The following is a 57,671-nucleotide window of genomic DNA, read 5'->3' as shown; positions in this document are numbered from 1 at the left end:
CTTTTCGCCCGGTTTCAATACCGGTTTTTTGCCAATTACGCCTTCGCCGTCCACAATTTCTTTATCGTTAAGTGAATCTTGGATTTCCCAGTGGCGAGAGTTTAATTGCACTGAATCTTTACTGTGGTTTTCAATGGTGATTTCATAACTAAAGGCAAAGTGAATCTTGTAGTTTTTGAAGTAAGTACCTTCAAAACTAGTCAAGACCGAAATCTTTATCCCTCGTGTTATTTGTGAAACCATGTAGTATTCATTCTATTACGTTGTCAAATTTACGAAAAATACAATTTGATACGTGAATTAGATGTTAAATTTTCTAATTGGTTATATCGACCGAACTAGCGATTCCTTTTCCGATAATTCTGTCGTAACGCTGATTGTTTTCTCGGTAATAGACTAAGGCAAAATAGTTGTTTTCGGTTTGGTGAAAATTCCCGTCAATGGCATTCTCCTCATCAATTTTGCCGTTGGCATCTGCAATTACATATTGGTAATTGGTAAAACCTTGTTTGATCATAATGGGGCTTTTTCATAAATTCCTCTTTCGGCATTGTATTCCATTTTGTTTTCCTCACCGATGGCGTAATTGTTGAACATTCCATTAATATAAATCGATTTTTTACCATAATAACTCGGAGCCGAAAGACTAAAGAAAACCCAAGCATAATCGGCTTCAATTTCACTGTTTTGCGCTCCGATGTTTTTTACGATAAAATTTCCGTTAACATCAGGGTAATAGGTGTAAGGCACATTGGCTCTGGCCTGGCTTTGGTACAAATAAGCATTGTAAACACCGCCTTTAGAATCTACTCGAGCTATGCTGTTGTTGGCGGCGCGAATGTCTTTGTTTTCAAAAAATAAAAATTCATTCCCGGCCCAAAATTGGGTTTCGGTATCATATTTATAAATCAAATCATTAGCTATGGTGTATTGTGGTTTCACATTGGTAATGGCATTGTCAAATTTGCCGTTTTGCAACAACATGACTTTGACATTCTTTAACGGACTTTGGAAATTAATAGTAGCCGATTTGATGGCGAAATCCAAGTTGTGTTTTTGATTAGTAACTGCTAAATTTCGGGCTCTTCTGACTTGCATAGGAACGCTTACTATATTTTCATAAAGAATAAATTTTTTGGTAAAAACCACTTCTTTATCATCGTTTAAAATTTTAATCACATAATTGCCGCTGACTCTGAATTGGGTAAAACGGTTCGGAAAAGACAGTCGGTAGTGAGAATACAATTGTAAAGTAGTTAACGAATTGGTGTAATCCTGAATTCTCTGGTCGTCAAAACCATTGATGTATTCGGCTTTGGCCAGTTGAGACGGATTCCAGTCATAATCGCAATGGGTTATGGTATAAAAATAGTTGGCTTCATTGCCATACAAATCATCAAATTGTAATTGGAAACTGTCGCCCAATTGAAATATAGGGATTGCGTTTTGCCCATTTTGAACAAAACTTACGGTTTTAATATGGTAAGGTGGCGCGATTTCTTTTTCGGGTTGGGCGACCGCATTTGGAATGGTTAAAAAAAATCCGAGTAAAAAGACGAAATATTTTGGCATATTATTTTGAATCAGATTGGTAAAGATACTAATTTTATCTAGCGAGAATTATGCCAAATAAAGAATTATTTAAAACAAACCGGTATGATTTCGCCTTTGGCCAAACAATATTTTTCGACCAATTCAGGAGCGATTTTATTGGTATAATCTTCTTCGATTACTTTAAAACCGATGCTTCTCAGTTTATCAAAATAATCTCTTCCGTAAACACGAACGTGGTCATATTGCCCGAAGATTTTGGCGCGTTCTTTTTGGTCAACAATCGTATCATCCGAAAAAGTCGTTGCCCTCGACAAGTCTTGTGGAATTTGAAAAATCCCCATACCGCCGGGTTTTAATACGCGGTATAATTCCTGCATCGCTTTAGTATCGTCTGGAATGTGTTCCAAAACGTGGTTGCACAAGATTAAATCATAAGCGTTGTCTTCAAAAGGCAAATTGCAAATATCCGCTTTGACATCCGCCAATGGCGAAAGCAAATCGGTTGTAGTATAATCGATATTGGTTTGTTTTTTGAAACGTTTATAGAATTCTTGTTCCGGCGCAAAGTGTAATACTTTTTTCTTAACGGTTGCCGTAAAAAAATCGGTTTCATTTTGTAAATACAGCCACAGTAAACGGTGTCTTTCTAACGAAAGTGTACTCGGCGATAACACATTGTTTCTTTGATTTCCATACCCATAAGGTAAAAACATACGGAAACTTTTCCCGTCAATAGGGTCAGTGAAACGACTGCCTTTTAACAAAAAAGCCAAGATAGGGCGAACCACTATACTCAAACGAATCAGTATGGGTCTTGGAATGGTATTTAAAATGAACTTGAATAATTTCTTCATTACGTTATCTTGTTGTCTTTTGAGGAGATTTTAGGCGTGAAATTCCGAATGTCTGCCGAATATTCGCCTCTTAATATCAAATATTACAGTACTAAAGGTGTTTTACGAAATTCATCTTCCTCATTACTCTCAATGCCCAAAGCTTTATAGATGTAAGCAAAAGTCGATAACAATTCAGGTTTACCATCAACCAAAGCTACATCGTGTTCAAAATGGGCACTTGGTTTTCCATCAGCCGTTAAGATGGTCCATCCGTCTTTGAGTTGCTTGATGTTTTTGGTTCCCATATTAATCATCGGTTCGATAGCTACAACCATTCCTTCTACGAATAGTTTTCCGCGACCGCGTTTGCCGTAGTTAGGCATTTCCGGTTCTTCGTGCATTTTTTGACCTAAACCGTGTCCAACCAATTCACGAACAACACCATAACCGTGCGCTTCGGTATATTTTTGTATCGCATTTCCAACATCTTCTACACGATTTCCGATTTTGAATTCACGGATACCAACGTACAGACTTTCTTTGGTTACTTGCAATAATTTTTTGACTTCCGGAGCGACTTCACCAATCTCAAAAGAGTAGGCGTGGTCACCGTAAAAACCATTTTTCAAAGCACCGCAATCTACTGATATCACATCGCCTTCCTGCAACGGGACATTGTTTGGAATACCGTGAACGACTTGGGCATTCGGACTCATACAAAGCGAATTTGGGAAACCATACATGCCCAAAAATCCCGGTTCAGCTCCATGATCTCGTATGAAAGCTTCTGCTAATTTGTCTAAATATAAAGTGGTCACTCCGGGTTTGATTTCGGAGGCTATCATGCCTAAAGTTTTCGAAACAATCAAAGCGCTTTCGCGCATCAATTCGATTTCTTCTCTTGTTTTTTGGATAATCATCTGCTGTAATTAAGGTTGCAAAAGTAGTTAATTTTTTTTACTACTTATTTTGAAATTACAGAATGATTGCCAGATAAATCGGAAAACCTAAAGTGATATTGAAAGGAAAAGTAACGGCAAGCGCCATGGGTAAAAAAAGACCGGGATTGGCTTTTGGAGCTACTATTTTCATTGCTGCAGGAACAGCAATATAAGAAGCACTCGCTGCTAAAACCGCAAATATAAAGCGATTTCCAATTTCATCAGTTACCATTTGACTCAAAAAGGCAACTGCGCAACCGTTGAACAAAGGGATAAATATGGCAAAGGCCACTGCAAACCAACCACTTTTAAGGAAGTCGTCCAATTTTTTTCCACTTATAATTCCCATATCTAAAAGAAAGATGGCTAAGAATCCTTTAAAAATATCGGTGGTGAAAGGTTTTATTCCCATAGCTTGTTGTTCGCTAGCCAAAAACCCAATTACCAAACTTCCTAAAATTAAAAGCACACTGCCGTTGGTAAGCGAATGCTTTATTACTGATAACAAACTCGTAGGGTTGGTTTTTTCTTTGTTGTACATTCTCATTAAAATTACGCCAACCACTATAGCGGGAGCTTCCATTAATGCCATCACAGCAACCATGTGGCCGCTAAAAGTATATTTTTGAATTTCAATAAACGCTACCGCAGTAACAAAGGTCACAGCGCTTACGGAACCATAAGCCGCAGCAATAGCTCCTGAGTTTGCGATGCTGAATTTTCTTTTCAGAATAAAGAAACAATACAATGGGATGGCTACCGCTACCGTCATTCCAAAAAGAACAGACCACAAAATGTTTACAGTAAAATGGCTGTGCGCCAATTCTTGCCCGCCTTTAAATCCTATGGAAAATAAAAGATAAAGTGAAATAAATTTTGAGGTATTGTTTGGGATTTCCAAATCACTTTTTAGTCGGGTAGCAATGATACCCAATAAAAAAAACAGTAAAGCCGGATTAGTTAAATTGTCTAAAAGCAAACTAATATTCATTCGGGTTAAATTTAATGGGATTATTCTAAAAATTATAATTCTCCGTTGCGAAGGATATAAAAGTCAACTATTATTTTGATCTCTGCTTTTTCTTACATGGTGCGGAGGATTTCGCTTTTGGATCGTATCTCAGCGATGGTATTTCTAACATTGTGTTGGGCAACCAATTTGGCAAAAGCTTCATTTTGTGTTAATTATAAGTTATTTAGTTAAAAACATAGGAAGTGTTTGTTGATGCTGTTGCTCTTTTGAGACGGTCGTTAATAGATCTGCCCAGCTGATTTTCAGGAAATTTTTCAGCAATAATGATATCTAAGTTTAAACGGTCCAATCGGTGCATAGCCGCATATAAATTGGAAGCCGCTTCAGCCAAATCGCTATTGAAGGAAAGCACTTCCTGATGGGTAATATTTTCGGAGTTAATGATTTGGTTAAAAAGAAGTAAGCCTACTTTTTTATTTTTATAAAAATCGATAGATTCCAATATATTATCAGTGGTTATAGTCTGTGTTTTCGGGGCATAATGTTTGGCCATCATGCCCGGTGCCATAGGTTTGTGCTCTTCAAAGTTTTTGATATTAACCGGGCCGATTTCATGTTCAATATCTTCCAGAGCAATCGACCCTAATCGGTATAAAACAGGAGTATCGTTTTCAAATCCGATTATAGTGGATTCTATTCCTTTTTGGCAATTTCCACCTTCAAGGATAAGCGGAATTGAAGCTCCGAAATATGCTTCCACATGACTCGCTTTGGTTGGACTGATAGAACTGAAAGGATTAGCACTTGGAGCCGCTAACGGGAAAGATAAGAGGTTTAATAGTTTGAGCGTTTGCTCGTGATTGGGCATGCGAACGGCCACAGTGTCTTTTCCTCCGGTTACGAAATTAGGGACAATATCTTTCTTTGGTAGCACTAAGGTTAGAGATCCCGGCCAAAATTTCTCCATTAATTTTTTGGCTAAGATCGGGACTTGAGTAACCAAATCTTCTAATTGATTGGCATTACCAATGTGAACAATCAGCGGATTGGAAAGGGGACGTTTTTTTAAATTGAAAATGCTTTTGATGGCTTTTTCACTAAAAATATTCCCGGCTAAACCATACACGGTTTCTGTTGGAATGGAGATGACGGCATCATTTTTAAGTAAATGAGCTGCCTGATGAATGTCTGTTGAAATCATTTTTTTGTTTTACGGATTACACAAATGGCAATAGGTTGGGTCTTCTGTGTTTTTTTGGTGTGGAAATAACGCTTCTTTGGTGAATTCACATTTGTTGCATGTATACAAGTAGCTTAGTGTTGAATCTGTTGGTTTTTTGCACCAACTACAAGGCAAACCGGGAATGGCTTTGGTGATTGCAAATCCGGGCGATTTACAATTCGGGCAAGTGGATTGAACGTTTTGAAGCAGTTTTTGAGCCGCTTTTTCAATGACTTTCATTCGGGTTGGGTTGAACTGGGCTCTCATATCGGTCTCCACATAGGCCATTCCGAATTCATTTATAAATTCGTTGACATATTTCTTTAAATTTTCAGAGTCGTTAATTCCTTTTACGATTTTGCTGAAATTGTTCTCAGCCGGTTTTAAAATGAGAGCATGTGATGGGAACTGAACTCGTTGGGCAAAGGCTAGTAAATCACTTTCATTAGTAATGACGGATGCATTGAAATTGGTGTCTAAACTTATTTCCCGAGCTACAATTTCCAAGTCGTTTTTAGCGTCTTTTAGCATTATTAATTCATCATCTGCCGAGGCAAAAAAAACTGAAGGATGAACTCCAAACGACCCTTCACTAGCGATAACCAAATCACAATGATTCTTTTCCATAGCAAGGATACATTTTTTTCTAAGGGTCGTTAGAGCATCATCTTTTCTGGATACTTCACCTGAGAAAGTTCCCAGAGTATCGGTGTCAAATTCATCAGAAGTAAAACAGCGAACACCTAGTTTTTTTTCGAATAAAGGAGCAATAACCTTTTCTTTATGGTGTTTTGTGGCTACTAATAGTTTTCGATTATTGAATATCTTCATCTAATTCAATCGTAATAGTGCCTTTTATTTTCAAAGAAGGATGTTCAACTAAATCAAGCCAAGAGCGAAGTTGAATTTTAGTTTCCAGTAACTCTTCAACTCTTTTTTTAGAATGATGCGGATGGCGATCTGTTCTGATGTGATTGCTAAAATCGTCTAGTTTGTGATAATTTATTTTATTATCTATCATGGTAACGAGTATCGACTTTGCTTCGCTTGGGGTAAAAACACCATCAATTAATTTAATCTCTTTTTTAGTTTGAACTTTCATAATTTTAAATTTATTTTTTTTAGTTGGTATAATGTTATAATCACGCCTAAGCCCAGCAAAGCAAACGAAATAATATTTTTTGGCAACAAGAAGTTCAAAGCCAATCCTCCTAACAATAAAGCCAATAATATAACTAGTGCCAGTTTATCGGTTATTTTCTCCATAGCTTGTTTCATATTTATGATGTTGTTGAATTACTGGACAAAATTCTATATTACTTTTCATATATTTTTATTTATATTTGTTATAATATACATAAACATAATTTATGAATTATACTTTACATCAACTGCAAGTATTCTTAAAAATCACACAAACTAAAAGCATAACAAAAGCCGCGGAAGAGTTACATCTCACGCAACCCGCCGTATCTATTCAGTTAAAAAATCTTCAGGATCAGTTTGAAATTCCGCTTACAGAAGTAATAGGAAGGAAATTATTTGTGACCGATTTTGGAAAAGAAATTGCCTTAGCCGCCGAAAACATAGTCAATGAAGTGCATAGCATCAATTACAAAACTCTGGCATTTAAAGGGATTTTAAGTGGCAAACTCAGGATATCCGTAGTGTCAACAGGAAAATATGTTATGCCTTATTTTTTGTCTGATTTTACCAACAATAATAAAGGTGTAGAGCTAGATGTGGATGTTGCTAATAAGCTAAAAGTAATCAAAGCCCTCAAAAATAATGAAGTTGATTTTGCCTTGGTTTCTACCTTGCCCTCAGGAATTGAAGTAGAATCCGAGGTTTTAATGGATAATAAGTTGTTTTTAGTTGCCAATCAAAAAACGGAATTGAATAATCCTAAAAGAGCAAATGAATTCCTCTCCAACACCTCTCTTATTTACCGTGAAGAAGGATCTGCCACACGAATCGCTATGGAAAGCTATCTAAATAAGCAAGGAATTAAGGCCAGAACAAAACTGCAATTGACCTCCAATGAAGCTGTCAAACAGGCGGTGATTGCAGGCTTAGGGGTTTCGATTATGCCCTTAATCGGTTTAAAAAATGAGCTTGAAAACAACAGTATTACAATCTTGCCTTCCAAGGGTTTGCCTATTATCACCAATTGGACTTTAATTTGGTTAAAGGGTAAAAAAATGAGTCCGGCAGCTACAGCTTATTTGGATTTTATTAAAAAAGAAAAGGAAAGCATCAAAAACAAAAACTTTTCATGGATAGATTCCTTTTAATGACTGTCTGAAATTACTCGGGATTCGCCATGATTTTAAACAGCGTTGCGTTAGAGTCGAAAAACCGGTTTTCTATTTGCAGTTTTGAAAGTTGGGCGGAAACCAAATTGTTTTCGCGCGAATTGATTAAAAAGACAGAGCTTTCGCCAAAGGAGAAAAGGCGTTCTTCGGAAGCCAACATCGTACTGTAATCCGCTACTAAATTATTGATGAGCTGTTGCTGTTTTTCGAGTGAAGCGATTTCGGTTTGTTGCGCTTTGATTTTATTCTTCAATTGTACCCGTTCCAAATCTAAATCGAATTTTACATCTTGCAATTTGTATTTAGCCAACTGTAAACTCCCGCGTTCTTTGCGCAAAAACACCGGAAAGGAAAAATTCACGCCTACTTTATAATCCTGAAATCGGTAATTGTCAAAGTAACTCGGCTCCGATAAATACGAGTAACCCAAATCGATTTTAGGTAAAAGCATATTGGCTTTCAATTTTCGTTCGACTTCGAGTATTTCGATTTTGTTTTCCAATGCGTTGATTTTCGGATGGTTTTCTAAAGAAGGATTTTCTAACATCAAGTCGTTAGTGCGTAACGTTTCTTTGATGGTCGCAGCCAAATTTTCCTCAGGTACGATATCGTCTTGCAATTCGAGCGGCACATTATTTTCTAACCAAAGAAAGTTAGCCAATTCCAATTGGGCTTTTGTCAATTTTAATCTCGATTCTTCCAAGCTTAACTTTCGGTTTCTCACTATGATTCCGGCTTCTACGCTGTCAATGGCCGGTTTGTCGCCTTCTTCAATGGATTTTGTGATACCTTTATAACGCACTTCGGCATTGGTTAAATAATTTTGGTACAAAGTGACCTCGTTAAAATTTCTCTTCCAATTGAAATAAGCCACTGAAGCGTCATACAACACTGAAACCGCCATTAAATTTCGTTCGGCCTGACTCAATTTGACTTGAATTTTGGCTTTGCGCAAATCGGCCATGCGTTGGTTAATGAATAAGCCTTGTCCCAACGGAATCGAAATGCCAAGCGAAGTCAAACCTTGATTCGGAACCGTATTTTCTGGATTCAGATAAATACCGTCGTTGTTGTCAAATCCGGCTTTGACTTCAATGCCGTACCAAGTCGGAATTTTAAAACTGCTGTTTAGTATCGAATAATATTCGTTGTCTTTGAATTTTTTCTGTTCAAAATCGACTTCAATCTTAGGGTCAAAACCACCGCGCGCCATCATTAAATTGGCTTGTGCCTGATTGAGTTCTAAGTTGGCACTTTTAACCAACGGATGGTATTTTTTGACATACCCTAAAAACTCATTATAGCTGAGTTCTTTGGTAGTATTTTGACTCCAAACCGTGAATCCCAAAAATAAAAAACCTAAAAGGATTGATTTCATTACTTTTTGTCTTTTTGAAGGTTGTTTTTAGGTTGGTAATAATTTGGTGGAAAACCATTGAGCGTTCGCCAAATTTCAAACCAAACGGGCACATTGTCTAACAAAGCCAAGGTTTGCGCTCCCGAACCGATGCTGATTTGTTTTGGCCAAGGCACATCATTTTCATCAGGAGCAATTAAAACCCTGAATTTTCCGTTATCACTGATAAAGTTTTCAATGGCCACAATCTTTCCGCCAAAAGTACCATAAGACATATTGGGCCAACCCGAGAAAACAATAGTAGGCCAACCGTCAAACCAAATTCTCACTTTTTCACCTTTGTGCAATAATGGTAAATCGGTTGGTGTAACAAAAGTCTCTACCGCAATATCATATTTCGCCGGCATGATGCTTACAATTTGAGTGCCTTCTTTAATTGTTTCACCAATACCCGATTGTAACGCTCGGTTGACATAACCGCTTTGCGGCGCTTTGATGTAATACATGCCGTTTCGAATTTGGTAATTGGTATATTGGTTTTTGAGCTTGTTGACTTGAGCTTCCGTGTCATACTGACTGCTGAGTGCCGTGTATTGGTCGCTTCGGGCTTTTTGCTCTTTTTCATTGTATTCGGCGATGATGCGGTTGATTTCTACTTTGGCATTAATCAATTCGTTTTCGCTGGCCAAAAGCTTGTTTTCTTGTGTGATAATCTTGGCTTCGGTTTCTTGTAATTTCAAGCGTTTTTCTTCAACATCGGTCATAGGTTTTAAACCTTCTTTGTTTAAAGCCACCGAACGGTTGAATTGTGTGGTCGCGATTTTTATTTGAGTTCGAACGGCTACCAAATCCATGCTGTCGCTTTTGACTTTTAATCGGGATTGTTTGATTTTATTTTGGGCTTGTTGCAGTTTTAATTGGCGTTCATTTTGGATTGCGGCAATTTGGGCTGCCAACGAAGTAACTTTACCACCATAAGATTTTCCGGCCAGCTCTTTAGCTTTGAGTTGGCTTTCGGTGTTTTTGACCAAATTCGGGTCGAGATAATCTTCTTTGGTTTCCGAAATAAAGAGAATCGTATCGCCTTTTTGCACAAAATCACCTTCTTTGACATACCATTTTTCAATTCGTCCCGCAATAGCAGAATGGATGGTTTGCGGTCTTTGATCCGGTTTTAAAGTTGTCACGGCGCCTGTTCCTGAGATATTTTGTGTCCAGGGCAAAAACAAGATCAGTAAACCCAATAGCGAAACTCCGATTATGATTTTGTTTAAAATTTTGTAATGCGGTCGGTTGCTCAGCGTTTTAAAAGTGCTGTATTTCTCTATGCTTTCGCCAATTCGATTGTTGTTGGAAATGTTGAGCATCGTAATTATTTTTTAGTATCGTTAATGATTTTTCCTTCGTTCATAATGATGTTTCGGGTGCATTTTTGTTTCCAATAGTCGTTTTTAGAGGAAACAATTAAGGTCCATTTATTGTCATTTGAAGTAATAAAATCGATGACTTCTTTGGCCGCATCATTATCCATTTTGTCTAATGCATCTTCATAGAACAGAATTTTAGGTCGGTTGATAATGCTTCTGGCCAAAAGGATTTTCTGTGCATTGGAAGAAGACAACTGCTTGCCTTCGGGATATATTTTGGTATCCAAACCTTTGGGCAACGACTTGATAAAATCACCCAAATTCACACTTTCAATCGCCCATTTTAAATCTTCTTGAGAAATCAATGGATTGTTGAAAGTGATGTTTTCCAGAATCGTTCCTTCAAAAGGAGTTTCACCCGTTATAATGGTGCTGATTTGCGAGCGGTATTGTTCTAAATCAATTTTTCGATAAGTATCATCATTGATATAAAACGAACCCGAAGTTGGTTTTAACAACCCGGAAAGAATACGAATTAAAGTGGTTTTGCCCGAGCCGTTTAATCCTTCCAAATATATTTTTTCCGATTGCTCGATGGTCAGATTAATCTTTTCTAAAACATAATTCGTTGAGTCAGGAAATTTATAGCTTAAATTTTCAGCCGCCAATTGAATGTTGGTATAGCAATAATCCGCTGATTTAGCCGATGATTCTTCTATTTCTAAGTCGGTTATTTGACCAATTTTTTCTACAGCAGTCAATACATCGTACAAGGTTTCTAATCCGATTACAATTTTTTCAACAGAATTGATGACCAATAAAATGATGATTTCTGCCGCAACGAATTGACCAATATTCATTTTTTGGTTTAAAACCAAATAGCCGCCAATGAGTAATAATCCTGCAGTGATGATGATTTTGAAAACAATCAATTGGGTGAATTGTCTTTTGATAACCCCAAAATGTCTTTCACGATGGATTAGGTATTCCGAAACTAAACGGTCGTTTTTGGTTAAAGCAAAGTCGAAATTGGATGACTTTTTAAAGCTGAAATTATTTCGCGCCATTTCTTGTAACCAACTTACCACTTTATATTTGAATTTCGATTCTTTCAAACTGCTTGACAAACCGGAATTAAAAGAGAATCTAAAAATAATGTACAGTAAAAGAATCAGAAAAATTCCAAAGAAGATAAAAAACGGATGGTATAACGACAGCAATATAATTCCAAATACAATTTGCAGTAATGCCGAGGAAAAGTCAATCAACAATTTTGAAGCGCCTTTTTGAATGGTTAATGTGTCAAAAAAACGATTGGCCAACTCAGGCGGATATTGGTTGTGCAGCGCTTCGGTTCTAATTTTCGGCAGTCTAAATCCAAACTCAAACGAAGAGCGAATGAATATTTTTTGTTGTAAATTTTCAGTGATGCGCAATTGCATTAGTGACAGAATTCCGACTAAGGCAACTCCGGCAATCACTATGAAAACGAGCACAATCCAAGATACGCTGACTCTTCCGGATTGAATCAAGTTAATGATGGCTTGAATTCCGAGTGGTAAAGACAAACTGACCAATCCGGCAAAAATGGCGTAAAAAAAGACTTGTAAAATATCTTTTCGGTCGAGTTTCAGTAGGTTGATTAATCTTTGTGAAGCAGTAAGTGTCATAACTAATTAGTTAAAGTTTTTTGAACCAAATCAATGTAAAATTGGGTTGGAGAATTGTTCTCGTTACAGTTGGTAATCGTTTTTAAATGATCTTTCAGAAAATGTTGGTGCAAAGAACCTTCAACTATAGAAGAAGCTAAGGTTTTGGCATAAGTATACTCCGGATTGACTTCCTGGATGATATCAATGATGCGGTTAATTACTCTTTTGTAAACCAAAAAGAAACCTTCCTTGTTTTCGGTATCCACTTCTTTGGTCAAGAGTGTTTTGGTAAATTCAGCAATAATAATTTTATTCAAAACCGATTCATTGATGTGTAGCGTGGTTGAGTCATCTTCAATTTTTTCGGTAACTATGGTAATAGCTCTTTTGAGTTTTTCCATAGGGTCAACAATGTTTGAGGTAGAAAAAACCATTCGGTATTCCATCCAACCCCAATACCAAGACGACAAATAGAGTAATAATTTGTGTTTGTTTTCAAAATAGCGGTACAACGAGCTTTCATTTGAGCCAATTCGCTCACCCAACTTTTTGAAGGTGAAATCTTCAAAACCAACTTCATCAATTAACAAGATGCTTTCTTGAATGATTTTTTTTCCAAGCGTTGAGGTTTCCGGGTCTTTCACGTAAATTTTTTCATTTACCTGAATTTTCAAATTAGAGAGTATTGAATTCATATCAATAATATTTGATGCAAATATAATAGTAATACTATCAATATTGAAATTTTAACTTTTATTTATAAATTATTTAAATCTTCTCTCATGAGAAATGTCATATTTTTATAGGGTATTCCGACATAATTTTGAACAAAATTTTCAGGTATGAGTAAATATGTTACGGCTGCAGAAGCAGTCAAAGTAGTAAAATCAAATGATAGGGTTTATGTTCAAGCAGCGGCGGCTACACCAACCGTTTTAACCAAAGCCTTAGCCGACAGAGCCGCAGAACTTCGGAATGTTGAGGTTTGTCACTTGCACACCGAAGGTCCGGCACCTTATGCCAATATTGAATTAGCCGATAGTTTTCATGTTAATTCTTTCTTTATCGGTGCCAATGTTCGCCACACGTTAACCGCCGGAAACGGTTCGTATACTCCGGTTTTCTTGAGCGAGTTGCCACATCTGTTTCGTAAAAAAGTATTGATGATTGACGTAGCTTTTATCCACGTTTCACCACCGGACAAACACGGTTATTGTTCGCTGGGTGTTTCAGTAGAAGCCACAGTGGCGGCGATTGAAAATGCCAAAATTGTCATCGCCCAAGTCAATCCGCAAATGCCGAGAACGTTTGGCGACGGGATTTTGCATGTCTCCGAAATAGATTATTTGGTAGAAGTCAACGAACCCATTTTTGGTCACGCACCAACGCCTTTTTCCAAAGAAGAAGAGAAAATAGGCGAGTATGTAGCTTCCTTAATTGAAGACCGAAGCACTTTACAAATGGGTATTGGTTCTATTCCGAATGCGGCTTTAAGTAAATTAAAAAACCACAAAGATTTAGGCTTACACACCGAAATGTTCTCCGACGGTGTGATTGATTTGATAGAAAGTGACGTTATCAATTGTAATTACAAAGGCACTTTGCGAGGTAGAGTTTTAGCTACTTTCTTGATTGGTTCCAAACGCTTGTATGACTTTGTCAATGACAATCCGTTTATAGAAATGAAGGAATCTTCGATGGTCAATGACACGGCTCGTATTCGTAAAAACCCCAAAATGGTAGCTATCAATTCTGCGATTGAAGTTGATGTGACCGGACAAGTATGTGCCGATTCTATTGGAGCCAAAATGTATTCCGGTGTTGGTGGTCAAATGGATTTTATCCGTGGCGCTTCCTTAAGCGAAGGCGGAAAAGCGATTATTGCATTACCGTCCATCACCAAAAGAGGCGAAAGCAGAATTGTTCCTTATTTAAAACAAGGCGCCGGCGTAGTTTCTACCCGTTCCCACGTGCAATATATCATTACTGAAAACGGCATTGCCAACTTATATGGCAAAACCTTAAAACAACGTATAGCCGAAATGGTCAAAATTGCACACCCAACCCATCAGGAAAGTATTGAAAGAAGTTATTATGAAATGTTGAAATAAAAAAAATCCCCTCAATTGAGGGGATTTTTTTATAATCGTACCAAAAGTGATTTTCCGGTCATGACTTCAGGTTTTGGAATGCCCATGAGTTCTAAAATGGTCGGAGCAATATCGCCTAAAACACCATCGTGAACACGAATATGGTCTTTATCGACCATGATAATCGGCACCGGATTGGTGGTGTGCGCAGTGTTTGGCGAACCGTCAGGGTTTATCATGGTTTCACAATTACCGTGATCGGCTATGATGATGGTGGTATAATCATGAGCTAAAGCCGTTTCAACGACCTCTTTTACGCAAATGTCAACGGCTTCACAGGCTTTAATTGCGGCTTCCATTATGCCGGTATGACCTACCATGTCGCCATTGGCAAAGTTCAAACAAACGAAATCTACTTCGCCTTTTTGTAATTCGGGAACCAAAGCGTCTTTGAGTTCGTAAGCGCTCATCTCGGGTTGCAAATCGTAAGTGGCTACTTTAGGAGAGTTTCTCAAAATGCGGGTTTCACCTCTAAACGGAATTTCCCTTCCGCCCGAAAAGAAGAAAGTTACATGCGGATATTTCTCGGTTTCGGCTATGCGAATTTGGGTTTTATTATGTTTTTCCAATACCTCGCCCAACGTTTCAGTGATGTTGTCTTTGTCATAAATCACGTGTACATTTTCATAAGTGTCATCGTAATTGGTCATCGTCACATAGTATAAATTGAGTTTGTGCATGTTGAATTCGTGGAAATCTTTTTGCGAAAGCGCCTCGGTCAATTCTCTTCCTCTATCAGTTCTGAAGTTGAAGAAAACCACCACATCATCGTTTTGAATAGTGGCCAATGGTTGGTCATTCGAATCCACCGCCGTTAAAGGTTGGATAAATTCATCGGTTATATTTTCGGCATAACTCTCGGCTATGTCTTGGACCAAATTGGTGCTGTGTTTTCCCGTGCCGTTTACTAGTAAATCATAAGCGAGTTTTACGCGTTCCCAACGTTTGTCTCGGTCCATGGCATAATAACGACCAATAACGGTAGCAATTTTAGCCGAAGTATTTTGAATATAATTTTCTAAATCTTGGATGTATTTTTTACCTGATTTTGGGTCTACATCGCGACCATCAGTAAAGGCGTGAACAAAAACTTTTTGAAGACCGAAATCCTGTGAAACATCAATCAAACTGCGCAAATGAGAGGTATGCGAATGCACGCCACCATCGGAAACCAATCCCAAAAAGTGAACGGCTTTGTTATTGTCCTTAGCGTATTGAAAAGCAGCAACCAAAGGTTTTTCTTGTGCCATAGTTTTGTGAGCCACAGCCAAGTTAATTTTGGCTAAATCCTGATATACAATTCTTCCGGCACCAAGATTCATGTGACCGACTTCGGAATTCCCCATTTGACCTTCGGGTAAGCCTACGTTTAGGCCGTCGGTTCGGAGTTGGGCATTGGGATATTGTTTATATAAACCGTTTATAAACGGAACATTGGCGTTGTCAATGGCGGAAACTTTCGGGTCGGGTGATTTTCCCCAACCGTCTAAAATCATCAGAATTACTTTCTTATTCATCGAAAAAAAATGTATTAATTGTAACTTGGCTTTTTGCCTAAGGTGAAGAACAAAGGTAAGGCTAAAATTTGATTTTTAGAAGTGAATCCTTTCCTTGGGTTTGGTGAAAGATTTGTAGAATTTAGAATTTTTCACGGTGTTATAATCAATAAAATAGCGGATGCTAATGGAGAAAACGTGGTTTAAATTCTCATTGTTTACCGCATCGCGTATATTAGATTCAAACTGGCGGTCAAATTCTCGGCTGAACAAAGCCGAATTATTTCGGTATAAAACAGAAACTTGACTTCCCGGAGCGAACCACCAAGAATAAGTCAAATCTAAGTTCCAAAGGTTGAGGTTTGAATTTCGGTTTTCGGTGTATGTAGTATTTTGAATAAATCCACCATCATCTTGTAAGGTCAGGATGTCATGATTGGTTACAAATGACCAATAGTGGCGGACATTTAGGTTAAAGTTCATTTTGTTGTTGATAGAATACTTGCCTTGTATTGTATTGGTGTATGTAATTCGGTTTCTTCGGGCGAAAATGGTATTGTTATTTTCATCAAAAGCAATCCAACCGATATTATTATTTTGTCGGTTGAAAGTAAAGTTGTAAACCAAAGACAATCGGTCACTGAAACGATATCTCGGACTTAAAACAAATCCGTAATTCATGCGTCCTTTCTCATTGAACTTTGTGACAAACGGATTGATGTCTAATGCCCATTTTCGGTTATAATTGCTTGAAAAATAGAAGTAAGCATTGTAATTATCCGGTATGGTTACAAATCGTTCTTCGTTGAAAGAGCGCGGTTCGTAAAAATCGTAAACTTTTAAAGGATTAACAGTAGCTCCGAAGCCGAAGTAATCATTTTTCTTATCGGTAGTGTTAAAGTTCAAACGCATGTAACCTGATTGGATTCTGCCGGTTCTGTTGTCAAATTCGGTGTAAGAATTTAAATTGGCAAAGAAAGTATTGAAGACGCTGTTTGGGTTTACAATTCGGTAACTCGAGTTGGCATAAAATCCGTGATAATGTGTTTGAAAATTGATGCCTAAATCATTATTGTCAAAATCATCAGATGCATAAACGCCACCTATACTGTATCGGTATTTACCACTAGTTTCTCCAATATTGAAATAAGAACTGATGCCTTTTTTATCTTCAAGATCAAAATAATTATTGATATAACTGTACTTGAAATTCCCTGAAATATTATAGGTGTTTTTCTTCGTATTCAAATCCCAAACCAAAGCCGAAACATTGGCATCTCTAAATTCTCCGTTACGAGTTACATTGGTGTTAACAAGCGAAACAGAAGAGTTTTTGCGAAACCGTTGGTCGAGCACCAATACATTATAATTGGTTAAAGGCGATAGGGTTTCGAGTCGGGTTGTGTTAGTGTCATTGTTTCTGATGTGAACACTTGTTTTTTCCGAAACAGCATTCAGTACGCCAATACCCAATCCGCTTTTTGTTCTGCCCGAAACTTTGAAAGCATTAATAAGTCTGATAGTACTGGGTTGGTCTAAAACGGTTTCATTATCGGCTACGGTTAAATAATCAGGCGTTTCTCCAATTCTTCTGGTGTACAACAAATCGCCTTTGCTGAACATATCTGTTCCTTCTGTAAAAAAAGGACGGTTTTCGGCGAATTGTTGTTCAAAAGCCGTCAGGTTCAATTCTACATTGTCAAATTTAGTCTGACCAAAATCGGGTATCAAAATTGCGTCCAAGGTAAAAGCGTCGTTGATGCCGTATTTGATGTCCATTCCGCCACGAAATTCTCCGTAAGTTTTTTGGGAAGTATTCGAATAAAGATATTGAGAAGCGTAAGGAATCAGAAACAAACGAGTAGGGGTTTCAATGTTTTCTATGCCTTCCAAGACGCCGGCTTGAATACTTTCGTTTTCAATTTTTCGATCTAAAAGCGACCAAGAATATTGTTGGCGATCACGGCGGATTTCACGGTAAAAATTCAAGCCCCAAGTTTGTTTTTTTTCCGGCGGAAAACGAAGTGCTGCATAGGGAATTCTCATTTCAACGGTCCAGCCAAAGTTGGTAATTTCAACATGACTGTCCCAAATAGCATCCCAAGAAAAATCTTCGCCATAGGATTCTGTATACACGCCATCTTGTTGGACACCGGCTGCGCTGACGAAAAATCGAAATTCTTGCTGACCGTCATTATAACCATTAAGCAAAACACCAAAATGATCGGCTACGGCAAAATCATCTCTCAAAGTAAACTCTTTTAAAATTTTATTGGGTTCATCATCATACATCGTAGCAGCAATGTATACGGCACTGTTGTCGTAAATGATTTTAACCTCAGTCTTTTTTGCGTCAGCTATTAGTTTGCCGTTATCCGGTTCAATCATCAGAAAGTCGGTAGCAACTTCAGCGTCTTTCCAAGCAGACTCATCAAATTTACCGTCAATAATGATTTTAGTATCTGTTGAACGGGTTTGAAGCGTTTTTTTTTGGCTAAAAACTAAACAGGGAAAAAGCAAAAAAAGGGTGATAAAAAAGTAGGACTTTTTAGGCATTGATGATTTTGTTTGACAAACAAAAGTAATTATTTAATTGAGACTTACAACCTTTGCTCGAATAAAACCCATTGATTTCTACAGATTTAAAAAAGATTAAAATTTGCTTAATAAAACCGAAATAATTTGGTTTTGCTAAAATATACTATATATTTGTCCAACCCATGTCTAATAGTAAACCTATAGCAGTCAATGAATTATAAATTTTTCTCTTTGTTGTTTTTCTTGTTGTTGATGTCTTTCAACAGCTTTCCCGACAAAACAAATCCGAAAACCAATCCCTTCGAACCTACGGAAAAAAAGGCGTCAGAAAATGTATCTGTTTACAGTCAAATAGATGCCAATTCGTTTGCGTTGCCCAGTTTTGAGAGCTTTAATTTAGCTTTGGACGGCTTTAATTACTTGAAAGAAAAAGGACTCATTCAAAAAAACATTTTAACCATTGTTGATTTTAGTTTGTCTTCAACAGCTAAAAGACTTTGGGTAATTGATTTAGACCAACAGAAAGTTTTGTTTCAAACTTTAGTTGCGCACGGCAGAAATACAGGGGAAGAATTTGCCAAAGCTTTCTCAAACCAAGCCGAATCTTTTAAAAGCAGTGTAGGGTTTTATGCCACAGCGGAAATATACAACGGTAAACACGGTATGTCTTTAAAATTAGACGGTTTGCAAAAAGGATTAAACGATAAAGCCAGAGAAAGAGCGGTAGTTATGCACGGCGCCGATTATGTTTCCGAATCTTTTATCAAACAAAACAAAAGGTTAGGCAGAAGTCAAGGTTGTCCGGCAGTTCCGGTGGAAATGAACCAAAAAATCATTAATGTGATTAAGGACAAATCTTGTTTGTTTATTTATCATCCTGCAGCCAAACAAGATATTGTCTCAAAGTTAGCGTCCTAGTTTTTTCCACATTACATAATGTATCCCAACGTTTGGAATATCAAATGAGTTTCCAATAATTTCATATCCCATTTTTTGGTAGAAACCAACGGCATTTTCACGAGCATTGAACCAAATCAAATCGGTTTTTTTAGTTTTTAATATTTGCTCACTGTGCGTAACCAGTAGTTTTCCGAAACCTTTGCCCTGATTGTTTTCCAAAACGGCCATACCTCTGATTTGCATTTGATATTTTTCTTCAAAAAGAGGATGAATGTTTTCAAAAAGTGAAATAACACCTTGAAGAATTTCACTTTCATACAGACCAAAATGTTGTGTGGTCGTCAAATCATCACCATCAAAGTGACAACTCTCTATCGGTTTTCCGTCTCTGAGAACAGGATGACGTACTATAATTGCCTCTTGGGCCGAAATTTTTCTAATGGTAGGCATCATCTGTTTTTATAACTAAATGGTTTTCTATGGTTTATAAACAATGAAACTTTCTTCAATATTTTTTCTGAAAAAAAATTTGCATCAAAGCAAACTTATTCTATATATTTGCACTCACAAATGCGGAAGTAGCTCAGTTGGTAGAGCTCCAGCCTTCCAAGCTGGTTGTCGCGAGTTCGAGCCTCGTCTTCCGCTCTGAAAGTCTCAAACGAAAGTTTGGGACTTTTTTCTTTTATGTTGTGGCGAGAAGTTTATCCCGATATTTCGGGAAGCCTCGTCTTCCGCTCTGAAAGCCTCAAACGAAAGTTTGGGGTTTTTTATTTTTAGGGCGTTTCCCTTCGGGTCGCGCTTTCCGCAGTACAAGGTACTTGCTACAATCGCTAACGCAGCTTTTATTTAATCCAAGACAAATCACTTTCGGGTTCCAATTCTGTCGGAGTTTCATTTTGTCTGAATAATCGAGCTGTCAGACTTCCTTTCAAGGTTATTTTGTCTCCTGTAACCTCTAGCCAACTTCCCTCACGCAATCCTAAAACCGGAGTGGTGTTAAACGCATGAAATTCTTTGATTCTGGTTTCTCTTGTTTCGCCCATGTGTTTGCTGTTTGTGTCCGGATCTAAATAATGCGGATTCAAATTAAACGGAATCAATCCCAAGGTTGAAAAACTCGGAGGATAAATAATGGGCATGTCATTGGTGGTTTGCATCGTCAATCCGGTAATGTTACTTCCGGCGCTTGACCCTAAATAGGGCGTTCCGTTTTCAACCGTTTGGGCTAAAATTTCCATGATATTGTTTTGATACAATTGGGTAACCAATAAAAAAGTATTGCCGCCGCCGGTAAAGATGCCTTGTGATTTTTGAATAGTTTCAATTGGGTTTTCAAATTCATGTAATCCTCTGACGGTTTTGTTTATTTTGGCGAAAGCCAAACGAACATTGGCAGTGTAATCTTCATGAGAAATCCCTCCGGGACGTGCATAAGGAATAAAAAGTATCTCTCGGCAATCTTTGAAGTGATTTTCTAAAGTGGGTAATAAATAATCCAAATAAGTGCCACCGTGAACGGTGGATGTGCTGGCAATAATTAGTTTTTTCATTTTACAGTTGATTCTCCTCCAAAAGTAGTGTTTTTACCGCTTTTATTTAACAAAAAATTACCAAGCCGTTGGCATTTATTTAGGAAAGCTCTAAGATATTTTTACCAAATCTAATCGCCGTTATGAATTACTTTTTTAAAATAATAGGTTTGCTTTTGACCGTTACTGTGGCCACTGCTCAAAACAATATTGTAAAAACCTCAAAAGGGAAAGTCGTTTCGGAATCAGTCGATTTAGACGGAATTTATATCATTAATCTTAAAAGTAATGCCGCAACCGCCACCGAAAAAGAAGGCTATTTTACGTTGAAAGTCAGTGTTGGTGATACTTTGATGTTCTCCGCAATACAAATCAAAAGCAAGAAAATAGTGGTTTCTCAAGAGGATTTTGACAAGGATTTATTTTTGGTAAAATTAGAACCTATGGTCAATAAATTAGACGAGTTAGTCATTAAGCAATACAAAAACATCAATGCGGTTTCCTTGGGTATTATTTCGCAAAATACCAAACACTACACACCGGCAGAAAGAAAATTACGCACAGCTTCTGGGGATGGGATTTCGGGCAATACCAACGGAAGTTCAGGAGCATCAGCCGGTTTGGATCCATTGTTTAATTGGATGTCGGGACGAACAGCCATGCTGCAAAAAGAACTGGAGGTAGAAAGAAAAGAAACGATGCTTCAGAAAATTGAGAACCAATTCAGCATGGATTATTTTGTAAAAAAATTAAAAATCCCCGAAGAGTACGTTAAAGGCTTTTGGTATTATGTAGTGGAAGATTCCGGATTTGTGAATGCTATGAATTTGAAAAACAAAACCATGGCCACATTTGTATTGGCCGAATTGGCTATAAAATATGCAGATTTATTAAAGGCTGAAGATAAATAGTTAGTATTTTTGAAGTTCAAAAACCCAATAGAATGAAGTTTAAATTTTTCTTCCTATTTGTATTAATTCAAAGTGTCGGATTTTGTCAATCGACTGAACTGACTTTTTTGAGAGGAAAAATTATATGTCCTATCAAAGAATTGGGAGAAGTCAATATCTTTAATCTTCGTTCGGAAACAGTTACCAATTCAAATGAAATAGGCAATTATTCTCTATTTGTTAAAGTGGGCGATACACTAGAATTTAAAAGTTTGCAAATTGAAACGCAAAAAATTGTCATCAGCGAAGCGGATTTGTCCAAACCACTTTTGGTAACCACTTTGACCCCAAAAACGATTGATTTGTCTGAAGTAGAAATCAAAGATTACAGTCACATCAATGCAGTTTCTCTTCGGATTTTGGAAAAACCGGCCAAAAAATATACTCCGGCAGAACGAAGACTCAGAACAGCCGAGTCTTTTCATTGGTACAGCCCATTATTAATTCCTTTAGGCGGCATGAGTGTTGATGGTATATTAAATGCTATCAGCGGAAGAAAAGCCATGCTGCAAAAAGAACTTGAAATAGAGAAAAAAGAACGAATGATGGTTAAAATTGAGAACCAGTTTACGAATGACTATTTCATTGAAAAACTCAAAATTCCCGAAGAACATGTCAAAGGATTTCTATATTATATAGTTGATGATACTAAATTGATTACACTCATCAACGAGAAAAACAAAGGCATGGCAGAGTTCAGGATGAGTGAGTTGGTCACGACTTATTTAGACATAATAAAATCTACCGACAAATAATAGTTTACAAGATGAAAAGAATATTTAAATCGGTTGTTTTGTTATTGTTTTTTTTCGGATTGAGTTCGATGGCAGCGCATCGTTTTTATGTGGCGATTTATCAAATTGATTTTGTGCCGCAGAAAAAAAGAGTAGAAATTACAACGCGAATTTTCATGGATGATTTAAACGAAGCTGTAACCAAAGCCTATAAAAAAAACACCAATATCGGGACCGAAAAAGAAACCCCCGAAGATACCGCATTGCTGAAAAAATATTTGAACGAAAATTTCAAACTAACCATTAACGGAAAGCCAAAAGCCTATAATTATATTAGCAGTGAAGTTGAGAGTAACGTGGTTATTTGTTATTTAAGTATCAAAGAAATAATAAAAATTTCCTCCATTCAAGTTGAAAATTCTATACTGACAGAGGTTCATTCCGAACAGCAAAATATCATCCAATTTAACAATAACGGTAAGAAACAGAATCTTTTACTGTCTTCGTCAATCACTAAAGGAATGTTAAAATAATTTACGGTTTATTCCATCAATTTAAATTTCTTTACATTTATGACCTAAAAAAAGTTAGGCTATGAATCGTAAAACTAAGGTTTTATCAATTTTAGGGTTGTTTGTTATGGGTTTAACCCAAGCTCAAGAAGCACCAAAAGCAACCAAATCAGAAGAAAGAAATCCGGATAAATTTAAACAAATGTACGATTTGTTGGCCACGCCCAATATGTATCGTACAGCTTCAGGCGCGCCCGGACCGGAATATTATCAGCAACAAGCCGATTATAAAATCGATGTAGAACTGGATGACAAAAACCAAAAGTTATACGGTACCGAAACCATCACTTACACTAACAATGCTAAGGAATCATTGGATTATCTTTGGGTACAATTAGACCAAAATGAAAAAGCCAGAAATTCCAATTCGCCTTTGGTGGAAAGCAATAAAACCGATCCGGCAATTTCGGCCCAAGCCTTTTCCAGAAAATATTTAGAAGAAGATTTTGATGGCGGATTCCGAATCGAATACGTCAAAGATGCTCAAGGCAATCCAATGACCTATACCATCAACCAAACCATGATGCGTATAGAGTTGCCTAAGCTTTTGAAAAACAAAGAAAAAATTACTTTTTCTATCAAATGGTGGTACAACATCAACAATTACATTTTAGATGGCGGTCGTTCAGGCTATGAGCATTTTGAAAAAGATGGTAATAACTTGTACGTTTTGGCCCAATTTTACCCAAGAATGGCAGTTTATAGTGATGTCGAAGGTTGGCAGAATATGCAATTTTGGGGTTCGGGTGAGTTTGCACTGACTTTTGGTAATTATGAAGTCAACATTACTGTTCCTGCCGATCATATTATGGAAGCTACCGGAACTTTGCAAAACAGAAGCGAAGTTTTTACTCCGGAACAATTAAAAAGATATGCCGAAGCCGAAAAGTCTTTTGATAAACCGGTTGTGGTGGTAACGCAGGCTGAAGCCGAAGCAGCAGAAAAAGGCTTTTCAGCCAAGAAAAAAACTTGGAAATTCAAAGCGGAAAATGTTCGTGATTTTGGAATTTCAACTTCCAGAAAGTTTATTTATGATGCGATGGCTGTTAAAACCGGAAGCACTACTTCGATGGCGATTTCTTTGTACCCGAAAGAAGGCAATCCGCTTTGGGGTGAATATTCTACGCTTATGGTAGCTCATACGTTAAAAAGCTATTCAAGCTACACTTTTGATTATCCGTATCCAAAAGCAGTTTCAATAAATGCCCGCGACCAAGGCATGGAATATCCAATGATTTGTTGGAATTTCGGACGCCCGGATGAATCAGGAAGATATTCAGACCAAACCAAATACGGCATGTTGGGTGTTATTTGTCACGAAGTTGGACACAATTTCTTCCCGATGATTGTCAATTCCGATGAGCGTCAATGGACTTGGATGGACGAAGGATTGAACTCTTTTATGGAATATTTAGCCGAAAAAACATTCGACCCTAATTTCCCAACCCGTCGTGGTCCGGCCAAAAATATTATTCCGTACATGAGCGGTGACCAAACCGGTTTAGAACCCATTATGACCAATTCGGAAAGTTTGCGTCAGTTTGGAAACAATGCCTATGGAAAACCGGCTACAGCCTTAAATATCTTGCGTGAGACCATTATGGGTCATGATTTGTTTGATTATGCTTTTAAAACCTACGCCAATCGTTGGAAGTTCAAACACCCAACTCCTGAAGACTTTTTCAGAACGATGGAAGATGCTTCGGCTGTTGATTTAGATTGGTTTTGGAGAGGTTGGTTTTATACTACAGATTATAATGATATCGGAATCAAAGAAGTAAAAAAATATTTTGTTAGCAATGAAGCTTCGAAAGAGGTTAGCGATTTTATGAAAACCAGACGTCGCAGAGATTCTCGCAACGGTCCGATGGTTTACATGATAGCCGAAGGCAGCTCTTCATATAAACCGGAATTGAATAAACCTTTCAAAATTGAAGATTTTCAAGCCTTGGAGGATTATGTGAATAAGAATTTCAGTGCCGAAGAAAAAGCCAAATTAAACGAGCCAAAATATTTCTACCAAGTGACTTTTAACAAGCCCGGCGGATTAGTGATGCCGATTATTGTTGAAATTACTTTTGAAGACGGCACCACGGAGAATCATTATTTCCCGGCCCAAATTTGGCGAATGAATGATAAAGAAGTCAACCGAACTTTTGCCACCAAAAAGGCGGTTTCTAAAATTGTAGTCGATCCTAAGGAAGAAACTGCCGATATTGATACGTCTAATAATTCTTGGCCAAAAACAGCTGAAAAATCAAAATTTGATTAACAGAACTTTGTAACTTTGCAACTTCATAATTAAGCAATTCAGTATATGTTTGGAATAGGCGGCGGCGAATTAATCTTCATCATTTTTATAGCGTTGATGCTTTTTGGGTCAGATAAGATACCGGAAATTGCCAGAACGCTTGGTAAAATAATGGCGCAGTTGAAAAATGCCACCAATGACATCAAATCAGAAATTCAAAAAAGCGCCGATGTTCAAGAAATTAACAGCTCTGTAAAAGAGTTGACTTCAACATTTACCGATGAAGTAGACAAGGTGAAAAGCAATGTTTCCGAAAACATACTGCCCGAAATCAACAAAGCAGCCGAAGATTTAGAATCGATGTCAGGTCCAATCAAACGACAATTCTAATGCTGGATAAAATAATTGACCTCGATAAAGAATTATTGGTTTATCTGAACAGTTTAGGTTCTGAACGTTGGGATTGGTTGTGGTTAATTATTACTAAACAGCTTTATTGGACGCCAATATTTTTATTGGTTTTTTATGGGTTGCAAAAGAAAATCGGCTTGAAGAAATTTGGGTACTATGTACTTTTCATCGCTGTAATGATTCTCATTTGTGACCAAACCGTAAATCTTTTCAAATACAGTTTTGAGCGTTTACGCCCTTGTAATGATTTAGAAATAGGGGAAATTATCAGACGAGTTAAAACCAGTAGTTCCTTTAGTTTCTTCTCCGGTCATGCTACCAATTCTATGGCTAGTACAGTGTTGACTTTTATGATTTTAAAGCGATATTACAAACATGCCTATTTGTTGTTTTTGTTCCCATTGATTTTCGCTTATAGCAGAATTTATCTGGGTTTACATTTTCCAACTGATATCTTAACTGGGTATACTTTCGGGGCGATTGCAGGATTTATTTGTTTCAAACTCTACGCAAAATACATACTTCGTACTTCGTAATTTTAACTGTGTACTTTTATTTAATTCTCGAAACGGTCAAACCGTCACGAATAGGCAATAAAACTGTTTCTACTCTCGAATCGTTTTTCAATAATTCATTGTATTCCATGATAAGTTTAGTGGTTTTATCATTGGGTTTCACTTCTTCTAAAACTTTTCCGCTCCACAACACATTGTCTGATAAGATAATGCCGCCTTTATTCATGATGGGTACTACCAAATGAAAATAGTTGATATAATTGTCCTTATCGGCATCAATGAAAACCAAATCGTATTTTTTATTTAAAGTCGGGATAATATCAATTGCACTGCCCAGATGTTGTATGATTTGATTTCCCCAATCACTTCGGTCAAAATATTTACGTTGGAAATCAACTAATTCTTCGTTTACATCAATGGTGTCAATGGCACCGTTTTCAGCTAAACCTTCTGCCATGCACAAAGTGGCATAACCGGTATAAGTGCCAATTTCCAATACATTCTTCGGATGAATAATCTTTGACAACATACTCAAAACTCTGCCTTGAAAATGACCGCTCAACATGCGAGGTTGCAGAATTTTTTGATAGGTTTCTTTGTTCAGTTGTGCCAATAATTCAGGTTCGTTTTCTGAGTGTAAGGCAACATAATCTTCTAATTCGTCTGAAAGGAAATGCATGGTTTTGTTTTTTACAAAGTTATCTAATTATATGTCGTTGTCAAAACTATAAAGGCATATCAAAACTGCAGTTTATTATAGATTATAGCTACTAATTACTAATCACTAATTACTAATTACTAAATTTGCGCCATGGAAATCGAGAAAAAAGACATCCGAAGTTTGACTAAAGCCCAATTGCGCGATTTTTTTGTAGCCAATGGCGATAAAGCGTTTCGCGGCAATCAAGTCTATGAATGGCTATGGAACAAAGCATCCCATAGTTTTGAAGACATGACCAATGTGTCTAAAGAAACCCGTGCGATGCTCGAAAATAACTTCGTTATCAACCATATCAAAGTCGATACCATGCAACGCAGTGAAGACGGAACGGTCAAAAACGCCGTTCGTTTACACGATGGTTTAATTGTGGAAAGTGTTTTGATTCCCACAGAAACCAGAACAACCGCTTGTGTTTCGAGCCAAGTGGGTTGTAGTTTGGATTGTAATTTTTGCGCCACGGCACGTTTGAAACGAATGCGAAATCTGGAGCCGGGAGAAATTTATGACCAAGTAGTGGCGATTGACCGAGAAAGCCGGTTGTATTACAATCGTCCGTTATCGAATATCGTTTTTATGGGTATGGGCGAACCGTTGATGAATTATAACAACGTGATGAAAGCCATTGACATGATTACCTCTGAAGAAGGTTTAGGGATGTCGCCAAAGCGCATTACGGTTTCCACATCGGGCGTTTCTAAAATGATTAAAAAAATGGCGGATGATGAGGTCAAGTTTAAATTGGCGGTTTCATTGCATTCAGCTATAGAAGAAACCCGAAATCGCATTATGCCTTTCACTAAAAATTTCCAATTGCCCGAATTGAAAGAAGCTTTGCAGTATTGGTACCAAAAAACAAAAAGCAAAGTTACCTATGAATATGTCGTTTGGAAAGGTATCAACGATGATAAAGCTTCTATAGATGCTCTTGTGAAATTTTGTAAATATGTTCCGTGTAAAGTCAATTTAATTGAATACAACCCTATTGATGATGGGGAATTCCAACAAGCCTCAGACGAAGCGATTGATAATTATATCAAAGCTTTGAGCAAATATGATATTGTAGCCAAAGTACGTCGCAGTCGCGGAAAAGACATTGATGCCGCTTGTGGTCAATTGGCTAATAAATCATAAAAAAAAGCTCCCAAATTTGGGAGCTTCTTCTTTCTATAACTAAGTTTAAATAAAATTAATTTCCTAGAGTGATGGTTGTGGTATTGCCATTAACTGTTAAGGTGGCTTGGTTGTCACAGTCACCGTTTCCGTAATCTAAAGTTGCTGTATTGTTGGTTCCAACAGTATTTACCACTCCGCTAACAATATGTGGGCAATCGGCCTCTACTCTTAATGGCGTTGTGATGGTTGAAGTTCTGGTTCCGGCTGGGAAAGTAGTAGTCCAACTTCCTGAAATTGAAAACACATTATCAGCCCAAACCATTGGAGTACCAAATCCTTCAATCATTTCTCTTACTCTGTTACCTTCTCTGTGGTAAACGTTTCCGTTAGGGAAAGTTACCGTCATATCAATCGACATATTGGCTACCGGATGAACCGCCGCTAAGGTAGTAGTACTTTGTAAGCTTCTCACTATGGTTCTGTTGCCTTCTATCAAGATGTTGTTGTGATGAAAATCAACAAAACTGTAACTAATAGTGTGCGATGGGGTGTCAAAATTCAAACTTCCGCTTACGATAATCGTTCCGTCTATAACATTTCCGTTGGGTAAAGTACAGTTGTCAAAAGTTACGGTTCTGGTCCAAGTAGTAGCGGTTAATTGGATATCAACAGTGGCACAAGGGGGAAGTGCTTGGACGTCATATTCACTACTTCTTCCGGCTCCGGGATTGGCTTGAAGTGCGTATTGGTCTTCGGCAATTTTGGCTACATCTTCAGTGGCCATATCAATTTTGGCACTAACTTGAGCTTCGTTTAAATCGGTTGAAGTACTATTGTTGTCATCTTTACTGCAACTTAGGATGAACATAGATAATGTTGCTCCTAACATAAGGTTTTTAATTTTCATATCTTTTATTTTTTTGGTTCTCATGTTTGAATATTAAATGCAAAAAAGGTTTAATCAAAAGTAAATATTTTTTTCAAACGCTTTCATTATTGTATCTTTGAAAGCCCGATGCTATTCGGTTGTTATTTTAATGAATATTACTTCGCAAATAAAAAAGCCTATTCAGAATGAAATGGAACTTTTCGAGAAAAAGTTCTACGAATCGATGACTTCTAAAGTGGCGCTTTTAAACCGAATTACTTATTATATTGTCAACCGAAAAGGAAAGCAAATGCGACCGATGTTTGTTTTTTTGGTGGCCAAAATGCTTTCTGAAAAAGGTGAGGTTAATGAAAGAACTTATCGCGGAGCTTCAGTAATCGAATTGATTCACACAGCAACTTTGGTTCATGATGATGTGGTAGATGACAGCAATCGCCGCCGCGGATTTTTCTCCATTAATGCTTTGTGGAAAAACAAAATCGCAGTTTTGGTGGGTGATTATTTATTGTCTAAAGGATTATTACTTTCCATAGATCATGGCGATTTTGATTTGCTCAGAATAATCTCTGTCGCTGTGCGCGAAATGAGTGAAGGCGAATTACTCCAAATAGAAAAAGCCAGAAGATTAGATATAGTAGAAGACGTTTATTACGAAATAATCCGAAAAAAAACAGCAACCTTAATTGCTTCATGTTGTGCTCTTGGTGCTAAATCGGTTTCTGAAGATGAGGATCAAGTAGAAGCCATGCGGAAATTTGGCGAACTCATCGGAATGGCTTTTCAAATCAAAGATGACTTATTCGATTATACTGATGATGCGATTGGTAAGCCAACAGGTATCGACATCAAAGAACAAAAAATGACTTTACCATTGATTCATGCTTTGAACAATTGTTCCGATAAAGAAAAAAGTTGGTGTATCAATTCAATTAAAAACCACAACAAAGACAAAAAACGCGTTAAGGAAGTCATCCAATTTGTCAAAGACAAAAACGGTTTACAATATGCCGAACAAAAAATGATGCAATTTCAACAAGAAGCCCTTGAAATACTCTCCAATTTTCCCCAATCTGAATTCAGAGATGCTCTTTCGCTAATGGTAAATTATGTTATTGAAAGAAAAAAATAATTTTTTTTCAAAAATATTTTCTGCTGTAAAGCATTGATTTTATTGATGTTTTCTACTTTTTTTATATTCAAATTGATTTTTTTTCAAATCATCATGCAACCATTTTTCGACGACGCTCGTCTATGCCAATAGAAACACTAACCAATAGTTTTGAAAGTAATCAACTTACATAAAGAGGAAAAAGAATTAATCGAGTTGGCCATCGAAAACAATCGCCATGCTCAGCATCAGATTTATTCCAAATATGCTCCGAAAATGTTGAGTGTTTGCCGTCAGTATATAAAAGATGTACACCAAGCGGAAGACATTATGATTACCGCTTTTATGAAAGTGTTTACCAATCTGAAAAATTTTGAACACAAAGGCAGTTTTGAAGGTTGGATCAGAAGAGTAATGATTAACGAATGCATTTCGTTTATCAGAGTTCAGAAAAAAGTAAAGTTCATTGAAGACGAAACGTATTTTGAAGAAAGACATAATAATATTGAAAGTCAATTTTCAGTGGAAGACATACAGTTTTTGATTGACAGTTTGCCCGATGGCTACAAAATGATTTTCAATTTATATGCGATAGAAGGATTTAAACATCACGAAATCGCCACGATGCTAGGCATCAGTGAAGGCACTTCAAAATCACAATTATCACACGCTCGAAAAATGTTGCAGGAGAATGTTACCAAATTAAAAAATTATGAAAATGGAACCGAATAAAATAGAAAAACAGTTCAGAGAAAAGTTGAATGCCAGAGAGATTCAGCCATCATCCCAAGCTTGGGACCGATTGGATGCTATGCTTTCGGTAGCTGAAGAAAAAAAAACAAAAAAACCTTTTGGCTTTTTGTTTATTGCTGCCAGCATTTTGGTTTTCGTAACACTTGGTTTGTTTTTGTTCAATCAAAATGGAACAGAAATTAACAACATAAATACTGTAGTTGGAACAGAGACTAAAATTGACACAGTTCAAAACGCAACAGAGAAAAATCAAAATCCAATCGTAGAAGCACCAATACAATACGAAGCGGTTGCGACATCAGAAAATCAACAATCAATCAACAATAATCAAGGAGGTTCAATCATCAACAAAAAGCAAAACAATCAAAATGCAACAGTTAATCAAAAAGTAAATGCCAATCAAAATCAAATCATCAAAGACAAGCCTATTGAGTTCCAAAATCCGTCTGATATCGCGATAAAAGACCTGCCGAAAATTCAAGACAAAAAGGATATTTACATCAAAGTTGATAATACCAAAAAGGTTTTTATTAAACCGGAAGGCAACTTCAAAACAGATGAACTGTTACTGGCTGATTTAGACAAATCTAGCAAACAATCAACGGATTCTAAATCAAATATTAAAGTAGATGCCAAAAGCTTACTTTCTCAAGTAGACGGTGAAGTGGAATATTCCTTCAGAGAAAAAATGCTTCAAAAAATCAACAAAAATTACCAAGAAGTTAAAGTGGCCTTGGCCAATAGAAATAACGAATAAGTGACAACAATATCAAATAATAATTGAACATTGCCCTTAAAATTTAACAATCATTAATCACAATTTAAATCACAAACATCATGAAGAATTTTATCATTTATGCCTCATTAGCCCTGAGTATGATAGTAACTAAAGCAGTTGCGCAAGGCACTTTAAAAGTGGACGTTCAAGAGACCAGTTTTGAATTAAGAGTAAAACTTATTGCCAATAAAATTGACGCTATAACCAAAGAAGAAAAAGCAGCTTTAAAGGCCGAAATTGAATCGGTGAACAAAGAATTAGAAGCCGGAACCATTACCAAAGAGCAAGCCGACGAAAAGAAATTACAATTTGCTGAAATCCGTTCCAAAAATATTGAAACTAGAGTTGGCGCTGCTCAGGAAGAGTTAAAAGAATTGGTCAACCAAAAAGTAGCCGGAAAAATCACGGACGGAAAAGATAAGGTTACGGTTAAATGGAATTGGACTAATAATGATTCTATTCGAAAAAGCAGAGGGGAAAGAAGAACTACATCGCAGTTTGTTTTTGCAGCCGGTGTCAATAATTTAGTGACAGACGGAAGCGCCGCTAATTCCGACTACAGATATTGGGGTTCTCACTTTTACGAATGGGGTTTTACATCGAATACACGCCTTTTCAAAAACGACAATTTATTGCATTTAAAATACGGACTGTCTTTAATGTACAACAACTTGCGTCCAACAGACAATCGCCTGTTTGTAGTCAATGGCAACCAAACCAATTTAGAAACCAGTCCGGTAAATTTAAAAGATTCTCGTTTCAGAAATGTTTACCTAACGGTACCAATGCACTTAGAATTTGATTTCACCAAAGCAAAAGATAAAGACGGAAAGAAAATCTTCAGAACCCATGAAAGCGTTCGTTTCGGAATTGGTGGTTATGCGGGATTAAGAGTAAAATCGAAACAAAAATTGTGTTATGAATTAGACGGAAATGATGTTTCCGTAAAAGAAAAAGGCGATTTTAATGCCAATGATTTTATCTACGGCGTGAGTACTTATATTGGTTACGGAGAAACCAGTTTGTATTTGAAATACGATTTGAATCCGTTGTTCAAAGACAATGCTATCAAGCAAAATAATATTTCATTAGGAGTTCGTTTCGACTTTAATTAAAAATTGATTAGGTTAGTTTATACTTTGAAAAGATGTTTCAGCAATGGAGCATCTTTTTTTATTTTAAATTTTAAATTTTAAATTCTGAATGTGTAAATTTACCCTCTTTGATTTTTTTTAAGTTTCTAACAATCTAACAATCTAACAATCTATTTTGATTACCCGCGAAACCATAGATAAAGTATTTGAAACCGCACGTGTGGAAGAAGTCATCGGTGATTTCGTTCAGCTCAAACGTGCCGGAAGTAATTTTAAAGGCTTGAGTCCTTTTTCGGATGAACGCTCGCCTTCCTTTATGGTGTCACCGGTAAAACAAATTTGGAAAGATTTCAGTTCGGGAAAAGGGGGAAGTGTAGTGACTTTTTTGATGGAACACGAGCATTTTACCTATCCGGAAGCGATTCGTTATTTGGCCAACAAGTACAATATCGAAATTGAAGAAACCGAAGTTTCTCAAGAAGATAAAATCGAAGCCAACGAAAAAGAAAGTATGTATTTGGTGTCGGAATTTGCCAAAAGCTATTTTCACGACACTCTTTTAAATACCGAAGAAGGGAAAGCTATAGGTTTATCTTATTTCAAAGAAAGAGGTTTTACCAATGAAACGATTGCCAAATTTGGTTTGGGTTATTCGCCCGAGTCTTGGGATGCCTTTACCAAAGAAGCTTTGGCCAAAGGTTACCAATTAGAATTCTTGGAAAAAGTCGGATTAACCATTACTCGTGAAGACGGAAAGCATTTCGACCGTTTCAAAGGCAGAGTCATGTTCCCGATTCAAAGTTTGTCCGGAAGAAACTTAGGTTTCGGCGGTAGGATTTTGACTAATGATAAAAAAGCAGCCAAATACCTTAATTCACCCGAAAGCGACATTTACCATAAGAGTAAAGTTTTGTATGGGATTTTCCACGCTAAACAAGCCATTGCTAAACAGAACAACTGTTATTTAGTCGAAGGTTATACTGATGTTATTCAGTTGCACCATGCCGGTGTTGAAAATGTAGTAGCGTCATCCGGAACGGCTTTAACGCCCGATCAGATCCGATTAATCAATCGTTTGACTAAAAATATCACTGTGCTTTTTGATGGTGATGCGGCCGGATTGAGAGCTTCTGTGCGCGGAATCGATTTGATTTTGGAAGAAGGGATGAATGTGAAGGTTTGTACTTTCCCCGATGGTGATGATCCGGACAGTTTCGCCAGAAAAAATTCTTATGAGGATTTAGTCCACTATTTAGAAAACAACGCTAAAGATTTTATTCAGTTCAAAGCTTCACTTTTGATGGATGAAGCCAAAAATGATCCGATAAAAAAGGCTGATTTGATTCGCGATATGGTCGTGAGTATTTCCAAAATTCCGGACCGAATCAAAAGAGAAATTTATATCCAAGAAACCGCCCGTATCATGGATATTTCGGAGCAGGTTTTGCTGAATACTTTAGCGCAATTGGTGCAAAAAGACATTTCGGAAGCCGGAAAGAAACTTAAGACCGAACAAAAGGCTTTTGAGGTTGTTAAGAATGATGTTCAAGTAGCCAGAGAGAAACTAGATATTTTATCAAATCTTGAAATCAGTATTATAAATATATTGGTTCTGTATGGGAATTTAGAAACAGATTTTGAAAATATCTATGTCAATTTTGATGAAGAGGGCAATGAAATTGAAGTCAAAGAGAAAATAAAGTGTAAAATTTCCGAACGTATTTTTTTGAGTCTTCAAGAAGATGAAATAAGCTTCACTAATCCATTATTTCAGGAAATATATAATGATTTGATTCATAATTATGTCAATAATCCAAGTTTTGAAATAGTGAATTACATGAATACTTTAGAAGAGGAACACTCAAGTTTCATTTCAAATTTAATAATGGAAAATGAACGTTATACATTAGCGGGTTGGTTGGAAAAAAAGCAGGTTTTTGTAAAAGAAAAAGATTCTGAAGAAGTACTTACAAATTTAGTTACCGAAACTTTAATTTCTTTACGTGAATATCTGATTAATAAATTGATTGTTGATTTAATGAACAGTTTCTCCGCAGAAGAAGAGAATAGTGACTTAGAGGAAATCAAAGTAATGATTAATGATTACAATAAATTAAAAGTCACTTTGACCAACAAAATAGGCAGAATACGTTCTACATACTTATAAAAAAACCCCGAAATCTCGGGGTTTTAATTTTTTAAACGATTTCCAAAGTCTTAGCTTTATTCACGAGGTCAACCAAGTTCGTCACGTTAAGCTTCGTTAGCAGGCGAAGTTTGTAAGTACTGATAGTTTTTTCGTTAAGGGCTAAAATTTTAGCGATTTCATTGTTTTTCTTGCCATCGCTTAAGAAACGCAACACTTCAATCTCTCTGTTCGAAAGTTTGCGGTACAAACGTTCTGATTTGTTTTGCTTGGCAATTAATGCTAAGTTTCTCTTGATTTCTTCATTTAGGATAATTTGTCCTTGGTGTACTTTGACAATGGTTATTCCTAAATTCTCAAGCTTTGATGTCTTGTGAACATAACCTGCACAGCCTGCTTTGATAGCGTTTGGTGCGTAGATGTGCTCCGACAAACTACTGAAGACGATAACTTTAGTCTTCGGGAAATTTCTGATGATTGACTTGACTTCATAAATACTTTTAAGTCCTTCAAGTTCTAAATCGATGATTAAGACGTCAATTTCTTTGTTTCTTAAGGCATCGGGAACCATAAAAAAATTTCCTACATTGGAAACGATGCTTATTTCAGGGTGATCTTTGAAATATGCTTTCATTCCAAAGTGAACAACTGGAAAGTTATCCGCAATACATACATTTATCATAATTGTGGTATTTGATAAAAAATTAATAGAAATTTACTGTAAAGTTAAAAAATTATATTCGAAAAATGTTAACAGAATTGAGATTATTTTAAAAAACTTGGGATTATACATACAGGAATTGGGGTCATTTTATGCTGATTTATTGTATTTAACTTCTTATAAATCTCAAAGACTTCTTTCTCTCTTCCTGTGAAATCATCGCTTTTTTTATTGTTTTCGGCTTCAGACATTGCCCATTCTAATTCATCATAACTCGCACCCAATTGATCTTCATCGGTTCTTGAATCACCAAACAATCCATCGGTCGGAGCCGCATTTTGTATCGACTTCGGAATTTCTAAATATTCGCCCAAGGCATATACATCACTTTTCATTAAATCGGCAATTGGACTCAAATCAACTCCGCCATCTCCATATTTGGTATAAAAACCAACGCCAAAATCTTCTACTTTATTCCCTGTTCCGGCGACCAATAATCCATGAATTCCGGCAAAATAATACAAAGTCGTCATTCGCAATCTCGCTCGGGTATTGGCCAATGACAAATTCAATTTGGTTTCATTATCAGATTTGGGTACCGCTTGCTTAAATGTTTCAAAAACGCCGGTCAAGTCTGCTTCAATATTTTGAACATTCGGAAATCTTTTTTTCAATTGTTCAATGTGTTCCCTTCCGCGACTCACTTGCGTAGGGTCTTGATGAATCGGCATTTCAACACACAAAGTTGTTAAACCGGTTTGAGCACACAAGGTTGAGGTTACAGCCGAATCAACTCCACCAGAAATACCAATCACAAAACCATTCACTTTTGCTTTTGTAGCGTAATCCTTTAACCATGAAACAATAAAGGTATTGACTTCCCCTACTTTTAGTTTGCTTTTTTTAGCCATTTTTTTATGAAAGTTTTTAGAAACGGAAACGTATATTTGCAAATGTAAAAAATCACAAACTTTTCACTTCCATTTTTGTCATATTAATTCTCTATAATGAAAAAGTATTTTGCAATATTAACATTGGGTTTTTTGTTAGTTTCTTGTGATCAAAAAACTAAAGTAGAAAAGGCTGTCGAAGAAATCCCGGTTGCCTTGCAAGTGGATAGGTTTGACCGGGCTTTTTTTGAAGCTAATCCAAATGAATTGGCTGCTTTGAAAGCAGAATACCCATTCTTTTTTCCTGAAGGAACACCGGATGAGGTTTGGATTGAAAAAATGCAAAACAAGGACTGGCGTGATTTATATACCGAAGTGCAAAAGAAATATCCTGATTTTGAGAAACAAACTAACGAAATTGAGGATTTGTTCAAACATTTAAAATATTATTTCCCTGAAACTGTTTTGCCTAAAGTTTACACGGTAATTGGTGAAATGGATTATACCAGCAAAGCCATTTATGCTAATGATAAATTAATCATCGCTTTGGAATTGTACCTTGGTAAAGAGGTCAAGTTTTATACTTTTCCCGAATATTTGAGACAAAATTTCGAAGAGCGACAGATGATGCCGGATATTGTCACCAGTTATGCCATAAGAAAAATTCCGCCCCCAAAAGACAAGACTTTATTGGGAGAAATGGTTTATTATGGGAAAGAATTGTACTTAAAAGATTTGGTGCTTCCCAATCATACCGATGCTGAAAAAATAGGTTTTCTACCGGAACAAATTATTTGGTGTCAAGAAAATGAAAGTTATATGTGGCGCTTTTTTATTGAAGAAAGTTTGCTCTTCAGTTCGGATTCTAAATTACCGAATCGATTTATCAACGTAGCGCCATTCTCTAAATTCTATCTGGAAATTGACAATGAATCGCCCGGTAGAGTCGGACAATGGGTGGGTTGGCAAATTGTTCGCTCGTTTATGGAAAATAACGAAGTAAGTTTACAAGATATGCTGAAAATGGAAGCCAAAGAATTATTTGAAAAATCAAAATACAAACCCAAAAAGAATGAGTAATACCATTAAATCCGAAATAAAATTTAACGTCGAATTAGACGAAAATCGAATCCCAGAAAAGCTGACTTGGACCGCTCAAGACGGAGGAGTAGAGCAAGAAGAAGCCAAAGCCATGATGCTTTCCATTTGGGACAGCAAGGCACAAGAAACTCTTCGTATTGATTTGTGGACCAAAGATATGCCGGTAGATGAAATGAAAAAATTCTTTCATCAAACGTTAGTTGCGATGTCGGATACTTTTCAACGTGCAACCACCGATGAAAAAATGGCGGACACCATGAGGGATTTTTGTGATTATTTTGCCGAGAAATTAGAGTTGAAAAAATAGAAAAAGAGGTCATTAGATCTCTTTTTTTACAAATCTCCGCTTTTAAACATTTCTGCGTTTACTCCATCAATAAACTCTAAAAGTGTTTCTCTTCCGGTTGCTTCAAGTGATGAAGTTACAAAGTATTGTGGCATTTCTTCCCAATTATTGGCTAATAGGGCTTTGCGGTAAGCCGCAACATGGGAATCAATTTTAGTTTTACTTATTTTATCGGCTTTAGTAAAAATGATGCAGAAAGGCACTTCGATTTCACCTAAATAATTGATGAATTCCAAATCAATTTTTTGTGCTTCCAATCGAATGTCAATCAAGACAAAGGCACAAACCAATTGTTCTCTTTTCTCAAAATAATCGGTGATGAATTTTTGAAAAACTTCTTTGGTTTTTTTAGAAACACGAGCATAACCATAACCGGGTAAATCGACCAAAAACCAATTCAAATTGATTTTAAAATGGTTAATTAACTGAGTTTTTCCTGGTTTCCCCGAAGTTTTGGCCAAATTCTTATTATTGGTCAACATGTTAATCAAAGAAGATTTGCCCACATTAGAACGACCAATAAAGGCGTATTCCGGCAAAGGTTCTTTGGGACATTTGCTTACGTCAGAATTGCTGATGATAAATTCGGCACTGGTAATTTTCATGGTATTAAAATAAAAAAGTCCGTAAAGGACTTTTGTTTATAAATGAACTTCTTTTAACCATTCATGTAACAATCGGTTAAACTCATCAGGATGTTCCATCATTGCCGCATGACCACATTTGTCAATCCAATATAATTCAGAATTAGGCATTAATTTATGAAATTCTTCTGCTACTTCCGGCGGTGTCACTTGGTCATTTTTACCCCAAATAATACAAGTTTTCACATGCATTTTTGGCAAATCTTTGGCCATGTTGTGACGAATAGCACTTTTGGCAATGGTCAACGTTTTAATCACTTTAATGCGGTCATTCACTACCGAAAAAACTTCGTCAACAATTTCTTTAGTAGCCACTTTCGGATCATAAAAAACCGCTTCTGCTTTTTTCTTGATGTATTCGTAATCGCCTCGTTTTGGGTAGCTGTCTCCCATGGCGCTTTCGTAAAGTCCTGAACTGCCTGTAATTACTAATCCGGCTACTTTTTCAGGATACATTTTAGAATGGTATAAAGCAATGTGTCCGCCAAGGGAATTGCCCAACAAAATCACTCGGTCAAAACCTTTAAAAGTTATAAAGTCTTTTACGTATTTGGCAAAAGCCTTAACATTGGTTTTTAAAATATTTTGGGTATAAATAGGCAACTCAGGAATGACTACTTTGTAGCCATTAGAGGAAAAATAATCGGCTACTCCGTTAAAATTACTCAATCCGCCCATCAATCCGTGTAAAACAACAATCGGCGTGCCTTCTCCGGCTTCGAAATAGGAATACCTTCCTTCTTTTTTAAAATTTCCTTCCATGTAATTTTTTTGACATTTTACCTCGGCAACAAATATATGATTTTATAGATAAAAATTCGGTTGTCAAAGGAATATTTACTACTAAAATGCAGTTTTTAGTTAATAATTTTTCCAAAAAATACCCATTCAATTTCAGTCTTTAAATTGGTTTTTCTAAAGTTCATTTAATTTGTTTTCTGCAATAAAAACGCTTAAAATGAGTTTTTTATACTTTTTTTTCTCGTCAAAATTGATTTCGTTAAAGATTCATCAATATTTTGCCAAACCTGAATTTCTTTAGATTTTGAAGTAAAAAGGAATGAAGTGGTAAAACTTATCAACAAAGTGGTATTTTGTGGTAAATTGTGGTAATAATTTTTATATTTTTGCTGATAACCAAAATAAACAACAATTGAACTCCATAATCGGAACATACGAATGCAAAGTTGACGCCAAGGGAAGACTCATGATTCCTTCGGCTTTAAAGAAGCAACTGGCTAATTCTCTTCAAGATGGCTTCGTCTTGAAGCGTTCTGTATTTCAGCCTTGTTTGGAATTATATCCAATGACTGAATGGAATTTGATGATGCAAAAAATCAACAAACTCAACCGATTTGTAAAGAAAAATAACGACTTCATTCGCCGTTTTACAGCCGGAGTAAAAGTGGTTGAGGTAGACGATTTGGGCCGATTGTTAATCCCGAAAGATTTAGTGGCTTTTGGTCATATTTCAAAAGATATCGTACTGTCGTCTGCAGTAAATATTGTGGAGATTTGGGATAAAGATTTATACGAAAAATCAATTGCAGGAGACGATATAGACTTTGCCGATTTAGCGGAAGATGTAATGGGAAATATAAATGATGATGGAGATGGAGTATCATAATCCGGTCTTATTGAAAGAAACAGTCGATGGCTTGAATATCAAACCCGATGGAATTTATGTCGATGTGACTTTTGGTGGTGGAGGTCATTCAAAAGAGATTTTGAAGCGATTAGGACCGAATGGGAAGTTGTTCGGTTTTGACCAAGATGAAGATGCTTGGGCCAATACTTTGCCCGATGAGAGATTTACGTTGATTCAAGAGAATTTCAGATACATCAAACGTTTTTTGAGATTTCATGGTGTGAAAAGTGTTGATGGCATTTTAGCCGATTTGGGTGTTTCATCTCACCAATTTGATGTGCCGGAAAGAGGTTTTTCTACTCGTTTTGATGCCGATTTGGATATGAGGATGAGTAAAAAAAATGAACTCGATGCGCACAAAGTGATTAACGAATACGATGACACCAATTTAAAAAGAGTGTTTTTGGATTACGGTGAACTAAAAGCAGCACCGGCCATCGCTAGGACTATCATCGAAGCCAGAGAGAAGAAAACTATCAATACAACTGAGGAGTTAAAAATGGTATTGGCTAAGTATTTACCCGAAAAAGTAAAGAACAAAGTTTTGGCTCAAATCTATCAGGCCATTCGCATTGAAGTCAACCAAGAAATGGAAGTGCTCAAAGAATTTTTGGAACAATCCCTTGAAATCTTGAAGCCTGAAGGAAGATTAAGTGTGATTTCGTATCACTCCTTAGAAGACAGATTGGTAAAGCGTTTCATGAAAAACGGCATGTTTGAAGGCGAACCGGAACGCGATTTCTTCGGAAATTTTTCGGTGCCGTTTAAATTAATAGGGAAACTAATCGTTCCGACAGAAGCAGAAATTAAAATCAACAACAGAGCTCGCAGCGCTAAGTTAAGAATAGCAGAAAAAGTTTAAAAACAGATGAAAAAAGGAGTTTACAGCATATTAAAAGCTCGATTTTTAGTCAATGAAGACGCTACCAAAAACTGGCGATTCATAGTGTTTTTAATCTTGTTGGCGATTTTGATGATTGCCAACGAACACCGTTACGACCAGAAGATTTTCAGAATTGCCGAATTGACCAATGAAGTAAAAGAATTGCGTTCTGAATTTGTCGACAAACGTTCTGAATTAATGAAATTAAAAATGGAATCGACCGTTTCCGAGAGAATGAAAGAGAGAAATATTTTTCCTTCCTCAGTTCCGCCTCAAAAAATAAAAATTAAAAAACCGGTAGAAAAAACTTTTTTCCAAAAATTATGGCAGTAGAAGATAAACATATCTCTTACCGAATTTACTTAGTAGCTTTCTGTCTGTTTCTGATGGCTTTTGCTATTGCGTTCAAACTCACAAAAATTCAGTGGGTTGAAGGTGATCATTACCGAAAATTAGCCAAAGAAAGGACGGTTAAAAACTTCGTGATTCCGGCCAATAAAGGAAATATTTATTCTGCTGACGGTAGTTTGCTAGCCACTTCTATCCCAAATTACAATATCAGATTTGATGCGGTGGCACCAAAAGGTGAAGACTTTGCTAAAAATGTAAGACCATTGGCCGACTCGTTGGCGAAAATGTTGGGCAAACCAAGCTCTTTTTATCATTCTCAGCTGACTTTGGCCAGAAACAATAAAAACAGGTATTTGTTGGTTGCTCGTGATTTGAGCTATACGCAATACATGAAAATCAAGAGCTTTCCATTGTTCAATTTGGGCGCCAATAAAGGCGGAATGATTACCGAGCAAGAAACCGTTCGCGAACATCCAATAGGGAAAATTGCCGAAAGAACCATTGGCTACGAAAGAATTACACCGGAAGGGAAACCGGATGGAAAAGGAATTGAATGGTCTTTCAGAAAATATTTAAACGGAAAAGACGGAAAAGTTCTTAAGCAAAAAATTGCCAAAGGACAATGGAAACCTATTCGTGACCAAAACGAAATCGACCCTCAAGATGGCTATGATGTGATTTCTACGATTGATGTTTACATTCAAGATATTGCCCATCATGCTTTGTTGAAGCAGTTACAAGAGTTCAAAGCAGAACACGGATGCGTAATTGTCATGGAGACCAAAACGGGTAAAATCAGAGCTATTTCTAATTTAGGCAAATTAAAAGAAACCGATTCAACCTATTTTGAAACACAGAATTATGCCGTTGCCGAATCACACGAACCGGGTTCAACCTTTAAGCTGGTAGATATGATTGCCTTGTTGGATGACGGAAAAGTTGATACGAGTAAAGTTTATGACAGTCGGGGAGGAATCATTGAATACCGAGGTAAAAAAGTCAGAGATTCTCATGAAGGTGGTTATGGTAAAATTTCTTTGGGAAGAGGTTTTGAAGTGTCCTCCAACACGGTTTTAGTACAAGCTGTTTATGAGAATTACAAAAATAATCCAAAAGAATTTGTTGACAGAATAGACAGAATGGGATTGAACAAACCATTAGGATTGCCATTTCAAGGCGAAGGCAGACCTTATATTCCACAACCGGGTGACAAACATTGGAGTGCCATTTCTTTACCTTGGATGGCTTTTGGCTATGGCGTTTCGGTTACCCCTTTGCAAACCTTGACTTTGTACAATGCGATTGCCAATAATGGTGAAATGGTAAAACCACAATTCGTTTCCGAAATCAAAGAATGGAACAAAACCATTAAAAAATACAATAAAGAAGTCATCAATCCGAAAATCTGTTCCGATGAAACGGTTATGAAATTGAAAGCGGTTTTAGAGAATGTGGTGAAAAGAGGAACAGGTTCAAAGTTGTATTCCAAAGACTTTTCCATGGCCGGAAAAACCGGTACTGCTCAAGCCAATTACGGTAAAAACGGCGGCAGCGAAAAACATTACATTTCTTCTTTCGTGGGCTTTTTCCCGGCAGAAAATCCGAAATATTCTTGTATCGTGGTTGTACACAAACCCAATACTTCAGGGAACAATTATTACGGAGCCGATGTGGCCGGACCGGTTTTCAAACGTGTAGCCCAAAAGATTTTTACCGATGCACCATCAACCAACGAAATCAAAAATCTAAACAAAAAAATAGGCAAGCAAGAGAAAGCCTATAATGAATATGCGGTGAAATCAAATGCCGACGGAAAAACCATTCCTAATGTAAAAGGAATGAGCGGTATGGATGCTGTGGCGCTTTTGGAAAACATGAAAGTGAAAGTGAAAGTAATCGGGTTCGGAAAAGTTAAAAGACAGTCTGTTCAGCCGGGTTCAGCATTCAATAAAAACACAACCATTATACTCGAATTGTCGTGATTATTTTAAAAGACATATTATATAAAGTAGCTATCGAAGTCGTAAAAGGTTCGACCGAAATGACTATTGGTAAAATCGAATTCGACTCGAGAAAAGTTCTGGAGAATGATGTTTTTGTAGCGATTAGAGGAACGGTTTCCAATGGTCATGATTTTATCGAAAAAGCAATAAATTCAGGAGCAACGGTTGTCGTTTGCGATACTTTGCCGGAAATTATTGTAACCGGTGTAACCTATATTCAAGTAAAAGATACCAATGCAGCTTTAGCCTTTTTGGCAGCCAATTATTATGGTAATCCGTCACAAAACTTAAAATTAGTCGGCATCACAGGAACAAATGGTAAAACAACCATTGCTTCTCTATTGTTTCAATTATTTAAAAAAGCAGGTTATAAAGTAGGCTTGTTATCCACTGTAAAAATTATGGTTGATGATACTGAATACAAAGCAACCCACACTACGCCGGATTCGTTAACCATCAATTATTATTTGGCCGAAATGAATGCCGTTGGTGTTGAATATTGCTTCATGGAAGTTAGCTCTCACGGTATTCATCAAAAACGTGCCGAAGGGTTGCACTTTGCCGGAGGTGTTTTTACGAATTTGTCTCACGACCATTTAGATTACCATCCGACATTTGCCGAATACAGAGATGTCAAGAAGTCATTTTTTGACCATTTGCCCAAAACGGCTTTTGCTTTAACCAATATCGATGACAAAAACGGATTGGTAATGCTGCAAAATACCTACGCCAAAAAATTGACTTACGCTCTAAAATCTTATGCCGATTACAAAGCCCAAATTTTAGAAAATCAATTGTCAGGTTTGTTGTTAAAGATTAATGAAAATGAGGTTTGGGTTAGACTTATTGGCACATTCAATGCTTATAATTTATTAGCGATTTTCGGAACAGCCGTGGAATTAGGCCTCGATAAATTAGAAGTATTGCGCTTGCTTTCAGAATTAGAAAGTGTTTCAGGTCGTTTCCAATTTATCGTTTCCAACCAAAAAATCACCGCGATTGTTGATTACGCTCATACTCCGGATGCTTTGGAAAATGTTTTGAGTACCATAAATGATATCCGAAGCAACAATGAAAAGCTAATAACCGTTGTAGGTTGTGGTGGCGATAGAGACAAAGCCAAAAGACCCATCATGGCTAATATTGCCACAAGCATGAGCAATCAAGTAATCATCACTTCAGACAACCCGAGAACCGAAGATCCAATAGATATTATTGCCGATATGGAAAAAGGGGTAGAACCGCAAAACCATAAAAAAACCTTGTCAATTGTCGATAGAAAACAAGCCATTAAAACCGCTTGTCAATTAGCAGGGCCAAATGATATTATCCTAATCGCAGGAAAAGGACATGAAACTTATCAGGAAATTCAAGGTGTTCGCCATGATTTTGACGATATGAAAATTGTAAAAGAACTATTAGAACAGCTAAATAAATAAACCTATGCTATATTATTTATTTGAATACCTCGACAAAACCATGGATGTTCCGGGAACCGGAGTTTTCCAATACATTACATTTCGTTCGGCTTTAGCGATTATTTTATCGTTGATGATTTCCACCATTTACGGAAAAAAAATCATCAACTTTTTGAGAAACCAACAAGTTGGCGAAACCGTGAGAGAACTGGGATTGCAAGGGCAAAATGAAAAAGCGGGAACACCCACGATGGGTGGATTAATCATCATTATCGCCACCTTGATTCCGGTGATTTTGTTGACCAAGCTCAATAATATTTACATCATTCTTTTAATAGTAACCACACTTTGGATGGGAACTATTGGCTTCATAGATGATTACATCAAAATTTTCAAAAAAGACAAACAAGGATTAAAAGGAATTTTCAAAGTAATCGGGCAAGTAGGTTTAGGTTTAATCGTGGGTTCGGTGTTGTATTTTCATCCCGGTGTAACGGTTAGAGAAAAAGCAGTTAACCAAACCGAAAATGTAGTTTCACAAACTCCAATCGAACACAAATCAACCACAACGACTATTCCGTTCACTAAAAACAACGAGTTGGATTATGCCAAATTCATCGAATGGACTGGCGAAGGTTATGAAAATTGGGCTTGGTTAATCTTTATACCCATTGTAATTTTTATCATCACTGCTGTTTCAAACGGTGCCAATTTAACCGATGGAATTGATGGCCTGGCCGCAGGAACTTCAGCCATTTCGGTGCTCGCATTGGGGATTTTTACCTTCGTTTCGGGTAACGTGATTTTGTCTGATTATCTAAACATTATGTACATCCCGAATTCGGGAGAAATGACTGTATTTATTTCGGCTTTTGTTGGTGCTTTGATTGGGTTTCTTTGGTACAATTCTTTTCCGGCATCGGTATTCATGGGAGATACAGGAAGTTTGACCATCGGCGGAATTATTGCAGTATTGGCGATTTCAGTTCGTAAAGAGATGTTGTTGCCCGTATTGTGTGCCATCTTCTTTGCCGAAAACTTATCCGTAATCCTGCAGGTTTCTTATTTCAAATACACCAAAAAACGCTTTGGTGAAGGAAGGCGTATTTTCCTTATGTCACCATTACACCACCATTACCAAAAGAAAGGTTATCACGAAAGTAAAATCGTAACCCGTTTTTGGATTGTGGCCATACTGTTAGCCATCGTTTCCATAGTGACTTTAAAATTGAGATAGCATGAAGCGATTGGTTGTACTTGGTGGAGGAGAAAGCGGTGTGGGAACCGCCATTTTAGGAAAGAAAGAAGGATACGATGTTTTTGTGTCCGATATGGGGAAAATAAAAGATAAATATAGAGACGTTCTTAATCAATATGAAATCAAATGGGAAGACGAAAAGCATACCGAGGAATTAATACTCAATGCCGATGTAGTCATGAAAAGTCCCGGAATTCCGGATAAAGCACCTTTGGTAAAAAAACTGTTGGAAAATGGAATTTCAGTCATTTCCGAAATCGAGTTTGCTTATCCGTTTACCAATGCCAAAACCATTGGAATCACCGGAAGCAACGGTAAGACAACCACAACAATGTTGACTTACCATTTGCTCAAAGAAGGCGGACTGAATGTAGGATTGGGCGGAAACATTGGTAAAAGTTTTGCTTGGCAAGTAGCCGAAGAAAACTATGATTACTATGTGTTGGAATTGAGCAGTTTTCAATTAGACGGAATTATAAATTACAAGCCAGATATAGCGATTCTGACTAACATCAGTCCGGATCATTTGGATCGATATGAATACAAATATGAAAATTATATCGCCTCAAAATTCAGAATAACAATGAACCAAACTGAAGATGATTTTTTCATCTACGACGCCGATGACGAAGCGATTTCAGCATGGTTACAAAACAACAAAACAAAAGCACAATTAATTCCTTTTTCATTATTACAAACTTTTGAAAACGGAGCCTTTATAAAAAACAATACTATGGATATTATTATCAACAACGAAGAATTTGAAATGAAAACCGCTGACATTTCATTGGAAGGAAAACACAATATGAAAAACGCTATGGCTGCTACTTCTGTCGCCCAATTGATGAAAATCAGAAAACAAACCATACGCGAAAGTTTGTCTAATTTCCAAGGGGTTGAACATCGATTAGAAAAGGTATTGAAAATTCAAAATGTACAATACATCAACGACAGCAAAGCCACTAATGTGAACGCCACTTTCTTCGCTTTAGACAGCATGACTGTTCCAACCGTTTGGATTGTAGGTGGTGTTGATAAAGGTAACGACTACAGCGAGTTGATGCCGTTAGTAAGAGAAAAAGTAAAAGCGATTATTTGTCTTGGTTTAGACAATAAAAAAATCATCGATGCTTTCAGCGATGTAGTCGATATGATGGTAGAAGTAGATAACATGCGAGACGCGGTAAACACGTCGAAACATTTAGCGGAAAAAGGCGATGCGGTTTTATTGTCTCCGGCTTGCGCGAGTTTTGATTTGTTCCAAAACTACGAAGACAGAGGAAATCAGTTCAAAGCAGCCGTAAAAAATTTATAAAGAGCAATAAGCTTTCAGCAATAAGCTGTTAGCAAAAAAGAGGAATATAGGCTAAAAGCTGACGGCTGATAGCTAAAAGCTAAAAACATGAAAGAATTAATTCACAGCTTAAAAGGAGATAAAGTCATCTGGGCATTCGTTGCCTTGTTGGCCTTGTTTTCGTTTATGCCGGTGTTTAGTGCGAGTAGTAATTTGGCCTATATGCGCCATGGTTCAGGGAATGCTCTAACGTATTTACTGAAACACGGCGCGCAAGTATTCGTTGGGTTTTTTATTTTATACAAAATACACAAAGTGCCTTATCATTATTTCCGAACCATTTCACGTTTGTTGTTGCCGGTGGTTTGGGTATTGTTAATTTACACTTTGTTCAAAGGAACCGTAATTCAAGGCGCCAATGCCAGTCGCTGGATTCAAATTCCGTTTATCGGAATCACCTTCCAAACCTCAACACTAGCTTCCATTGTTTTATACGTTTTTGTAGCGAGATATTTATCCAAAACCAGAGAAACGCCCATAACATTTCAATCTTCTCTATGGGATTTATGGACGCCGGTTTTTATCACCGTAATGCTGATTTTACCGGCCAACTTATCCACGGCAGCATTGATATTTTCCATGGTTTTGATGTTGGCATTCATCGGAAAATATCCGTTGAAATATATCGGAATCATTGTCGGTGCTGGAATAATAGGATTGACCTTTTTCATCTTAGTAGCCAAACAATTCCCGGAAGCTTTTCCGAATCGTGTGGATACTTGGATCAATCGTATAGATAATTTCACCACGGATAAACCCGATGAAGATGATTACCAAATCGAAAAAGCCAAAATCGCCATCGCTTCAGGAGGTGTTTATGGTTTAGGACCGGGTAAAAGTGTGCAGAAAAACTTTTTACCACAATCGTCCTCCGATTTTATCTACGCGATTATAGTAGAAGAATACGGTTTGTTCGGCGGAATCTTAGTATTAAGCATGTATTTGTTGTTGCTGTTCCGATTTGTAGTTGCAGCACACAAAGCCAATTCAATGTTCGGAAAACTCGTGGTCATAGGTCTGGGTTTCCCAATCATTTTTCAAGCGATGACCAATATGGCCGTTGCAGTCGAGTTATTGCCGGTGACCGGACAAACGTTACCCTTAATCAGTAGCGGTGGAAGTTCAATTTGGATGACGTGTATTGCACTCGGTATTATTTTAAGCGTGACCAAAAAAGAAGAGGAAATCGCTGAAGAGTTAGCAGACAAACAAAAACGTGAAGACGCTTTACAACGCATGATTGACAAACAATTACAAGAAGAGGAAGAAGCCGAAAAAGCGGCAGTACAAGCTGAATTGGAAAGCTATTCCATCAAAGAAGAAACCAATCCGTTGGAACCGATTTTGAAGAAAAACTAAATGAAAAAATTAAAATTCATATTAAGCGGCGGAGGAACAGGCGGACATATTTATCCGGCTATTGCTATTGCCAATGAATTAAAGGCTCGTTTTCCCGAGGCCGAGTTTCTTTTTGTAGGCGCCAGCGATAAAATGGAAATGCAAAAAGTACCCCAAGCCGGTTACAAAATCGAAGGTTTATGGATTGCCGGATTGCAACGAAAACTGACCTTGCAAAACATGATGTTTCCATTCAAACTCATGAGTAGTTTGTGGAAATCAAGAAAGATTATAAGAAAGTTCCGGCCCGATGTAGTCATAGGAACCGGTGGTTTTGCCAGCGGACCATTATTGCAAGCAGCCAATAGCATGAATATTCCAACAGTCATTCAAGAACAAAATTCCTATCCCGGAATTACCAACAAACTGTTGAGTAAAAAAGCCAACGCGATTTGTGTGGCCTATGAAAACTTAGAGCGATTTTTTCCAAAAGAAAAAATTGTCTTCACCGGAAATCCCGTTCGTCAGGATTTGTTGGAGGTGGAAACCAAAAGAGAAGAAGGCATCGCCTATTTTAATTTGGATTCGAATAAAAAAACTTTATTGGTTCTAGGTGGAAGTTTAGGAGCAAGAAGAGTAAACCAATTAATAGCCAAAGAACTCGATTTTCTGTTAGAAAGCGGTGTTCAGGTTTTTTGGCAATGCGGAAAATTATATTTTGACGAGTACCAACATTTCAATGAAAAAGAAAATGTTCAGGTGGTCGCGTTTATCGACAGAATGGATTTGATTTATGCTGCAGCAGATTTCGTGATTTCACGCGCCGGTGCCTCATCTGTTTCCGAATTGTGTTTGGTAGGAAAACCAACCATTTTTATTCCGTCACCCAACGTAGCCGAAGATCATCAAACCAAGAATGCCAAAGCCATTGTTGATAAAAATGGTGCCATTCTTTTAAAAGAAAATGAATTGGATGAAAAATTTGAAACTACATTTTCAGATTTGATTTCAAATGAAGATTTGCAGCAGACCTTAAGCCAAAACATAAAAAAGTTGGCTAAGCCAAATGCAACAAAAGATATTGTTGAAGAAATTAAAAAGCTGATAAAATGATATGGGCTTTATTGATATTGGTATTCTTCATTTTTGCTATCGGGCTAGCTTTTTATTACGATTACAAAGATGATAAATCAGGTTTCAAAAGGTCGTTGTATGGTGGAATTGCCTTTGTCGTAGGTCTCATTCTACTATTGTTTTTTTCAGACTTGATTAACAAATTGTGGTATTATATATTTAAATAAAAGTGAATCTAAACCAAATCCATAACGTCTATTTCATCGGAATCGGAGGCATCGGAATGAGTGCCTTGGCACGTTATTTTCAGTTCATCGGAAAAAATGTTTCCGGTTATGACAAGACGCCAACCATGTTGACTGACGAATTGATTGCCGGTGGAATGAATATTCATTTCGAAGACAATATTGGTTTGATTCCTAAAGAGTATTATGTCGAAAATACTTTAGTAATCATTACACCTGCCGTTCCGGTTACACATTCGGAATGGAATTATTTTTTAGAGCGAGAATACGTAGTAAAAAAACGAGCCGAAGTTTTAGGCATTATCACCAAAGATACTTTTTGTTTCGCCGTTGCCGGAACCCACGGAAAAACAACCACGTCCAGTATTTTAGGACACATTCTTTATGAAAGTGGTGCCGATGTGACTGCCTTTATTGGCGGTATTGTAGAAAATTACCACTCTAATTTAATCGGAAGCGGTAAAACAGTTACGGTGGTTGAAGCTGATGAATTTGACCGTTCATTCCTGCATTTACATCCGAATATTGCATGCGTAACCTCAATGGATGCGGATCATTTGGATATTTATGGTGATGCAACGGCTATCGAAGATTCGTTCCGCGAATTTGCTGATAAAGTAGAAGATAAAAATAATTTATTCGTACCGAAAGGTTTGCCTCTCAAAGGTCTAACTGTCGGAATTAACGAAGAAGCAACCTATAAAGCTTTCAACATCCGAATTGAGAGCGGTTTCTATGTTTTTGATGTGCAAACGCCATCAGAAACGATTAAGGATTTAAAGTTTGGTTTGCCGGGAAGACACAATTTAATGAATGCCTTGATGGCTTTAGCAATGTCTAAGACTTATGGTACCCCGACCGAGTCCATTGCTAAAGCCTTGGCTTCATTTAAAGGAATTCAGCGCAGATTTTCTTACCAAATCAAAACAAATGACTTGGTTTACATCGATGATTACGCCCACCATCCGACGGAAATCAACGCAGTGCACCAAGCCGTTCGTGAGTTGTATCCGAATGAAAAAGTGTTGGCCATTTTCCAACCGCATTTGTTCAGCAGAACGAAAGATTTTGCTGATGATTTTGCCAAGAGTTTGTCGCAATTTGACGAAATTTTGTTGTTGGATATTTATCCGGCCAGAGAATTACCAATGGAAGGAGTTACGTCAAGTTGGTTGCTCTCCAAAATGGAAAATCCGAATAAAAAACTAATTTCTAAAGGCGATTTGATTCCAACAATTTTAGAAAATAATGCTAAAATAATTGTAACTATAGGAGCAGGTGATATTGGTGAATTGGTTCCAAAAATTAAATTGGCTTTATCATGAAGATTTTAACATGGACAAATATCAGATTAGTGCTAATGATTTCGGTCGTTATCTTCCTGTTTTCGTTCACTTCGCACCGAAATGCCCAGCGAAAAATAAAGAAAACTGAGGTGGTTTTTGTAGGTCAAACGCCTCTTTTTTTAAAGCCGGAAACGGTTAATAAATTGTTAATAGAAAAAAATCAGGACCTAAAAACTATCAATAAAGAAGGTTTAGATTTGAATAAATTGGAAAAATCCGTCAGTAGTCATGAGATGATTCATAAAGCTGATGTTTTTGTCAGTGTTGATGGGGTTTTAAAAGCAGTGGTAGAACAAAAAATACCACTCGGAAGAGTGTTCGATGAAACAGGTTCTTTTTATATTGATTATGAGGGTGATAAAATGCCGTTATCCGATAATTATACTGCCAGAGTTCCACTAATATCAGGTGAAATATCCGCAGTAAAAAAAGAAAAATTAGCTGAAGTTTTGAAGAAGATTGCCCATGATGATTTTTTGAAAAAAAACATCATAGGTGTGCAAGTTTTATCCAGCGGAGGATTAATTATGGCAAACAGAAATTATGATTACCAAATCGATTTCGGACGAACTATTAACATCGAGAGAAAATTTAAAAATTATAAAGCCTTTTTTCAGAAGGCAGTTTTAGATAGCACTTTGGACAAGTACCAAAGAATAAATTTGAAGTTTACCAAGCAAGTGGTGTGCATTAAATAGAAGATTATGGAAAAAGAGAATATTGCAGTCGGATTAGACATTGGGACAACCAAGATTGTGGCCATGATTGGCAAGAAAAATGAATATGGAAAATTGGAAATTTTGGGTGTCGGAAAATCCAAAAGTCTCGGTGTAGCTCGTGGTGTGGTCAATAACATTACCCAAACCATTCAGTCTATTCAACAAGCAGTTCTTGAAGCAGAAAATAATTCAGGTTACAAAATAAACGATGTAGTGGTAGGCATAGCCGGACAACACATCAGAAGTATTCAACATACTGATTACGTCATCAGAACAAATCCCGAAGAAGTAATCAGCGGAAGAGATATTCAACTGTTAATCGATCAAGTCAATAAATTGGCTATGTTACCGGGTGAAGAAATCATTCACGTATTGCCGCAAGAATTCAAAATCGATGGGCAAACCGAAATCAAAGAACCTATCGGAATGTACGGCGCGCGCCTAGAAGCGAGTTTCCACGTGGTAGTCGGACAAGCGTCTTCTATCAGAAACGTAGGCAGATGTATCCAAAGTTCAGGCATTGAATTGTCGGGATTGACTTTAGAACCTTTAGCTTCAGCCGATGCCGTATTAAGTCAGGAAGAAAAAGAAGCAGGAGTAGCGTTGATTGATATTGGTGGCGGAACAACCGATTTGGCCATTTTCAAAGATGGTATCATTCGTCACACAGCGGTAGTACCATTCGGAGGAAACGTAATAACCGATGACATCAAAGAAGGTTGCTCGATTATTGAAAAGCAAGCAGAATTGTTAAAAGTAAAATTCGGTTCGGCTTGGCCGGGTGAAAATAAAGACAACGAAATTGTATCGATTCCGGGTTTACGCGGCAGAGATCCAAAAGAGATTTCGCTTAAGAATTTATCGAAAATCATTCACGCTAGAGTAGTGGAAATTATCGAGCAGGTTTTCACCGAAATCAAAGCCTATGGACACGAAGATCCGCGCAAAAAATTAATTGCCGGTATCGTTTTGACAGGTGGTGGTTCACAATTGAAACACATCAAACAATTGGTGGAATACATCACGGGAATGGACACCAGAATTGGTTATCCAAACGAACATTTGGCCGGCAATTCGGGCGAAGAAATTTCAAGTCCGTTGTTCGCTACCGCGGTAGGATTGGTAATGAACAGTATCGAAAACAATTCGAACAGTGCTTATAAAATTGAACTGAAAGAAGTAGTGGCCGAAGCACCAAGAGCAATACCGCAACAACCGGTTTTTGAACCCAAAGAAGAAGTTCAAACAGCAGTAGAACAGCATGTTGAAACAACCACTGAGAGCGAAACCTCAGAAAAACAAATCAAGCGCTCGTTTTTTGACCGCTATGTGGATAAGATTAAAGATTTTTTAGATAACGCAGAGTAATTTAGATTAAACAGAATAAAACCTAACACCAAAATAGTATGATAAGCAACTCAGAATTTGGAAGCATCTCATTTGATTTGCCAAAGAATCAATCAAATGTGATTAAAGTAATCGGTGTTGGTGGCGGCGGAAGTAACGCTATCAATCACATGTTCAAACAGGGAATCAAAGGTGTAGATTTCATTGTTTGTAATACCGACTCACAAGCACTTCAAAATAGTCCGGTACCCAATAAAATTCAGTTAGGTGTAAACTTAACCGAAGGTCTTGGCGCAGGCGCTAATCCCGATGTAGGACAACAATCCGCATTGGAAAGTGTAGGTGATATCGAGAAAATGTTGGACAGCAATACCAAAATGGTGTTCATCACAGCCGGTATGGGTGGTGGAACCGGAACCGGTGCAGCTCCCGTAATTGCACAATTGGCCAAAGAAAGAGATATTCTTACGGTTGGTATCGTAACCATTCCTTTCCAATTTGAAGGAAAAGTGCGTTCGGAACAAGCGTTGTTGGGCGTAGAAAAATTAAGAAAACAAGTTGATTCTTTGATTGTTATCAATAACAATAAATTAAGAGAGGTTTACGGAAACTTAGGTTTTAAAGCCGGTTTCTCTAAAGCGGATGAAGTGTTGGCTACAGCTTCTCGAGGTATCGCTGAAGTAATTACACACCACTACACCCAAAACATCGACTTAAAGGATGCCAAAACGGTTTTGTCTAATAGCGGCACTGCTATTATGGGTTCTGCTGTGGCTACCGGTGACAACCGCGCCAAAGAAGCCATCATCACCGCCTTGGATTCCCCATTATTAAACGATAATAAAATCACCGGAGCTAAAAACGTATTGTTGCTTATCGTTTCAGGCTCAAACGAAATTACTATCGACGAAATCGGAGAGATCAATGATCACATCCAAACCGAAGCCGGTTATAATGCCAACATCATTATGGGAGTTGGTGAAGATGAAACGTTAGGCGAAGCTATTGCGGTGACTATTATCGCCACGGGTTTTAATGTAGAACAACAAAACGGCATCGTTAATGTAGAATCTAAGAAAATCGTTCACGCTTTAGAAGATGACCAAAAATTGGTGCGCGATTTGACGCAAAAGCCGGTGGAAGTTTTCCAAACCATCGTTGACACACCAAAAGCAGAAGTAAAAGAAGAAAAAATCGTTTTCGAATTAATCGAAGAAGAATTAGAAATACCTACTGTCGAAACTCCGGCCGCTGCTATTGTAAATGACAACGAACTAATCGCGATGAACCAATTCATTCGCAACTTAGACGTGACTTTCGAAATCGTATCGCCTATCAAAGACATCGATTTCAAAGTAACTACTCCGGAAGTAAAAGCCATGGAAGTGGTAGAGCCGCAAAATGTTGTTGAAGAAGAGCAAATCACTTTCACTTTCGATATGCCTGCTGCAACGCCGGTATTCGAAAAAGTAGAAGTAGTTGAAGCCGTTCAACCTATTGAGGAAACCAAAATTGTTTTCGATTTGTCTGCAGACGCTAATGAGATCATAGTGAATGAAGCAGTTGAATTTGTTCCGGTTACCGAAGTCAATGAAGGCGGCGTTATCAAATATTCTTTGGAAGAATACATGGAGTTAGAAAACGACTTGCTCAACTCAAAGCCAGTCGCTAAAACGGTAGTAGAAGAGCCAATTGCCGAAGAGTTAAACATCACCATGAAAGTGGAAACCGAAAAGCCTCAAGCGGTAAACTATTTCGACGAGGTATCTCCGGTGGAAATGACCATCGAAGAAACGTTGAAACACCGTGCCGATGAGCGCAGAAGAAAATTAAAAGAGTTCAATTACAAATTCCACAACAATCCGTCAAGAATTGAGGAATTGGAAAAAGAACCTGCTTATAAAAGATTAGGGGTTGACCTGTCAAACAACGCCGACAATAATGCAAACTCAAGAATGTCATTGGGGACTGATAGTAACGACGATTTACAAATCAGAACCAACAATTCCTTCTTGCACGATAATGTAGATTAGTCTGCCATTTTTTCTAATCGGATGACCCGAAAATTTCACTGAGATTTTCGGGTTATTTTTTTTATCTTCGCAGAGCTTTTTGAAGCGAAAGGTTCGGGCAGTTTCAGCCGTCCTTATTCCCGCTTTCCACAGTATCTCTACGAGGATACTTGTTCCAATCGGGGCTAAAAAGCCAATCTTTTAGAGAAATCTAAAAATCCAAGAAGTCTAATAATCTAATAATCTAAATATGAGTTTAGAAACCCAAATCATGGACGAAATGAAAAACGCCATGAGAGCCAAAGATACGGTTGCTTTAGAAGCGTTAAGAGCGATCAAATCGGGTATCATCTTAGCCAAAACAGAAGCCGGCGCCAGCGATACTTTGTCGGCCGACGAGGAAATCAAATTATTACAACGTTTGGTTAAGCAAAGAAAAGACAGCGCTTCCATTTATACTGAACAAGGAAGAGCCGATTTAGCCGAACCTGAATTAGCCCAAGTAGCCGTAATCGAAAAATTCCTTCCGGCACAATTGTCAGAAGCTGAAGTAGAAGCAGCCGTAGCTGCAATCATTGCAGAAGGAAGTTTTTCAGGTATGGCATCAATGGGTCAAGTTATGGGCAAAGCCTCAGCAGCCTTAGCCGGAAAAACCGATGGCAAAACCATTTCGACTATCGTTAAAAAATTATTAGCATAATATAGATTATTAGACTTCATAGAAAGTTAGATATCTTAGACTTTGTCTATCGAATCTAAAAATCTAAGGAGTCTAACCATCTAAAATCGGCTGCGTAGTTCAACTGGATAGAATATCAGATTTCGGCTCTGAGGGTTGGGGGTTCGAATCCCTTCGCGGTCACGAATAAATACAATAGCCAAGAAAATGTCCAAGCTCGCTTGAGCATTTTCTTGGCTATTGTATTTTCAAAGCGGAGCTTTGAGGGATGTTGCGCAGCAAAATCCTTTTGTCTAAGCTCGCTTGAGCATTTTCTTGGCTATTGTATTTTCAAAGCGGAGCTTTGAGGGATGTTGCGCAGCAAAATCCTTTTGTCTAAGCTCGCTTGAGCATTTTCTTGGCTATTGTATTTTCAAAGAGGAGCTTTGAGGGATGTTGCGCAGCAAAATCCTTTTGTCTAAGCTCGCTTGAGCATTTTCTTGGCTATTGTATTTTCAAAGAGGAGCTTTAAGGGAAGGATGGAGTCTATCCCTTCGCGCTCACATTTTAAGTCCAAGAATTCTTGGGCTTTTTTTATATCTTTAGCCAATGGAAGTTATTTTTATCTTACTGGTTGGTCTGCTTCTTTTAGGTGCTTTTTTCTTCTTCTTTTTTATGTTCATCATGAGTTTGCTGGATGATATTTGGATTGCATTATTTCACAGACCACTCTACATTCATCTTTATTTAAAACCTAAAAAAATAACCCCTGAAGAAGCATCTTTTCTCAGACAAAAGTTTCCTTTCTATCAAAAGCTTTCAGAAAAACGCAAAGTGTATTTTAACCACCGGTTGGCAACTTTTAAAGAAACCTATCAATTTATACCCCGACAAGATTTTGTAATCAACCAAGAAGTACAAACACTTATTGCCGGTACTTATGTGATGCTGACCTTCGGAATGCGCCGTTATCTGATAGATTCTTTTGATAAAATAATCATCTATCCCGAGGAATATTATTCCAACCATACTGAGGAATACCACAAAGGAGAATTCAATCCGAAAATGAAAGCCGTAGTCTTTTCTTGGAAAGATTTTACAGCCGGATACGAAATCGAAAATGACAACCTAAATCTCGGAGTACATGAGTTTTCTCATGTAGTGCATCTTCATAGTTTGCGCAGTAATGATGGTAGTTCACTAGCCTTTCGAAAGCATTACAAAAGGTTGCACAAAGAAGTCAATCATCCGCCTAACCGACAAAGGTTAATCGATTCCGATTACTTCAGGATTTATGCTTTTACCAATCAGTTTGAATTCATATCGGTCATCATTGAGCACTATTTTGAAACACCTGATGAATTTAAAACCCAGTTCCCGGAATTGTTCAGTCATGTTAGTAAAATGCTTAATCACAAGCATTAAAACTTACCAGAATAAAGTATACAAAGCCGCTAAAAGCGATACGATAACCAACATGCCCACGGTAAAACTCGGTGACATTTTGAAC

55 protein-coding genes, 2 tRNA genes and 1 pseudogene (2 of these 58 cut by a window edge) are annotated in these 57,671 nt (G+C 37.3%); 34 read left to right on the top strand and 24 right to left on the bottom strand.

The window, feature by feature from the left end:
- The 9 genes and pseudogenes from apaG to P7V56_RS00510 all read right to left on the bottom strand — a co-directional run.
- On the bottom strand, positions 1-243 hold the 5' portion of the coding sequence (gene apaG, locus P7V56_RS00550; RefSeq protein WP_171222060.1) for a Co2+/Mg2+ efflux facilitator ApaG/CorD. 144 nt of this gene lie to the left of the window's left edge; 243 of the gene's 387 nt are visible here — the first part of the coding sequence; it begins with the start codon at positions 241-243; its stop codon lies beyond the left edge, outside the window.
- A gap of 73 nt (positions 244-316) precedes the next feature.
- Positions 317-1,572 (bottom strand): annotated as a pseudogene (locus tag P7V56_RS00545) (type IX secretion system plug protein).
- A gap of 65 nt (positions 1,573-1,637) precedes the next feature.
- On the bottom strand, positions 1,638-2,408 hold the full coding sequence (locus tag P7V56_RS00540; RefSeq protein ID WP_171222062.1) for a class I SAM-dependent methyltransferase: 771 nt from the start codon (positions 2,406-2,408) through the stop codon (positions 1,638-1,640).
- 83 nt (positions 2,409-2,491) lie between these two features.
- On the bottom strand, positions 2,492-3,310 hold the full coding sequence (gene map / locus P7V56_RS00535) for a type I methionyl aminopeptidase (protein WP_171222063.1): 819 nt from the start codon (positions 3,308-3,310) through the stop codon (positions 2,492-2,494).
- Positions 3,311-3,365: 55 nt separating this feature from the next.
- Complete coding sequence (locus P7V56_RS00530; protein ID WP_171222064.1) at positions 3,366-4,322, bottom strand: sodium-dependent bicarbonate transport family permease; 957 nt, start codon at positions 4,320-4,322, stop codon at positions 3,366-3,368.
- A 205-nt stretch (positions 4,323-4,527) separates the two neighbouring features.
- Positions 4,528-5,505 carry an L-threonylcarbamoyladenylate synthase gene (locus P7V56_RS00525; RefSeq protein ID WP_171222065.1) on the bottom strand — a complete coding sequence of 326 codons (978 nt, stop codon included), beginning with the start codon at positions 5,503-5,505 and terminating at the stop codon, positions 4,528-4,530.
- Between the two features lie 9 nt (positions 5,506-5,514).
- Positions 5,515-6,357: a DUF6671 family protein gene (locus tag P7V56_RS00520; protein ID WP_205959351.1), complete on the bottom strand. Its 843-nt coding sequence runs from the start codon at positions 6,355-6,357 to the stop codon at positions 5,515-5,517.
- Positions 6,341-6,628, bottom strand: a complete 288-nt coding sequence (locus P7V56_RS00515; RefSeq protein ID WP_171222066.1) for a hypothetical protein — start codon at positions 6,626-6,628, stop codon at positions 6,341-6,343. Before P7V56_RS00515 ends, P7V56_RS00520 begins: the two co-directional genes overlap by 17 nt.
- A complete protein-coding gene (locus P7V56_RS00510) occupies positions 6,625-6,804 on the bottom strand; it encodes a hypothetical protein (protein ID WP_171222067.1) in 180 nt (59 codons plus the stop codon). Before P7V56_RS00510 ends, P7V56_RS00515 begins: the two co-directional genes overlap by 4 nt.
- Positions 6,805-6,896: 92 nt before the next feature.
- On the opposite strand from P7V56_RS00510, the gene P7V56_RS00505 reads away from it, so the two are divergent.
- Positions 6,897-7,820 carry a LysR family transcriptional regulator gene (locus tag P7V56_RS00505; protein ID WP_171222068.1) on the top strand — a complete coding sequence of 308 codons (924 nt, stop codon included), beginning with the start codon at positions 6,897-6,899 and terminating at the stop codon, positions 7,818-7,820.
- Positions 7,821-7,833: 13 nt separating this feature from the next.
- On the opposite strand, the gene P7V56_RS00500 is transcribed toward P7V56_RS00505, so the two are convergent.
- Genes P7V56_RS00500 through P7V56_RS00485 form a run of 4 tightly spaced genes read right to left on the bottom strand, consistent with a single transcriptional unit; the run spans position 7,834 to position 12,912 of the window.
- Positions 7,834-9,219, bottom strand: coding sequence for a TolC family protein (locus P7V56_RS00500; RefSeq protein ID WP_171222069.1), 1,386 nt, complete (start codon positions 9,217-9,219; stop codon positions 7,834-7,836).
- Positions 9,219-10,565: an HlyD family secretion protein gene (locus P7V56_RS00495; protein WP_171222070.1), complete on the bottom strand. Its 1,347-nt coding sequence runs from the start codon at positions 10,563-10,565 to the stop codon at positions 9,219-9,221. Before P7V56_RS00495 ends, P7V56_RS00500 begins: the two co-directional genes overlap by 1 nt.
- Positions 10,566-10,570: 5 nt before the next feature.
- On the bottom strand, positions 10,571-12,235 hold the full coding sequence (locus P7V56_RS00490; protein ID WP_171222071.1) for a peptidase domain-containing ABC transporter: 1,665 nt from the start codon (positions 12,233-12,235) through the stop codon (positions 10,571-10,573).
- Between the two features lie 2 nt (positions 12,236-12,237).
- Complete coding sequence (locus tag P7V56_RS00485; RefSeq protein ID WP_171222072.1) at positions 12,238-12,912, bottom strand: TetR/AcrR family transcriptional regulator; 675 nt, start codon at positions 12,910-12,912, stop codon at positions 12,238-12,240.
- Positions 12,913-13,059: 147 nt separating this feature from the next.
- Here P7V56_RS00485 and P7V56_RS00480 point away from each other — a divergent pair, with 147 nt between their 5' ends.
- Positions 13,060-14,328 carry an acetyl-CoA hydrolase/transferase family protein gene (locus P7V56_RS00480; protein ID WP_171222073.1) on the top strand — a complete coding sequence of 423 codons (1,269 nt, stop codon included), beginning with the start codon at positions 13,060-13,062 and terminating at the stop codon, positions 14,326-14,328.
- 29 nt (positions 14,329-14,357) lie between these two features.
- Here P7V56_RS00480 and gpmI read toward each other — a convergent pair whose 3' ends face one another.
- Both gpmI and P7V56_RS00470 read right to left on the bottom strand, forming a co-directional pair.
- Complete coding sequence (gene gpmI / locus P7V56_RS00475) at positions 14,358-15,884, bottom strand: 2,3-bisphosphoglycerate-independent phosphoglycerate mutase (protein WP_171222074.1); 1,527 nt, start codon at positions 15,882-15,884, stop codon at positions 14,358-14,360.
- 75 nt (positions 15,885-15,959) lie between these two features.
- The gene (locus P7V56_RS00470) at positions 15,960-18,419 is read right to left on the bottom strand and encodes a DUF5916 domain-containing protein (protein WP_171222075.1); all 2,460 of its coding nucleotides are present in this window, start codon (positions 18,417-18,419) and stop codon (positions 15,960-15,962) included.
- Between the two features lie 192 nt (positions 18,420-18,611).
- Here P7V56_RS00470 and P7V56_RS00465 point away from each other — a divergent pair, with 192 nt between their 5' ends.
- The gene (locus P7V56_RS00465) at positions 18,612-19,319 is read left to right on the top strand and encodes a murein L,D-transpeptidase catalytic domain family protein (RefSeq protein ID WP_171222076.1); all 708 of its coding nucleotides are present in this window, start codon (positions 18,612-18,614) and stop codon (positions 19,317-19,319) included.
- On the opposite strand, the gene P7V56_RS00460 is transcribed toward P7V56_RS00465, so the two are convergent.
- On the bottom strand, positions 19,308-19,754 hold the full coding sequence (locus P7V56_RS00460; RefSeq protein WP_317174651.1) for a GNAT family N-acetyltransferase: 447 nt from the start codon (positions 19,752-19,754) through the stop codon (positions 19,308-19,310). The genes P7V56_RS00465 and P7V56_RS00460 overlap by 12 nt on opposite strands.
- A gap of 119 nt (positions 19,755-19,873) precedes the next feature.
- Here P7V56_RS00460 and P7V56_RS00455 point away from each other — a divergent pair.
- A tRNA-Gly gene (locus P7V56_RS00455) sits at positions 19,874-19,946 on the top strand.
- Positions 19,947-20,143: 197 nt separating this feature from the next.
- Here the strand turns inward: P7V56_RS00455 and pepE are convergent.
- Positions 20,144-20,851 (bottom strand): dipeptidase PepE, encoded by a 708-nt coding sequence (gene pepE / locus P7V56_RS00450; RefSeq protein WP_171222077.1) that lies wholly within the window; start codon positions 20,849-20,851, stop codon positions 20,144-20,146.
- A 122-nt stretch (positions 20,852-20,973) separates the two neighbouring features.
- Between pepE and P7V56_RS00445 the strand changes: the two genes are divergently transcribed.
- The 6 genes from P7V56_RS00445 (at position 20,974) to P7V56_RS00420 (ending at position 26,284) form a co-directional block, all read left to right on the top strand.
- Positions 20,974-21,741 carry a peptidase associated/transthyretin-like domain-containing protein gene (locus tag P7V56_RS00445; RefSeq protein WP_171222078.1) on the top strand — a complete coding sequence of 256 codons (768 nt, stop codon included), beginning with the start codon at positions 20,974-20,976 and terminating at the stop codon, positions 21,739-21,741.
- Positions 21,742-21,773: 32 nt separating this feature from the next.
- Positions 21,774-22,535, top strand: a complete 762-nt coding sequence (locus P7V56_RS00440; RefSeq protein ID WP_171222079.1) for a hypothetical protein — start codon at positions 21,774-21,776, stop codon at positions 22,533-22,535.
- Between the two features lie 11 nt (positions 22,536-22,546).
- Positions 22,547-23,047 carry a DUF6702 family protein gene (locus tag P7V56_RS00435; RefSeq protein WP_205959352.1) on the top strand — a complete coding sequence of 167 codons (501 nt, stop codon included), beginning with the start codon at positions 22,547-22,549 and terminating at the stop codon, positions 23,045-23,047.
- 61 nt (positions 23,048-23,108) lie between these two features.
- The gene (locus P7V56_RS00430) at positions 23,109-25,358 is read left to right on the top strand and encodes a M1 family metallopeptidase (protein ID WP_171222080.1); all 2,250 of its coding nucleotides are present in this window, start codon (positions 23,109-23,111) and stop codon (positions 25,356-25,358) included.
- Positions 25,359-25,403: 45 nt separating this feature from the next.
- Positions 25,404-25,727 (top strand): Sec-independent protein translocase subunit TatA/TatB, encoded by a 324-nt coding sequence (locus tag P7V56_RS00425; protein ID WP_171222081.1) that lies wholly within the window; start codon positions 25,404-25,406, stop codon positions 25,725-25,727.
- Positions 25,727-26,284, top strand: coding sequence for a phosphatase PAP2 family protein (locus P7V56_RS00420; RefSeq protein ID WP_171222082.1), 558 nt, complete (start codon positions 25,727-25,729; stop codon positions 26,282-26,284). The genes P7V56_RS00425 and P7V56_RS00420 overlap by 1 nt, the downstream gene beginning before the upstream one ends.
- Positions 26,285-26,300: 16 nt before the next feature.
- Here P7V56_RS00420 and P7V56_RS00415 read toward each other — a convergent pair whose 3' ends face one another.
- On the bottom strand, positions 26,301-26,942 hold the full coding sequence (locus P7V56_RS00415; protein ID WP_171222083.1) for an O-methyltransferase: 642 nt from the start codon (positions 26,940-26,942) through the stop codon (positions 26,301-26,303).
- Positions 26,943-27,074: 132 nt separating this feature from the next.
- On the opposite strand from P7V56_RS00415, the gene rlmN reads away from it, so the two are divergent.
- Positions 27,075-28,115, top strand: a complete 1,041-nt coding sequence (gene rlmN, locus P7V56_RS00410) for a dual-specificity RNA methyltransferase RlmN (RefSeq protein WP_171222084.1) — start codon at positions 27,075-27,077, stop codon at positions 28,113-28,115.
- 55 nt (positions 28,116-28,170) lie between these two features.
- Here the strand turns inward: rlmN and P7V56_RS00405 are convergent, their stop codons facing one another.
- Positions 28,171-29,028 carry a hypothetical protein gene (locus P7V56_RS00405; RefSeq protein WP_171222085.1) on the bottom strand — a complete coding sequence of 286 codons (858 nt, stop codon included), beginning with the start codon at positions 29,026-29,028 and terminating at the stop codon, positions 28,171-28,173.
- Between the two features lie 106 nt (positions 29,029-29,134).
- Between P7V56_RS00405 and P7V56_RS00400 the strand changes: the two genes are divergently transcribed.
- The 5 genes from P7V56_RS00400 (at position 29,135) to dnaG (ending at position 34,886) form a co-directional block, all read left to right on the top strand.
- Positions 29,135-30,115 carry a polyprenyl synthetase family protein gene (locus tag P7V56_RS00400; protein WP_171222086.1) on the top strand — a complete coding sequence of 327 codons (981 nt, stop codon included), beginning with the start codon at positions 29,135-29,137 and terminating at the stop codon, positions 30,113-30,115.
- Positions 30,116-30,265: 150 nt separating this feature from the next.
- A complete protein-coding gene (locus tag P7V56_RS00395; protein WP_171222087.1) occupies positions 30,266-30,826 on the top strand; it encodes an RNA polymerase sigma factor in 561 nt (186 codons plus the stop codon).
- Positions 30,807-31,604 (top strand): hypothetical protein, encoded by a 798-nt coding sequence (locus tag P7V56_RS00390; RefSeq protein ID WP_304986231.1) that lies wholly within the window; start codon positions 30,807-30,809, stop codon positions 31,602-31,604. The genes P7V56_RS00395 and P7V56_RS00390 overlap by 20 nt, the downstream gene beginning before the upstream one ends.
- A gap of 80 nt (positions 31,605-31,684) precedes the next feature.
- The gene (locus P7V56_RS00385; protein ID WP_171222089.1) at positions 31,685-32,740 is read left to right on the top strand and encodes a hypothetical protein; all 1,056 of its coding nucleotides are present in this window, start codon (positions 31,685-31,687) and stop codon (positions 32,738-32,740) included.
- Between the two features lie 154 nt (positions 32,741-32,894).
- Complete coding sequence (dnaG, locus tag P7V56_RS00380) at positions 32,895-34,886, top strand: DNA primase (protein ID WP_171222090.1); 1,992 nt, start codon at positions 32,895-32,897, stop codon at positions 34,884-34,886.
- 31 nt (positions 34,887-34,917) lie between these two features.
- Here dnaG and P7V56_RS00375 read toward each other — a convergent pair whose 3' ends face one another.
- Together P7V56_RS00375 and nadE are read right to left on the bottom strand one after the other, a co-directional pair.
- Positions 34,918-35,547, bottom strand: a complete 630-nt coding sequence (locus P7V56_RS00375; protein ID WP_171222091.1) for a response regulator transcription factor — start codon at positions 35,545-35,547, stop codon at positions 34,918-34,920.
- 83 nt (positions 35,548-35,630) lie between these two features.
- The gene (gene nadE / locus P7V56_RS00370) at positions 35,631-36,437 is read right to left on the bottom strand and encodes an NAD(+) synthase (protein ID WP_171222092.1); all 807 of its coding nucleotides are present in this window, start codon (positions 36,435-36,437) and stop codon (positions 35,631-35,633) included.
- 96 nt (positions 36,438-36,533) lie between these two features.
- Between nadE and gldB the strand changes: the two genes are divergently transcribed.
- Together gldB and gldC are read left to right on the top strand one after the other, a co-directional pair.
- On the top strand, positions 36,534-37,496 hold the full coding sequence (gene gldB, locus P7V56_RS00365; RefSeq protein WP_171222093.1) for a gliding motility lipoprotein GldB: 963 nt from the start codon (positions 36,534-36,536) through the stop codon (positions 37,494-37,496).
- The gene (gldC, locus tag P7V56_RS00360) at positions 37,489-37,824 is read left to right on the top strand and encodes a gliding motility protein GldC (protein WP_171222094.1); all 336 of its coding nucleotides are present in this window, start codon (positions 37,489-37,491) and stop codon (positions 37,822-37,824) included. The genes gldB and gldC overlap by 8 nt, the downstream gene beginning before the upstream one ends.
- Before the next feature lie 26 nt (positions 37,825-37,850).
- Here gldC and yihA read toward each other — a convergent pair whose 3' ends face one another.
- Complete coding sequence (yihA, locus tag P7V56_RS00355; protein WP_171222095.1) at positions 37,851-38,468, bottom strand: ribosome biogenesis GTP-binding protein YihA/YsxC; 618 nt, start codon at positions 38,466-38,468, stop codon at positions 37,851-37,853.
- A 36-nt stretch (positions 38,469-38,504) separates the two neighbouring features.
- The gene (locus tag P7V56_RS00350) at positions 38,505-39,269 is read right to left on the bottom strand and encodes an alpha/beta fold hydrolase (RefSeq protein ID WP_171222096.1); all 765 of its coding nucleotides are present in this window, start codon (positions 39,267-39,269) and stop codon (positions 38,505-38,507) included.
- 391 nt (positions 39,270-39,660) lie between these two features.
- Between P7V56_RS00350 and mraZ the strand changes: the two genes are divergently transcribed.
- The 16 genes from mraZ (at position 39,661) to P7V56_RS00270 (ending at position 57,586) form a co-directional block, all read left to right on the top strand.
- The gene (gene mraZ, locus P7V56_RS00345) at positions 39,661-40,134 is read left to right on the top strand and encodes a division/cell wall cluster transcriptional repressor MraZ (RefSeq protein WP_171222097.1); all 474 of its coding nucleotides are present in this window, start codon (positions 39,661-39,663) and stop codon (positions 40,132-40,134) included.
- Positions 40,109-41,017 (top strand): 16S rRNA (cytosine(1402)-N(4))-methyltransferase RsmH, encoded by a 909-nt coding sequence (gene rsmH / locus P7V56_RS00340; RefSeq protein ID WP_171222098.1) that lies wholly within the window; start codon positions 40,109-40,111, stop codon positions 41,015-41,017. The genes mraZ and rsmH overlap by 26 nt, the downstream gene beginning before the upstream one ends.
- A gap of 6 nt (positions 41,018-41,023) precedes the next feature.
- Positions 41,024-41,371 (top strand): FtsL-like putative cell division protein, encoded by a 348-nt coding sequence (locus P7V56_RS00335; protein ID WP_171222099.1) that lies wholly within the window; start codon positions 41,024-41,026, stop codon positions 41,369-41,371.
- Positions 41,362-43,371: a PASTA domain-containing penicillin-binding protein gene (locus tag P7V56_RS00330; RefSeq protein WP_171222100.1), complete on the top strand. Its 2,010-nt coding sequence runs from the start codon at positions 41,362-41,364 to the stop codon at positions 43,369-43,371. The genes P7V56_RS00335 and P7V56_RS00330 overlap by 10 nt, the downstream gene beginning before the upstream one ends.
- Positions 43,368-44,831, top strand: coding sequence for a UDP-N-acetylmuramoyl-L-alanyl-D-glutamate--2,6-diaminopimelate ligase (locus P7V56_RS00325; protein WP_171222101.1), 1,464 nt, complete (start codon positions 43,368-43,370; stop codon positions 44,829-44,831). Before P7V56_RS00330 ends, P7V56_RS00325 begins: the two co-directional genes overlap by 4 nt.
- A gap of 4 nt (positions 44,832-44,835) precedes the next feature.
- Positions 44,836-46,047, top strand: coding sequence for a phospho-N-acetylmuramoyl-pentapeptide-transferase (mraY, locus tag P7V56_RS00320; RefSeq protein ID WP_171222102.1), 1,212 nt, complete (start codon positions 44,836-44,838; stop codon positions 46,045-46,047).
- Between the two features lies 1 nt (position 46,048).
- The gene (gene murD, locus P7V56_RS00315) at positions 46,049-47,383 is read left to right on the top strand and encodes a UDP-N-acetylmuramoyl-L-alanine--D-glutamate ligase (protein ID WP_171222103.1); all 1,335 of its coding nucleotides are present in this window, start codon (positions 46,049-46,051) and stop codon (positions 47,381-47,383) included.
- Between the two features lie 87 nt (positions 47,384-47,470).
- Positions 47,471-48,781: an FtsW/RodA/SpoVE family cell cycle protein gene (locus P7V56_RS00310; RefSeq protein ID WP_171222104.1), complete on the top strand. Its 1,311-nt coding sequence runs from the start codon at positions 47,471-47,473 to the stop codon at positions 48,779-48,781.
- Positions 48,782-49,873 carry an undecaprenyldiphospho-muramoylpentapeptide beta-N-acetylglucosaminyltransferase gene (murG, locus tag P7V56_RS00305; protein ID WP_171222105.1) on the top strand — a complete coding sequence of 364 codons (1,092 nt, stop codon included), beginning with the start codon at positions 48,782-48,784 and terminating at the stop codon, positions 49,871-49,873.
- Positions 49,874-50,063: 190 nt separating this feature from the next.
- Positions 50,064-51,404 (top strand): UDP-N-acetylmuramate--L-alanine ligase, encoded by a 1,341-nt coding sequence (murC, locus tag P7V56_RS00300; RefSeq protein ID WP_171222106.1) that lies wholly within the window; start codon positions 50,064-50,066, stop codon positions 51,402-51,404.
- On the top strand, positions 51,401-52,123 hold the full coding sequence (locus P7V56_RS00295; RefSeq protein WP_171222107.1) for a cell division protein FtsQ: 723 nt from the start codon (positions 51,401-51,403) through the stop codon (positions 52,121-52,123). The genes murC and P7V56_RS00295 overlap by 4 nt, the downstream gene beginning before the upstream one ends.
- Before the next feature lie 6 nt (positions 52,124-52,129).
- A complete protein-coding gene (ftsA, locus tag P7V56_RS00290; RefSeq protein ID WP_171222108.1) occupies positions 52,130-53,512 on the top strand; it encodes a cell division protein FtsA in 1,383 nt (460 codons plus the stop codon).
- A gap of 38 nt (positions 53,513-53,550) precedes the next feature.
- Positions 53,551-55,524, top strand: coding sequence for a cell division protein FtsZ (ftsZ, locus tag P7V56_RS00285; protein ID WP_171222109.1), 1,974 nt, complete (start codon positions 53,551-53,553; stop codon positions 55,522-55,524).
- A gap of 229 nt (positions 55,525-55,753) precedes the next feature.
- A complete protein-coding gene (locus P7V56_RS00280) occupies positions 55,754-56,203 on the top strand; it encodes a GatB/YqeY domain-containing protein (RefSeq protein WP_171222110.1) in 450 nt (149 codons plus the stop codon).
- Between the two features lie 88 nt (positions 56,204-56,291).
- Positions 56,292-56,365 (top strand) — tRNA-Arg (locus P7V56_RS00275).
- Between the two features lie 405 nt (positions 56,366-56,770).
- Positions 56,771-57,586, top strand: coding sequence for a zinc-dependent peptidase (locus P7V56_RS00270; protein ID WP_171222111.1), 816 nt, complete (start codon positions 56,771-56,773; stop codon positions 57,584-57,586).
- Between the two features lie 3 nt (positions 57,587-57,589).
- On the opposite strand, the gene P7V56_RS00265 is transcribed toward P7V56_RS00270, so the two are convergent.
- A protein-coding gene (locus P7V56_RS00265; RefSeq protein ID WP_171222112.1) for a sodium/sugar symporter crosses the window boundary here: on the bottom strand, positions 57,590-57,671 show its 3' end. Its footprint extends 1,589 nt past the window's final position; the window shows 82 of its 1,671 coding nt (coding positions 1,590-1,671); its start codon lies beyond the right edge, outside the window; it ends in the stop codon at positions 57,590-57,592.

It is taken from the genome of Flavobacterium sp. IMCC34852, assembly GCF_030643905.1.
Taxonomy (GTDB): Bacteria; Bacteroidota; Bacteroidia; order Flavobacteriales; family Flavobacteriaceae; genus Flavobacterium; species Flavobacterium rivulicola.
The sequence above is the reverse complement of the archived record's forward strand: the minus strand, read 5'-3'. Positions and strand labels throughout refer to the sequence as shown.

Coding starts and splice junctions, on each gene's coding strand:
- P7V56_RS00540 (WP_171222062.1), bottom strand. CDS start 2,408: ATGAAGAAATTATTCAAGTTCATTTTAAATACCATTCCAAGACCCATA.
- map (WP_171222063.1), bottom strand. CDS start 3,310: ATGATTATCCAAAAAACAAGAGAAGAAATCGAATTGATGCGCGAAAGC.
- P7V56_RS00530 (WP_171222064.1), bottom strand. CDS start 4,322: ATGAATATTAGTTTGCTTTTAGACAATTTAACTAATCCGGCTTTACTG.
- P7V56_RS00525 (WP_171222065.1), bottom strand. CDS start 5,505: ATGATTTCAACAGACATTCATCAGGCAGCTCATTTACTTAAAAATGAT.
- P7V56_RS00520 (WP_205959351.1), bottom strand. CDS start 6,357: ATGAAGATATTCAATAATCGAAAACTATTAGTAGCCACAAAACACCAT.
- P7V56_RS00515 (WP_171222066.1), bottom strand. CDS start 6,628: ATGAAAGTTCAAACTAAAAAAGAGATTAAATTAATTGATGGTGTTTTT.
- P7V56_RS00510 (WP_171222067.1), bottom strand. CDS start 6,804: ATGAAACAAGCTATGGAGAAAATAACCGATAAACTGGCACTAGTTATA.
- P7V56_RS00505 (WP_171222068.1), top strand. CDS start 6,897: ATGAATTATACTTTACATCAACTGCAAGTATTCTTAAAAATCACACAA.
- P7V56_RS00500 (WP_171222069.1), bottom strand. CDS start 9,219: ATGAAATCAATCCTTTTAGGTTTTTTATTTTTGGGATTCACGGTTTGG.
- P7V56_RS00495 (WP_171222070.1), bottom strand. CDS start 10,565: ATGCTCAACATTTCCAACAACAATCGAATTGGCGAAAGCATAGAGAAA.
- P7V56_RS00490 (WP_171222071.1), bottom strand. CDS start 12,235: ATGACACTTACTGCTTCACAAAGATTAATCAACCTACTGAAACTCGAC.
- P7V56_RS00485 (WP_171222072.1), bottom strand. CDS start 12,912: ATGAATTCAATACTCTCTAATTTGAAAATTCAGGTAAATGAAAAAATT.
- P7V56_RS00480 (WP_171222073.1), top strand. CDS start 13,060: ATGAGTAAATATGTTACGGCTGCAGAAGCAGTCAAAGTAGTAAAATCA.
- gpmI (WP_171222074.1), bottom strand. CDS start 15,884: ATGAATAAGAAAGTAATTCTGATGATTTTAGACGGTTGGGGAAAATCA.
- P7V56_RS00470 (WP_171222075.1), bottom strand. CDS start 18,419: ATGCCTAAAAAGTCCTACTTTTTTATCACCCTTTTTTTGCTTTTTCCC.
- P7V56_RS00465 (WP_171222076.1), top strand. CDS start 18,612: ATGAATTATAAATTTTTCTCTTTGTTGTTTTTCTTGTTGTTGATGTCT.
- P7V56_RS00460 (WP_317174651.1), bottom strand. CDS start 19,754: ATGATGCCTACCATTAGAAAAATTTCGGCCCAAGAGGCAATTATAGTA.
- pepE (WP_171222077.1), bottom strand. CDS start 20,851: ATGAAAAAACTAATTATTGCCAGCACATCCACCGTTCACGGTGGCACT.
- P7V56_RS00445 (WP_171222078.1), top strand. CDS start 20,974: ATGAATTACTTTTTTAAAATAATAGGTTTGCTTTTGACCGTTACTGTG.
- P7V56_RS00440 (WP_171222079.1), top strand. CDS start 21,774: ATGAAGTTTAAATTTTTCTTCCTATTTGTATTAATTCAAAGTGTCGGA.
- P7V56_RS00435 (WP_205959352.1), top strand. CDS start 22,547: ATGAAAAGAATATTTAAATCGGTTGTTTTGTTATTGTTTTTTTTCGGA.
- P7V56_RS00430 (WP_171222080.1), top strand. CDS start 23,109: ATGAATCGTAAAACTAAGGTTTTATCAATTTTAGGGTTGTTTGTTATG.
- P7V56_RS00425 (WP_171222081.1), top strand. CDS start 25,404: ATGTTTGGAATAGGCGGCGGCGAATTAATCTTCATCATTTTTATAGCG.
- P7V56_RS00420 (WP_171222082.1), top strand. CDS start 25,727: ATGCTGGATAAAATAATTGACCTCGATAAAGAATTATTGGTTTATCTG.
- P7V56_RS00415 (WP_171222083.1), bottom strand. CDS start 26,942: ATGCATTTCCTTTCAGACGAATTAGAAGATTATGTTGCCTTACACTCA.
- rlmN (WP_171222084.1), top strand. CDS start 27,075: ATGGAAATCGAGAAAAAAGACATCCGAAGTTTGACTAAAGCCCAATTG.
- P7V56_RS00405 (WP_171222085.1), bottom strand. CDS start 29,028: ATGAGAACCAAAAAAATAAAAGATATGAAAATTAAAAACCTTATGTTA.
- P7V56_RS00400 (WP_171222086.1), top strand. CDS start 29,135: ATGAATATTACTTCGCAAATAAAAAAGCCTATTCAGAATGAAATGGAA.
- P7V56_RS00390 (WP_304986231.1), top strand. CDS start 30,807: ATGAAAATGGAACCGAATAAAATAGAAAAACAGTTCAGAGAAAAGTTG.
- P7V56_RS00385 (WP_171222089.1), top strand. CDS start 31,685: ATGAAGAATTTTATCATTTATGCCTCATTAGCCCTGAGTATGATAGTA.
- P7V56_RS00375 (WP_171222091.1), bottom strand. CDS start 35,547: ATGATAAATGTATGTATTGCGGATAACTTTCCAGTTGTTCACTTTGGA.
- nadE (WP_171222092.1), bottom strand. CDS start 36,437: ATGGCTAAAAAAAGCAAACTAAAAGTAGGGGAAGTCAATACCTTTATT.
- gldB (WP_171222093.1), top strand. CDS start 36,534: ATGAAAAAGTATTTTGCAATATTAACATTGGGTTTTTTGTTAGTTTCT.
- gldC (WP_171222094.1), top strand. CDS start 37,489: ATGAGTAATACCATTAAATCCGAAATAAAATTTAACGTCGAATTAGAC.
- yihA (WP_171222095.1), bottom strand. CDS start 38,468: ATGAAAATTACCAGTGCCGAATTTATCATCAGCAATTCTGACGTAAGC.
- P7V56_RS00350 (WP_171222096.1), bottom strand. CDS start 39,269: ATGGAAGGAAATTTTAAAAAAGAAGGAAGGTATTCCTATTTCGAAGCC.
- rsmH (WP_171222098.1), top strand. CDS start 40,109: ATGATGATGGAGATGGAGTATCATAATCCGGTCTTATTGAAAGAAACA.
- P7V56_RS00335 (WP_171222099.1), top strand. CDS start 41,024: ATGAAAAAAGGAGTTTACAGCATATTAAAAGCTCGATTTTTAGTCAAT.
- P7V56_RS00330 (WP_171222100.1), top strand. CDS start 41,362: ATGGCAGTAGAAGATAAACATATCTCTTACCGAATTTACTTAGTAGCT.
- mraY (WP_171222102.1), top strand. CDS start 44,836: ATGCTATATTATTTATTTGAATACCTCGACAAAACCATGGATGTTCCG.
- murD (WP_171222103.1), top strand. CDS start 46,049: ATGAAGCGATTGGTTGTACTTGGTGGAGGAGAAAGCGGTGTGGGAACC.
- P7V56_RS00310 (WP_171222104.1), top strand. CDS start 47,471: ATGAAAGAATTAATTCACAGCTTAAAAGGAGATAAAGTCATCTGGGCA.
- murG (WP_171222105.1), top strand. CDS start 48,782: ATGAAAAAATTAAAATTCATATTAAGCGGCGGAGGAACAGGCGGACAT.
- P7V56_RS00295 (WP_171222107.1), top strand. CDS start 51,401: ATGAAGATTTTAACATGGACAAATATCAGATTAGTGCTAATGATTTCG.
- ftsA (WP_171222108.1), top strand. CDS start 52,130: ATGGAAAAAGAGAATATTGCAGTCGGATTAGACATTGGGACAACCAAG.
- ftsZ (WP_171222109.1), top strand. CDS start 53,551: ATGATAAGCAACTCAGAATTTGGAAGCATCTCATTTGATTTGCCAAAG.
- P7V56_RS00280 (WP_171222110.1), top strand. CDS start 55,754: ATGAGTTTAGAAACCCAAATCATGGACGAAATGAAAAACGCCATGAGA.
- P7V56_RS00270 (WP_171222111.1), top strand. CDS start 56,771: ATGGAAGTTATTTTTATCTTACTGGTTGGTCTGCTTCTTTTAGGTGCT.